The organism is Acrocarpospora phusangensis (assembly GCF_016862995.1).
Classification (GTDB): Bacteria; Actinomycetota; Actinomycetes; order Streptosporangiales; family Streptosporangiaceae; genus Acrocarpospora; species Acrocarpospora phusangensis.
This window is the reverse complement of the sequence record NZ_BOOA01000063.1, coordinates 1-46,675: the sequence shown is the minus strand read 5'-3', so window position 1 is coordinate 46,675 and position 46,675 is coordinate 1. Positions and strand designations below refer to the sequence as shown.

Sequence of the window (46,675 nt, the reverse complement as noted above, 5' to 3'; positions counted from 1 at the left end):
ACCCAACGCACGGGGCCTCTCGCCGTTATCCGGCGCCGACAACGCAGGTGACGCTTCCCACCGCACCGGCGCCCTAGAGCGACCGCCCGCGACTGCCAGGAGCTTTGAAAACCCCCACCCAGAATGAACTGGCCGCTCTTGGCACCGGTACGGCGAGCAGCGTCCACCTGCGCTAACGACTCCGACTAACGGCGGGAAGCAGCAATCCTGGGTCGCCCTGTTAATCCCTAACAGAGTGCGGCCGGTCGCTCTTGGCACCGGTACGGCGAGCAGCGTCACCTGCGTTAACGGCGCCGGATAACGGCGAGAACCCCAGTGCCTGGCCCCTACGCCCGTTTCTTGCGGGCGTCGATGCGCCGTCCGATTCTGGCCGCCGCATACCCGAACGAGTTCGTCGCGATGTGAACCAAGGCGGGAGCCAGTAGGCCGCCTCTCCGGCGTAGCTCCCAGAAGGCGAAGCCGGCCAATGAGGTGGTCGCCACCGTCCCCGCCACCAGCCGCGCCGCATCCGCCTTGGGACGTGAGTCCGGCTCTGTGACGGCGTCGATTTCGCCGGTGGTCAGACGGCTGAGGGAAGGGTTGGCCCGGGCCATGTCGAGGGCGGGGAGGACGTGCCAGAGGCCGAAGAGAGCGGAGGAAACGGCAGCAGCCGTCGTGGGCCGGAGGGAGCGGGAGAGCAGGGCGGGAAGGACACCGCGAAAGGCGACTTCTTCGAGCATCACCGTTCCAACCGGAACCTGAAGCAGCGCCTCCTCCAGCAGGCGGGCACGACTGAGCGACAAGGCCCGTTCATCACGGAACAACGACCGCGTCCGAGGCAGCCCGATCCCCACGGCGTACGCCCCGGCGACACCTGCCGCCAGACCGCCCCCGATCGCCGCTCCTTCTTTCCACCGCCCGAACCCGAGCGCCTCACCCCGCAGCCCCTCCCGCCGAGCGATGCCCAGGATCACCCCCGTGGCCAGCGCCGACGTCACCGGCGCCCAGCGCTTGGCCACGACGTTGTTCATCACGTTCGCGCCGGCCAGCACCCCGACACACGCCGCGATCGCCCGCAACCCCGCCATCGTCTCTCCTCCCACCGGCAACCGACGTTAGCCGCCGCCCAGCCGGCAGAAGAACGGAAGACGGCTCACCCACTTCACTAAGCGGTACCGCCGAGGTACCCCGACTTCACTAAGCGGTTTGGAGCCATCCACCGGCTCAGCAGGCGCCGACGCCTTGCTGGTAGCCGGTCACGAAGGCGGCCTGACGGCGTTCCGGTGTGCCATGCGCGCCCGGCTCCCACCACGCGTCCGTGGGATCCCCGGCCGCTATCAGGTTGTTCATGACCTCAACATCGTCCCCGTCCTCAGCCTGGAGCTGCCCGGCCTGGATGAGCGCACTCAGCGTCCCACCGGCATAACAGTCAGCCTGAAGCTCCCGCTCCACACTGAAGTTGAAGTTCTGAACGAGCTGCGCCTGCACCGCATGCCCGAACTCATGCGGAATCACCACATACACCGCGGCATCCCCAAGCTGCTGATACAGCCCTTCCAGCCAGTTCGCATCAAAAGCGATGAAATGCCCATCCGAACAATAGAAAGCATTGTTCGGCACAGAAGGCTCACCGCCACACGCAGGTCCATCGAACCCGGTGTAAGCCACGAACTCCGTCACCGGCCGGTAACTCGCCCCACTCGCCTGGAACCGCTGCGTCCAGAACGCCTCCGCCAGACACCGCGCCAGCCGTACATCACTGGCGAACGTCTGCCCGTCCTCGTTACACCCGGACGCCTGACCTGGCCCGTTGGTGGATTCCACCCCGCCCTCATCTGCGGGACCGGACTGCGAATCGATCACATCGCCGGCCGTGGGCTCCGCCACAGACTCGGTCGGCCCCGACGACACGGACACCACTCCACACGAGGAGCCCGCCACCATCACACACGCCGCCACAACGGCAACAACCATCTTCCGAGGAGACACCCCCTCATCGTTGCCTAAATCCACCCCCCAAATCCCCTAAAAAGACGACATCACCATCACCTGATAATCGTCTGCGGCGATTACGTGCCGATGGCAGGCCAGGTGTGGGCGGCTTGGTTGGCGTGCATGTGGGTGGTGTAGGCGATTACGTGCCGATGGCGGGCCAGGTGTGGACGGGTTCGTTGGTGTGCATGTGGGTGGTGTAGTGGAGGGTCATCTGGCGGAGGGCCTCGTAGTCGGAGCCGAGGTCGTGGAAGGCCTGGACCTGCCAGGTGGCGCCGTTGGCGTGGGTGAGGCAGCGCTGTTCGATGATGCCGAGGAGGCGGTCGCGGTGGGTGGGGTCGACGCCCCATTTGTCGAGGCCCTCGTGGGCGAGGGGGAGGAGGCGGCGGAGGACGAGCTCGGTGGCGGGGACTTCGCCGAGGCCGGGCCAGTAGAGGCGGGCGTCGAGGCCGTGGCGGGCGGCGGAGCGCAGGTTGTCCTCGGCGGCGGCGAAGGACATCTGCGTCCAGACCGGGCGCTCGGCGTACGGGAGCACGCGCATCAGGCCGTAGTAGAAGGCGGCGTTGGCGGCGATGTCGAGGACGGTGGGGCCGGCGGGGAGCACGCGGTTCTCCACGCGGATGTGCGGGAGGCCGCCCGCCACGGCGTAGACGGGACGGTTCCAGCGGTAGACCGTGCCGTTGTGGAGGGAGAGTTCGCCCATGGCGGGGGTGCCGCCGGAGTCGAGCACCTCGCGGGGGTCTTCGTCCTCGCACATGGGCAACAGGGCCGGGAAGTAGCGGACGTTCTCCTCGAACAGGTCGAAGACGGAGGTGATCCAACGTTCGCCGAACCACACCCTCGGCCGTACGCCCTGGGCTTTGAGCTCTTCGGGGCGGGTGTCGGTGGCCTGCTCGAAGAGGCTGATCCGGGTCTCGCGCCAGAGTTCCCTGCCGAACAGGAACGGCGAGTTGGCGGCGACCGCGATCTGGGCGCCGGAAATGGCCTGGGCGGCGTTCCAGTGCGCGGCGAAGGCGGGCGGGCTGACCTGGAGGTGGAGTTGCACGCTCGTGCAGGCGGCCTCGGGGGTGATGCTGTCGGCGTAGGTGTCGAGGCGTTCGACGCCCTCGATGTCGATGTGGAGGTCCTCGCCGCGGGCCGCGAAGATCTGCTCGTTGAGCAGTTTGTAGCGCGGATTGGCCGACAGCGTGCCCTCGTGCACGTCCGACTCGCGGAGCGTGGGCAGGATGCCGACCAGGACCATGTGGCCGCCGACGGTCCTGGCCCGCTCCTCGGCGTGGTTGAGCTTGTCGCGGACCGACTGCTCCAGCGCGTTCAGGCCGTTCTGGGAGAGGTCCTGCGGGTCCACGTTTATCTCGACGTTGAACTGGCCGAGTTCGGTCGCCCAGTCCGGTTCCGCGATCGCGGCCAGGACCTCGGCGTTCTTCATGGCGGGTTCGCCCCGCTCGTTGACCAGGTTGAGCTCGATCTCCAGGCCCGCCAGCGGCCGGTCGGCCTCGAACCGCGCCTCGCGCAACATCTGGGCCAGCACGTCCAGCGATCGACGAATTTTGTCGCGATAAATCCGGCGGTCTTCCCGGCTGAACGTTATGGCAGGTACGTCACGTCCCATCTGCGAAGCGTCGCACGGCGGCGCGGATCAGACCAGGCGACGGGCGGTCGCCCAGCGAGACAGTTCGTGCCGGTTCGACAGCTGTAGCTTGCGCAGCACCGACGACACGTGCGTCTCCACCGTCTTCACCGAGATGAACAGCTCCTTGGCGATCTCCTTGTACGCGTACCCGCGCGCGATCAGCCGCAGCACCTCGCGCTCCCGCGTGGTCAGGGAGTCGAGTTCGGGATCGATCGGCGGCGCCTCGGTGGAGGCGAAGGCGTCCAGCACGAACCCGGCCAGCCGCGGCGAGAAGACCGCGTCGCCCTCGGCCACCCGGCCGATCGCGTCGGTCAGCTCGGTGCCGTTGATGGTCTTGGTCACGTACCCGCGCGCGCCGCCGCGGATCACGCCGATCACGTCCTCGGCCGCGTCGGAGACCGACAGCGCCAGGAACCGGACCTGGGAGCCCGACCCGAGCACCCGCCGGAGCACCTCCTGGCCGCCGCCGCCCGGCATGTGCACGTCCAGCAGCACCACGTCCGGCTCCAGTTCGGCGATCGTGCGCACGGCCGTCTCCACGTCCTCGGCCTCGCCGACGACCTGGATGGACGGCCCCAGCTCGGCGCGCACCCCGGACCGGAACAGCCGGTGGTCGTCCACGATCAGCACACGTACGGTCTTCATGAATTCCTCTTCATCGTCAACATGATCTCGGTGCCCTCGCCGGGCGCGGTCTTCACCCGGGCGCTTCCGCCGTTCCGCTCCATCCGGCCGATGATCGACTGGCGGATGCCCATCCGATCCTCCGGCACGTCGTCGAGGGTGAAGCCCTTGCCGCGGTCCCTGACGAACAACGTCACCTCGTCGGGTTCGATCTCCAGATAGACCGAAACGACCGGGGATTCAGAATATTTCGCCGCGTTCACCATCGCCTGCCTGGCCGCGTGGAGCAAGGCCGAGAGGCTCTCGTCCAGCTCGCAGTCGCCGACGCAGACGATCTCGATGGGCACGCCGTGCGCGTCCTCCTCCTCGGCCGCGACCCGCCGGACCGCCGCCGCGAGCGTCGCGTCGGCGTCCTGTTTCGGCTGGTAGAGCCAGTTGCGCAGCTCGCGCTCCTGGGATCGGGCGAGCCGGGTGACCTCGCGCGGGTCGTTGGCGTTGCGCTGGATCAGGGTGAGGGTGTGCAGCACCGAGTCGTGCACGTGCGCGGCCACCTCGGCCCGCTCCTCCTGCCTGATGCGCTCGGTGCGCTCCTTCTGGAGCTCCTTCCACAGGCTGGCCAGCCAGGGCGCGGCGATCAGGCCGATGCCGCCGACCACGACGGCGGTGAACATCAGGCCGGTACCCGCCTGGGCGAGCTGGTCCTGGGCGACCAGGAAGCCGATCGCGCCGACCACCACCAGCAGCAGGCCGATGCCCGAGCGCACCCAGGTCTGCCGGACCTGGCCGACGGTGGTGTTCATCCAGCGCTTGCGGCGGCCGGGGTCGGCCTGCTGCCAGAGGATCAGCGAGCCGATGCCGCCGATCGCGATCGGCCAGGTGGCGACTCCGCCGGCGGCGGCCCCGGTCAGCACGCCGAGGGCGGCCAGCACGAAGCCGACCAGGCCGTACGCGGCCACCTGCCCCCAGTCGCGGCCCCGGTCCACCCGTTCGGACGGTTCGCGCGAGGTGAACATCCAGAGTGCGGCGTACGCGACGATGCCCAGCCCGTCCAGGACGGTGAGCAGCACGAACGCGAGCCGCAGCACGACGGGGTCGAGCCGCAACTGGTCGGCCGCCCCTTGCGCGACTCCCGCGACCACGCGCCCGGACATGGGCCTGGTCAGCTTGGGGAACGCCGGTATGGCGTCAGGAATCTCAGACATCGCCCCTGCATCGTCACATGTCGCCCAAGCGTACGCATCAGGGCGCGTCCCTGAGACTGAGTTCAGGGGTTCCCCCGATGGCACACACCCCCGCACAACGACCACGATGGGACCATGACCGAAGCACCCTCGTCCGGGCCGAACGCGGAAGACCCGAACGCGGCGACCCAGCACACCGAGACGGACGCGCCCGCGCAGGCGCCGGCCGATCCCGAGGCGTCCACGGAATCGACGGAATCCACGGAAACCACCGAACCCGGGGAGCCCGGGACGGCCATGGAAGCGCCGCGGTTCCTGCAGCGCAGTAATGAAGGGCGCATGCTGACGGGGGTCTGCGCGGGGCTCGGCCGGTTCTCCGGCATGGACCCGGTGCTGTTCCGGGTGGGTTTCGCCGTGCTGGTGCTCGGCTCCGGTATCGGGATTTTTCTGTACATCGCCGCGTTCCTGTTGATGCGCGAGCCCGATGGACGCCCCGGCTACCTGGAGCAGTGGACCCGCCGCATCTTCGACGCGGAGACGGTGCTGGCCCTGCTCACGGCGGTGTTCGCGTTCGGTCTGATCATCAACGTGGCCTCCGGCGGGATCGGCCGCGGCACCATCGTGGTCGGCACCCTGCTGGCCATCGCGCTGCTGGCCGCGCACGCCCGGGGCGTCGACCTGATGTCCCTCGCGCGCTCCATCCCCGAACGCATGACCGGCCGCCGCGGCATGACCCGCGCCCCGGAAAGCGCGTTCGCCCGCCCGTTCACCCCGCCGTACCCGACGCCGGAGCCCGCGATGCCGCCGTCTCCCGGTCCGTACGGCTACGCCCCCGCGTACACCGCGCCGCAGGTCGGCGGGTACCGCAGGCTGTCGGACCTGGCACGGGAAGCCCGCAGCGCCACGTTCGCCCCCCAGGCGACGCCGGCGCCCCCGTACACCGCTCCGCCCACGGCTCCTTCGCCGGCCAGGCCGTACGACACGGGAGAGCCGTTCGCGCCGCGCGGGCCGTACGCGCCGAAGACCCCGGAGCGGCCGCAGCAGCGGCCGCAGAAGATCAAGCAGAAGAAACCCAAGTCGTTCATCGGCGGACTCACCATCTGCCTGGCGTTCATCGTTGGAGGCATCATGGTGGCGGTCCAGTCCGGCACCGGTTCGATCAGCGCGCCCGTCATCGGCGGGGCCGTGCTGGTCACGATCGGCGCGGGCCTGCTCGTGGCCACCTGGTACGGCCGGGGCGCGGCCCTGGTCGCCGCGGGCACGATCGTGTCGCTCGTGCTGGTCGCCGGGTCGAGCGTGAGCGGCATCCCGAAGAAGGTCGGCAGCTACAACTGGCATCCCGTGGACATCTCGCAGGCGAGCAGGACGTACACGGTCGGCATCGGCGAGGGCCGGCTGGACCTGAGCGACCTGACGCTCAGCCCCGGCGGCAGGACCAGGTTCGACGCCTCCATCTCGGTCGGCCAGCTGACCGTGCTGCTGCCGCCGACCGCGCGGGTGGAGGTGTTCGCCTACACCCGGCTCGGCGACATCAAGGTCGACCACCGGGTGGAGAACGGCACGGACGTGACCGTGAACCGGATCCTGGACCCGGAGGTCAAGCCGGACGGCGACGCCGCCACGATCGAGCTGCACGTACGGGCGGGCATCGGGGACGTGGAGGTGCGCCGTGCCGCGTGACGACGAGCACAACCCGTGGGCCTCCCCCGCCGAGACGGAGGAGCGGCCGCCGCAGGGCCGGGGACACCGGACGGACTGGCTGGCCCTCCTCTGCGGCCTGCTCTTCATCGGCTTCGGCATCCGCTACCTGATCGCCCCCGACCCGGACCCGATGATCATGGTGCCCATCCTGCTGGTCGGCCTCGGCTTCGCCGGATTCATCGGAATCATCAGCAAGGCGTTCCGCCGGCGGTAGCGCCCTCGTTTTAGTCATGTGATCGCCCCGGTGCGGCATGGAGGGTTGACCGCGAACCTCACGGGCGTACGTTCACAAGTGTCCGTTTATCACTTGTGGTGCGGAGGACGTATGTCTCGGATTACCGTCACCGTCGACGGCACGAAATACGAGGAAGAGGTCGAACCCCGGCTGCTCCTCGTCCATTTCCTGAGAGACCGGCTGGGGCGAACGGGCACCCCGATCGGCTGCGACACCAGCAACTGCGGCGCCTGCACGGTCCTGATGGACGGCCGGAGCGTCAAGAGCTGCTCCGTCCTCGCCGTCCAAGCGGACGGCGCCGACATCCTGACCATCGAAGGGCTGGCCGGCAGCGGCGGCTGGCACCCCATGCAGCGCGCCTTCCACGAGGAGCACGCCCTGCAGTGCGGGTACTGCACGCCGGGCATGATCATGGCCTCGATCGACCTGGTCCAGGACAACCCCGACCCGTCGGAAGAGGAGATCCGGTCCGGTCTGGAGGGCAACCTCTGCCGGTGCACGGGTTACTGCAACATCGTCCGAGCCGTACGCAAAGGCGCCCAGGAGCTGGGGGCCGCGCAATGACCGACACCCTGCCCGAGGCCGAGATCGGCCGGGCCCGCCGCCGCAAGGAAGACGGACGCCTGATCACCGGGCGCACCCTGTGGACCGACAACATCCAGCTGCCCGGCATGCTGTACATCGCGTTCCTGCGCAGCCCCATGGCGCACGCGCGCATCACCCGGGTGGACACCTCCGCCGCGAAGACCCAGCCCGGCGTGGTCGCGGTCTTCAGCGGCCAGGACCTCGCCGACGAGCAGGGCAGCCTGCCGTGCGCCTGGCCGGTGACCGAGGACATCGTCATCCCCGACCATCCGCCGATGGCCGTCGGCACCGTCCGGTACGTCGGCGAGGCCGTCGCCTGCGTGGTCGCGACCGACCGGTACAAGGCCGCGGACGCGCTGGACGCGATCGAGATCGACTACGAGCCGCTGCCCGCCGTCCTCGACATGAACGAGGCCCTGGCCGAAGGCGCGACCCCCGTCCATGAGGGCGGAAACCGGTCGTTCACCTGGCAGTTCGGCACCGGCGACGTGGACGCGGCGTTCCGGGACGCGCCCGTGGTGATCGAGCGCACGTACGTGCAGCAGCGGCTCATCCCCAGCGCGATGGAGCCGCGCGCCGTGGTCGCGCAGACCGACGGCGACACCTACACCGTGCACAGCGCCACCCAGATCCCGCACGTGCTGCGCGTCATGCTGGCCGCCACGACCGGCATCCCCGAGCACAAACTCCGCGTGGTCGCCCCCGACGTGGGCGGCGGTTTCGGTTCGAAACTGCAGGTCACCGCCGAGGAGGTGCTGGCGCTGCTGATCACCAAGCGGCTCGGGCGCCCGGTCAAGTGGACCGAGTCCCGCTCCGAGGGCAACCTCACCGTGCACCACGGCCGCGACCAGATCCAGCGCATCAGCCTGGCCGCCTCCGCCGACGGCGTGCTCCGCGGCGTCAAGGTGGACCTGCTCGCCGACATGGGCGCCTACCTGATGCTGGTCACGCCCGGCATCCCGCTGCTGGGCGCGTTCATGTACACGGGTGTGTACAAGATGGACGCGTACGACTTCACCTGCACCGGCGTCTTCACCACCAAGATGCCCACCGACGCCTACCGGGGCGCCGGGCGTCCGGAGGCCACGTACGCGATCGAGCGCGCCATGGACGAGCTCGCCCACGAGATCGGCGTGGACCCGCTGGAGATCCGGCGGCGCAACTGGATCAAGCACGAGGAGTTCCCGTACGCGACGGCGGGCGGCCTGACGTACGACTCGGGCAACTACGAGGCCGCCACCGACCGGGCGCTCGCGCTGTTCGGCTACGACAAGCTCCGCGCCGAGCAGTCCGACCGCCGGGACCGCAACGACTCGGTGCAGCTGGGCATCGGCGTGTCCACGTACACCGAGATGTGCGGCCTGGCCCCGTCCCGGGTGCTGGGCAGCCTGCGGTACGGCGCGGGCGGCTGGGAGCACGCCACCGTGCGGATGCTGCCCACCGGCAAGGTCGAGGTCGTCACCGGCACCAGCCCGCACGGCCAGGGCCACGAGACGGCCTGGTCGCAGATCGTGGCCGACGCGCTCGGCGTGCCGTTCGAGGACGTGGCCGTGCTGCACGGCGACACCGCCTCCGCGCCGCGCGGCATGGACACCTACGGCTCCCGCTCCCTCGTGGTCGGCGGCATCGCGGTGCTCCAGGCCTGCGAGAAGGTCAAGGAGAACGCCCGGCAGGTCGCCGCCCACCTGCTGGAATGCTCGCCGGACGACCTGGAGTTCACCGGCGGCGCGTTCCGGGTGCGCGGCACGGGCGCGGCCAAGACCATCCAGGAGGTGGCGCTGGCCACCTTCGCCGCCCACAACCTGCCGGACGGCTTCGAGCCGCAGCTGGACGCGGGCAGCACCTTCGACCCGGAGGCGTTCTCGTTCCCGCACGGCACCCACCTGTGCGCGATCGAGGTGGACACCGAGACCGGCGAGTCGAAGATCCGCTCGTACGTGGCGGTGGACGACATCGGCAACGTGGTCAACCCGCTGATCGTGGAGGGCCAGGTGCACGGCGGCATCGCCCAGGGCATCGCCCAGGCCCTGTACGAGGAGGCCGTCTACGACACCGACGGCAACCTGCTCACCACCACCATGGCCGACTACCTGATCCCGTCGGCCGCCGACCTGCCCGACTTCACCACCGACCGTACGGTCACCCCGGCCACCTCCAACCCGCTCGGGGTGAAGGGCGTCGGCGAGGCGGGCACCATCGCGTCCACCCCGGCCGTGGTCAACGCCATCGTGGACGCGCTCAGCCCGTACGGCATCCGGGACGTCGCGATGCCGTGCACGCCGGAACGAGTCTGGCGGGCGATCCAGGGAGGAACGTCATGATCCCGGCCACCTTCGAGTACGTCCGGCCGACCACGGTGGAGGAGGCCGCCCAGATCCTCCGGAACGCGGCCGGCGACGACGTCAAGCTGCTGGCCGGCGGGCAGTCGCTGCTGCCCCTGCTGCGGCTGCGCCTGGCCTACCCGGCCGCGCTGATCGACATCGGCAGGATCGACGAGCTGCGCGGCGTCAGGGACGAGCCCGACCACGTCTACATCGCCGCCATGACCACCCACGACGAGGTGGTCAAGTCGGCGGTCGTGCAGGAGCAGTGCCCGCTGGTGGCGCTGGCCACCGCCCAGGTCGCCGACCCCGCCGTACGGCACCGCGGCACCTTCGGCGGGTCGATGGCGCACGCCGACCCGGCCGGAGACCTGCCCGCGGTGGCGCTCGCGCTGGACATGACGTTCGTGGTCCTGTCCGCCGACGGCACCCGGGAGATCCCGGCGGCGGAGTTCTTCGTCGACTACCTGGAGACGGCGCTGGAGCCCGGCGAGATCCTGCTCGGCGCGAAGGTGCCGAAACTCGGGCCGGGCTGGGGCTTCCACTACGAGAAGTTCCACCGGACCGCCCAGGCCTGGGCGATCGTCGGCGTCGCCGCCGCGGTGAAACGGGACAACGGCACGATCAGCGAGGGCCGGATAGCGCTCACCAACATGGGCACCGTCCCGGTCCGCGCCTTCGCGGCCGAACGCCGGCTCCCCGGCGTCCCGATCACCAACGGGTACGGCGAGCTGCGGGAAGCGGTCTCGGTCGCGGCCGAGGGCACAGATCCGCCCACCGACCTGCACGGCCGTCCCGACTACCGCCGCCATTTGGCGGTAGTACTAACAGAGCGAGCGGTACGCCAAGCCGCCGTTTGATCAACCCGGGGTGGCGGTCGGCGCTCACCCGGTCGTAGTGTCGAGGAAAGAGAGAACGGAGTCGCACCATGGCGATGCGGTTCGAGCACGAGTTCACCGTGCCGGTCCCGGTCGAGCAGGCCTGGTCAGTGCTGCTTGACGCCGAGCGGGTAGCCCCTTGCCTTCCCGGCGCGTCGCTCGACTCCGTCGAGGGGGACACCGTGACGGGCAAGATGCGCGTCAAGGTGGGCCCCATCACGGTCACCTACAACGGCACCGCGACCTTCGAGGACGTCGACAAGGACGCGCACACGCTCACCCTCAGAGCTTCGGGTAAGGAGGCCCGCGGTGCCGGCACGGCCAGCGCCACCGTCACCGCGCGCCTCGTCCCGGAGGGCGACACCACCAAGGTCACCGTGGACACGTCCTTCAACGTGACCGGCCGCCCGGCCCAGTTCGGCCGCGGCGTCATGAACGAGGTCGGCTCCCGCCTGATCGACCGCTTCGCCGCCAACCTGGCCACCATCCTCCAGGAACCCGCCGCGGAGCCCCCGGCAGCGGTCCCCACCCCGGACATCCCCCGCCAGCCCACCGCCCCCGACGAGCCCGCCCGCCACCTCTCGGCCGTCCCCACCCCGCGCGAAACCCCCATCCCCGAGGAGACCCTGGCCCGCGAGGCCCACCCCGCCGGCACCTCCCGCACCTCCCTCACCCCCGACGAGGAAGCCCTCGACCTCCTCGAAATCGCCGGCGCCCCCGTCCTCAAACGCCTCGCCCCCGCCCTGGCCGCCCTCGGCCTCCTCGTCCTGGTCATCTGGCTGATCAGAAGATCCCGCCAGCACTGATCACGCCCCGGCGTACAGCCGCTCCAGGTCGATCAGCTCCACATCCGACCGCCCGGCGGCGACCTCCCGCAGTTCCCGGGTGAATCCCGCCCGCGCGAAGAGCAGCAGTTTCGGCGTGCCCTCGACCTTGGCGTCCGGCAGCAGGCCGCGCATGTGCTCCAACCGGTGCAGCTGAGGGAGGTCCACCGGCGTCCTGGTGCCCTTGGCCTCGCCGATGGCGGTCACCCGCTCGCCCTCGTACGACACCGCCTCGGTTACCACGACGTCGACCTCGTGCCCGGCCCGGTGCTCGCGGCAGGGTAGGTCCGCCGGCCTGACCCGGGTGGCCGTCCCGCCGAGTGTGTCCTTCGCCGCGTGGTCGAAGCACCACGCGCGGGCGAGGTCCTCGAAGTGCGGCCCGTAGATCCGGCCGGCGACCGTGTCCTCTCCCTCCGCCCAGACCCGTTCGGCTCGGCCGGCGACCAGTTCCGGTTCGTGCCGCCGCACCAACAGCTGGTGCAGCCGCACGATCGGCTCGGCGATCCGGTACACGCTGCGCTTCTCCCGCAGGGCGTCGTCGATCTGGTCGATCAGCCCGATCCCCCGCAGCCCGGTCAGGAGATGCGCGAGCGACGTGCTCGGCCGCCCGAGCGCCGCGGCGATCTCCGAGCGGCGGTGGTTCCCGGCGCTCAGCGCGGCCAACACGGCCGAATACGAGGTCGGATTGGTGATCGACGGCTCTTCGCGCAGGAGCTGGCCGCCCTCGCGGAACATGGCAGTGGCCGGATTCAGCAGCCAGCGGCACACCCACGCGTCGAACTCGTCCAGCGTCGCCGGCCCGCCGCCGCACATCTCCAGGTACGCCGGCGTGCCGCCCACCAGCGCGTTCACCCGGAAGGCCAGCTCGGGGTCCCGGATCCCCCAGAACGCGGCCGCGTCCCGGAACCCGAACGGCCGCACGACCAGCTCCAGCGTGGCCCTCCCCCGCAACGGCGCGCCGCCGCCCAGCAGCTGCGCCATCGTGGTCAGTGCGCTCCCACAAAGGATCAGCCGCGTCCGCGTGTGCTCCTTGGCGAACCCCAGCGGACTCAACGCCTGCTGAAGGTACGACGGCAACCCAGGGCTCGTCCCCACCAGATACGGGAACTCGTCGATGACCACGGTCGTCGGCTGCCGCTCCCCCAACCTCAGCAGATCACCCAGCGCCTCCCGCCAGGACCGGAAAACCACCGGCCGCCGCAGCCCCGCGAACTCCGCGTACGCCGCCCCGATATCCGCAAGATTCTGCCGCTCACTCTGCTCGGTGGCGGCGAACATGAACCCGCCCACCTCCCGCGCGAGCAGCTCCAGCATCAACGTCTTCCCCTGCCGCCGCCGCCCGTAGACCAGCCCCAGCGTCGCCCCCTCCCGCTCAGACCCAGCAAACGCCTCCAACTCCTCCCACTCCCGCCCCCTCCCAAACAACCGCCCCGGCTTCGCCACCCAACCTCCTCACATTCGTTCAACTATTATAGTTCCGCGAATAATAGCTATGGCGATCACTCACCTAGACAGCGGCGTTCGGGGTCGATCAGTACAAGGTGGGGGTCGGTTCCGGCGGCGGCTTGGAGGTCGGAAGGGGGTTCGCCGTCCGGTTCGCCGAGGACGACGACGTCGAGTTCGTGGCTGGTCCGCTGGGCGGGGTCGTTGACCACGCCGCGGCCGACGTCGGCGGCGACCCCGCCCCAGGTGTCGGGGAAGCCGAAGTCGGCCGCCCAGGTGCGGCAGAGTTCCAGCAAATATAGAACTGTACTTATAAGAAGTACGGTTCTCCCTGCCTCGCCAGCGTGCCGCAAAGAGTGGGTGTGGGGTTGGGTGAAACGGGCGGAGTGCGGCTTTGTTTGGGGAATAGGCCACTCAGGTTCTTTGGGGTGAGTGGGGGATTCCTGATGGGACGGCCGGATGTCAGTGTTGTTGTGACTTCGTACAACGATGCTGGTCGGGTGGGGAGGGCCGTCCGGTCGTTGCTCGGGCAGACGTTGCGGAACCTTGAGGTCATCGTGGTGGACGACGCCAGCGCGGACGGGACCGAGCGGGTGGTGCGGCGGCTGCCGGGGGTGCGGTATCTGCGGCGGGAGCGCAACAGCGGGGGGTGCGGGGCGCCGCGCAACGACGGGATCGACGCGGCGCGGGCGCCGTTCATCATGTTCCTGGACAGCGATGACGAGCTGCCGCGGCACGCGTGCAAGAGCCTGCTGACGGAGATCGAGCGGACGGGGGCCGACTTCGTCGCGGGGCAGATCTCCCGGGTGTACGAGCCCGGCGGGAAGAGCGAGCGGTACTACCCGAGCCTGTTCACGCCGCGGCGGGTGGTGGACGGGATCCGGGCCGAGCCGGAGTTGTTCCAGGACGGATTCGCCACGAACAAGATGTACCGGGTGGATTTCCTGCGCCGGCACCAGTTGCGGTTCCGGGAGGACCTGCACCACGAGGACCATGTCTTCACCGCCGACCTGTACGCGGCTGCCGAACGTTTCGCGATCGTCCCCTGGGTCGTCTACCACTGGCGGCGGGCCGGCTCGCTCAACCTGCGCGAACCGGCGAACGCCCGGCGGCGGGTGGCCGCGGCCGGGGCGGCGGACGAGATCCTGCGCCGCCACGGCATGGCGGACCTGGTCGCCGCCCGCCAGCTCCGGTTCGTACGGCAGGACCTGCGGGTCTACCTGAACGGATTGCCGTACCACGACGAGGAGTGGGCGGAGGAGTTCGCGGCGATCGTACGGCCGTATCTGGAGCGGTTGGAGCCGGGGGTGGTGGGCCGGGCGCATCCGATGGTGCGGGTCTGCTGCGAGCTGATCCGGCAGGGCAGGGCCGGTGAGCTGATGCTGGCGGCGGGGTGCCTGACCGGGCCGAAGGCGCCGCCGCGCCGGGTGCTGGTGGCAGGCAGGCGCACGTATTGGGGGGATCGGGAGGATCCGGGGCTGGACATCACGGCGCTGGGCATGGCCGCGCTGCCGTTCTCGGCGAGCCGGATCCGGCATGAGGTGACCGGGATGGCGGCGGAAGGGTCGACGTTCTCGTTGTCGATCACGACGTACGACCCGTTCCGGGTGATCCGCCCGGACGACCGCGCCACACTGATGTTCGACCACCACCAGATCCCGCTGACCCCGCAACCCACCCCCGACGGCACCTACCTGACCGAAATTTCCCTCGATCTAGCGAAATTTCAGGAAGTGTGGGGGGTGCATGAGCCGAGGGTGGGGTTCACGCGGCCGGGGAACGGGATCACGACCAGCGACCGGTTGCTGATCTCGCCGCTGGCCGCCCCGGTCACGATCGGCCTGTGGGGCAGGCGCGTCATCGCCGCCCCGAAGGGGTCCGCCGCCTCCCTCCGCCTGACCTGGCTGCGCACCGACCCGCTGGCCACGATCGCGCGCACCCCCTGGCTCAAGCCGTACGCGCGGAAAGTCCGCGATCTCCCGATCCGGGCCCGCAGGCGGCTCGGCTCGCGCGAGGTCAAGCTCAGGGTCTACGAACAGCTGATCAAAGTCGTCCCGCAGCGCAAGGATCTCGTGCTCTTCGAGGCCGACGCCGGCAAGGGATACACCGGACATCCCCGCTACATCCACGAGGAACTGCTGCGACGGCGGCTCGGCCTCACCGCCGTCTGGTCCCGCGCGAAGGGCAAGTTCCCCAAGAACGTCGTGACCGTGCGCCGGATGAGCTGGCGTTACGTGTGGACGATGGCGCGCGCCGGCTGGTGGGTGGACAGCCACGGCATGCCGCTCGGCTTCCCGAAGCCCGCCGGGACGCGCTACCTGCAGACCTGGCACGGCCAGGGCATCAAGACGATCAGCCAGGACGCCCCCGGCCCGCGCGGCGACGTCGCCGAACCCCGGGAGCAGTGGCGGGCGAACGTGGCCAGATGGGACGCCCTCGTCTCGCCCAGCGCCGAGTTCGAGCGCACCTTCGTCGCCTCCCACGAGTACGCGGGGCCGGTGCTCCGCTACGGCTCGCCCCGCTGCGACGTGCTCGTCAAGGGCGACCCCGCCGCCGTACGCCGGGTCAGGGACCGCCTGGAGATCCCCCCGGACAAGAAGATCCTGCTGTACGCGCCGACCCACCGCGACCAGCAGAAGATGTCCGGCAAATCCGTCAGGATCGACCTGGCCAAACTCGCCGCGAAGCTCTCCGGGGAATGGGTGCTGGTCCTGCGCACCCACCCGGCCGACTCCTACCGGGTGCCGGAGCGGCTGCGCGGCTTCGTCCGCCCGGCCGGCGCCTACCCCGAGGTCAACGACCTGCTCCTGGCCGCCGACCTACTGATCACCGACTACTCCTCGCTCATGTGCGACTTCGCGGTGACCGGCAAGCCGATGGTGTTCTTCATCGACGACTGGGAGGAGTACCGGCAGGCCGAAAGCGGCGTCACCCACGACCTGCCCGCGATCGCGCCGGGCCCGTGCGTGACCACGACGGCGGAGCTGCTGGCCGCGCTGCGGGAGCCGTACCGGCTGGAGCGGTACGCGGCTTTTCTGAAGACCTGGTGCCCGGAGGAGCGCGGCGACGCGGCGGCCCGGATCGTGAGCGCGTTCTTCGAGAACAGGCGCCCCACGCCGGAGCGGGCGCCGCGCGAGAAGGCCCGCCGATGAGCACTGTGCTGTTCGCGAGCACGGACGCCGGCACGCTCGGCGGCGGCGTGCGGCGGGTGGTGCACACGGTCGCGCAGGGACTGGCCGAACGCGGCCACGACGTGCACGTGGTCGATCTGGAGCCGGTCATCCCCATCGGCCGCCCGCAGTACACCCAGCACGTGATAAAACCGGGCCCCACCCGGTGGGCGAGGCGCAGGACCGCCGCCCTGCTGGCCTCGCTCGAACCCGGATACGCCGTGATGACCTCCCCGGACGCGGTCACCCGGATGAAGGACCTGCTCGGCCGCCACAAGGGCATCGGCCAGTACCCCGGCTCGTACGCCCACGCCCGCGCCGGCCGGCACTTCGCCACGGTCCGCGCCCACTACGGCACGCTCGACCAGGCCGTCTTCCTCAGCCCCGACGACGCCTGGCAGTTCGCCGAGCACGCGCTGCTCCCCAACACCTGGGACATCCCGAACCCGCTGGCCAGTTGGCCGCACGAGGTCTCGCCGCTCGACCGGCCCCGGGTGCTGGCCGTGGGGCGGCTGACCGGGGTCAAGCGGTTCGACCGGCTGATCTCGGCCTTCGGCCGTACCGCACGGGGGGACTGGGAGCTGCACCTGGTCGGCGACGGGCCGGACGCGGGGCGGCTGATGGTGCACGCGGTCACCGAGGGCGTGGCCGACCGGGTGCGCTTCCGCGGCAGGATCCCGGCCGGCGAGATGGCCGCGGAGTACCGGGCCGCCTCGCTGGTGGCGCTCTCCAGCGACCATGAGGGTCTGCCGCCGGTGCTCGCCGAGGCCGCCTCGCACGGGCTGCCGGCCGTCGCGTTCGACGTCTCCGGCGGGGTGCGGTGCCTGATCAGGAACGGCGAGACCGGCCTGCTCGCCCCGCCGGGCGACGTGCCCGCGCTGGCCGCCGCGCTGGGCGCGCTGATGGCCGACACCCGGCAGCGGCGGCGGCTCGGCTCGGCCGCCCGGGAGCACGCCCGCCGGTTCCGCCTGCCGCGCGTGGTGGACCGCTGGGAGGAGCTGTTCACGCACCTCCGGCGCTGAGCGCCAGCTCGCGCGGCGGCAGCCCGGCCAGTTTGCGCTGCCCCTCGGTGAGGAGCGCCGCCACCGGACCCGGCTCGCGCAGCCGGTTGATCCGGTCCCTGTTGGTCTTGCGCCAGCGCGCCGCCCGCCGCTTGGCCGCCGCCGCCTTGTACGCGCTGACGTGCTCCTTGGCCGCCTTCGGCGCCCCGCTCAACGCGTAGCCGTGCTGCCTCAGCCGGTCGCCCAGCACCTCCTCGGCGAGCGCGATCTCCCAGCCCTCCAGCCGCTGCGACCAGCTGCCGGCCCGGGAGGTGGTCACCGCGCCGTGCGTGTTGCTGTGCCAGACCTTGTGCGCCGGGACCGCCACCTGGGCGACGTGCTGCGGCTCGCACATGGCCGGGTCGTACTGCTCGCCGATGAAGCCGCAGAGCTTCCTCAGCTCCGACTCGGGGTCGGCGGTCAGGTCCTCGTAGCGCAGCTCGTAGTAGCTGCCCTTGGGCAGCCGCCGGGCGCTGCGGCGGCCGAAGTCGATCGCCTCGGCCCAGTTGGCGATGGCGTGGAAGCTGCTCAGGTGATACCAGGGCATCTCCTTGAGCGAGGCCACGCAGTCCCGGCCGTCCCTGATCAGGTGGATGAACTGGGCGTCGGGGAACATGCGCAGCAGGATGTCCACGTGCTTGAAGTAGCTGGGCCGCTTGTCACCCCAGCGCGGCTTGTCGAACCTGGCCGCGTAGCTGCGGAACACCGTGCCGATCACCGAGCCCAGGCTGCCGGGACCCGCGACGGCCTGCTCGACGAACGCGGCCCGGTCCAGGCCCAGCTCCCGGAACTTGGTGTCCCGGCCATTGGTGATCCACTCCGCCAGTCTCCTGCGGTTGGCCTCCTCGCGCAGGTCGCCGTACTTGCGGCGGCCGAAGTACGCCGGGACCAGGAACCGGGTCTCCGGCGGCACCGCCACCCGCGGGTGCGAGTGCAGCATCAGCTGCAGCATGGTGGTGCCCGAGCGTGGGCAGCCGATGACGAAGATCGGCCTGTCCTGCATGTACGTCTCCCCCGTGCCAGGTCTGGTCATTTGTGGACACCCGCGAGCTCGCGCTGGGTGGTGGTGAGCAGCGCGGCCACCGGCCCCGGCTCGCGGAACCGGTTGATGCGCTCGGTCAGCGCGGTGCGCCGCAGCTCGCGCCGCCAGGTGGAGGCGGTCTTGTCGTAGGCGGACACATCCTTGCGGGGCGCCTTCGGCGCGCCGCTCAGCTCGTAGCCGTACGCGGTGAGCCGTTCGCCCATGACGGTCTCGCAGAGCGACACCTCCCACGGCTCCAGCCGCTGCGACCAGCTCCCCGCCCGGGTCGTGGTCACCGCCTGCCGCGTGTTGATGTGCCAGTCCTTGTGCGACGGCACCACGTCCGCCACCCGGTACGGCTCCCGCATCACCGGGTCGTACGCCTCGCCGATGAACGTGCAGAGCGCGGTCAGCGTGGCGGCCGGGTCGGTGGTCAGGTCCTCGTAGCGCAGCTCGTAGTAGCTGTCCGGCGGCAGCTTGTGCCCCCGCCCGATGTCGATCGACTCGGTCCACCGGTAGACGGCCTCGTAGATGTCGCCCTTGAACCACGGCATCTCCTTCAGCGAGGAGACGCAGTCGCGGCCGTCCCTGATCAGATGGATGATCTGGGCGTCCGGGAACATGGCCAGCACCGCGTCCAGATGCCGGATGTACGGCGGGCGCTTGTCCCCCCACCGGGCCTTGCCGTGCAGCTCGGCGAACATCTGGAAGACCAGGCCGACGACGGACCCGAGACTGCCCGGCCCCTCCACGGCGCGGCGGATGAACTCGTCCCCGTCCACCCCGAGATCGGGGAACTGGGTCCGCGAGCTCCGTGCGATCCACCTGGCCAGGGCGCGCCGGTTCTTCGGCCGGCGCAGGTCCCCCCACGTCCGCCGCTCCCGGTAGGCCTGCACCAGGATCCGGCTCTCCGGCGGCACCGCGATCCGCGGATGCGCGTGCAGCATCAGCTGCAACATGGTGGTGCCGGACCGCGGGCACCCGACGACGAAGATCGGCCGTTCAGACAAGAACCCTCTCCCTTTCCGCAACGGTGCGCCCGGCCTCCCGGGCGGCCAGCCAGACCCGGTAGATCAGCGCGAATTCGAACAGCAGCAGGAGCGCCCCCGCGACCCCGGCCGCCCAGACCATCGCCCACGCCCCGAACGGCGGCGCGACCACGAACACGGCGGCATGGAACTCGATGCCGCCGACCACATGGGTGCGCACCCGGCGCCGGACCAGGAAGATCCGGAACCGGTCGTACCAGGGGAAGGTCTTCCGCCAGCCGCGATGCAGATCCACCAGCGGCTGGTCGTGCGTGGCCACCAGGTGCCCGACCCGGGACTGCGGGGTGTGCCGCAGCACGTCCTCGACGAAGACGACCTCGCCGCCCGCGCGGGCCGCGACCAGCAGCTTGGTGGCCTCCCTGACCCGGTTGATCTGCGGCGCGTTGATGTACCTGAACAGATCCAGCAGGACCACCGCGGTGGCCGCGATCCAGTAGACCGACGCGCCCTGGCCGTAGGCGAAGCCGAACGCGCAGCACAGCACACGCACCCGGTCGCCCACGTAGTCGAGCCAGAGCCCGAACGGCGTGCCGGTGCCCTTCAGCCGCGCGACCTTCCCGTCCATGCAGTCGACCGTGAAGCTGAGGTAGAACAGGACCGCCCCGGCCACCAGGTGACCGGCGGCGAAACACCCGGCGGACGCGAACCCGAGCAGGATGGACACCCGGGTGAGCCCGTTGGGCGTGATCGAAGTGCGGTTGGCGACGAGCAGCGCGAGACGGCACGCCAGTGGATCCACCAGGAAAACGGTCCACCAGGAGTCTCGCGGCTTGCGTGCCGCCTTGATGTCATCGAGCGTGAAGCCCCCCATGCACGTAAGAATGACTACGCCAGGTAGTCGGCAACCCCTTCTTCGGTGACAGCCGGGGGATCTCGTTGCCACTTCTTGACCGTTGCCCTGACGTGGGCAAAGCCCCTGCCAACCGCTGCGCACGTCGGTTAGAGTCCAGAAATCTTCGGGGGGAGACCCATGCCTGTGGGAACTTTGTATCGACAGTTGCAAGGCCGGCTGGGCGCGCGTGACATCTCGCCGCCGCGGGCCGCGCTGATCCGGGCCGACGTGAGCCCGCTCCAGGCCGTACGGGAGACGCTGGACCTGGTCTGCCGGGCGCTGACCGAGGCCGGCGTGCCGTTCTTCTGCGTACGGCCGCTGCCCGGGCGGCCGCCGGTGGTGGCGGTGCCGAACGCGGACCAGCCGGAGGCGCTGGCGGCGCTGGCCCGGACGGACTGCTTCGCGAGGCGGCTGGGCGCCGGGCGGCACGGCTCACGGCGGCCCAGCGCCGACCGGCTCAGGCCGCTGCGCCGCGGCGACCTGGCCGACGCCCAGGCGGTCCGGCTGGCGCTGTACTTCAGCAGCCCGTCCAGGACGCTCACACTCGGGCCCGAGCACGGCGTGGACCTGGAGTTCTGGCACCGCGAGGGCGACCTGCTGGTGGCGCCCCGGCCGAACCGGGTGTGCGAGGCGGTGCCGCTGTCCGGGCCTCTGGTGCCCGGCCGGGAAGACCTGTTCAACCGGCTGGCGTCGGCGGACAGCCGGCGTACGTATCCGACCCGGCCGGAGTTCCTCGCCCGCCTGGTGGACGAGATCGACTTCCCGATCGACGCCGTCTACACGTGGGTGGACGGGGCCGATCCGGCCTGGCGGGCGCGGCGGGACCTGGCGCTCACCGGGGGGCTCAGCGACCTGGCCACCAACGAGGCGCGGTTCGTCAGCCGGGACGAGCTGCGGTACTCGCTGCGCTCGCTCGTCGCGTACGCGCCGTGGATCAGGAAGATCTGGCTGGTCACCGACCGGCAGCGGCCGGCCTGGCTGCGCGAGGACGAGCGCGTGCAGGTGGTGGACCACCGGGAGATCTTCCGCGATCCGAGCCTGCTGCCGGTGTTCAACTCGCACGCCATCGAGGCGCAGCTGCACCGCATCGAAGGGCTGACCGAGCACTTCCTGTACCTGAACGATGACTTCTTCCTGGGACGCCCGCTCTATCCGGAGACGTTCTTCGAGGGGAACGGGGTCACCCGGTTCTTCCCGTCGGCCGCGCAGGTGCCGTTCGCGCTGCACGAGGACAATCCGGTGCACGCGGCCGGCATGAACAACCGACGGCTGCTGGAGGACCTGTGCGGGCGCACGCTCACGCAGAAGATGAAGCACGTGCCGTACGCGCTGCGCCGGTCGTTGATGTACGAGCTGGAGGACCGGTTCGCGGAGGAGTTCGAGGAGACCACGCGGTCGGCGTTCCGGCGCTCCAGCGACATCGCCGTGGTGTCGTCGCTGGCGCACTACTACGGCTATCTGAGCGGGCGGGCGCTGCCGGGCGCGATCAACTACACGTACGTGGACCTGTCGATGCGCAAGGCCAGGATCAAGATGCGGCGCATGCTGAAGGCCCGGGAGCACGACGCGTACTGCCTGAACGACACCGCGGCCACGACGCCGGAGCAGGACGCGATCGTGCTGCGGTTCCTGGAGGCGTACTACCCGACGGCCAGCCCGTTCGAGGCGCCGGAGCGGGACGTGGCCCTGGAGTTCACGCCGGGGTGAGCTCGTGCAGCAGCGTGAGCAGGTGGCCGCCGAGCGGGGTGAGGGTCACCTGGCCGGGCGTACGGGCGACCGCGCCGAAGAAGGCGAGCAGCTCCAGCCCGGCGGCGACGTCGAAGCTCACCCCCTCGGCTTCGGCGGCCTCGCGGATGGTGGCCTCCAGGGCGTTCTCGTCCACGGCGGTGCCGGCGGGCGCGGGCAGCCGGGCCAGAACCTGGAGCGCCACCAGTGCGCCGCCTTCGGCGCCCTCGATGAACTCCTCGTCGTTCCCGTCCACCGTACGGACGAAGGCGTTGCGCCAGGTCTCCAGGGCGTCGCCGGCCAGCCCGAGGCCGGGGCGCGCCTTGCGGCCCCTGACCTGGATCACGTCGGCGGCGCGGGCGACCGACCAGAGCGACATCAGCCAGGGCACCCGGCTGGCCGTACGGATCCTGACTGGCGGGGGCTCCAGGCCGAGCGCGACGCAGAGATCGGGGATGTCGCCCGGCCGGGGCACGCCGGTGGCGGTCACCGCGACGCCCTCGCCGACCCAGGCCGCCACGGCGCGCAGGCCGCGGATGACGGGGGTCGCCGCGGCGGCGCGGACCAGCGGGGGCTCCTGAGTCAGGGTCCTCGCCGCGGCGCGCTTTGCGGGATGACCGGAACTCTGCTTTCGGCGGCGGCTCACCGGGGGAGAATATCGGAGCATTTCTCCATGTACGTCACCATGCACGTCATGCCGGATTGTCACACGCCTCAGAAAACTCCCAGGAGGGCACGTTAGGATGCCGCAATGCTGTTGCGTCACACCCTCCCCGCCCTTCTCGCGTGCGCGACCCTGACGCTGCTCCCGGCGGCCGGCGCGCAGGCTTCCCCCGCGGACACCGTGGACACCAAGGTCACTGTCGGCCCCGCCGTCAAGGCTCCCGTGAGCAAGAAGGCCGTGCCGTTCTGCGAGTCGCACAAGTGCATCGCGCTCACCTTCGACGACGGCCCCTCGGCCAACACCACGAAGCTGCTGGCCACGCTGAAGAAGTACAAGGCCAAGGCCACGTTCTTCGTGATGGGCTCGCAGGTGAAGAAACACCCCGTGCTGACCAAGAACATCGCCAAGGGCGGCCACGAGGTGGGCAACCACACCTGGAGCCACCCGTGGCTGACCGACCTGAGCTCCGGCGAGATCTACAAAGAGATCAACGAGACCCAGAAGGTGATCAAGAAGGCCACCGGCAAGACGCCGACGCTCTTCCGCGCCCCCGGCGGTCTGACCGACGAGGACGTGAACGCGGTCGCCGCCAAGCTGAAGCTGATCCAGATCCCGGGCACGGTCTCCACCAAGGACTACGTCAAGGACTACCGGAACGTGGAGTTCCTCACCACGGCCGCGCTTGAGGTGGCCGGGCCTGGCGAGGTCATCCTGATGCACGAGACCGTCAAGGAGACCGTCGACTCCATGCCGAAGGTGCTGGCCACGCTCCAGAAGCAGGGGTACTTCTTCGTCACCGTGTCCAAGCTGCTGGAAGGCCAGAAGCTGGTGCCGGGCGAGTCGTACCCGCAGCGGTCGGTGGACGAGGTCGACGACGGCGACGAGCTGTCCGGTCCCGGCGGCGAGGTCTAGGCGGTCCGGCGGGCCAGGCGCCTGCCGAAACGCTGCGCCGGGCCTTCGACCAGCCGGTAGGTGGCCCAGCTGAGCAGCAGCAGCGTGGCGAGGTAACCCAGCCCGACGGCGATCCTGGCGGCGAGCGGGAGCAGGCGCAGGTCCCCGAAGAACTCGGGCAGCAGGCGCAGCAGCGGGTGGTGCAGCAGGTAGACGGAGTAGCTGATCAGGCCCAGCCAGACCAGCACGCCGGGGATCCTGCGGTCGCGCAGGGCCCTGGCGCCCGCGAAGGTGGCGGCGGCCAGGACCAGCGTGGTGATCCAGACCGGCGGCTGGACCCACCACCAGCCCGCCTGGATGGACCAGACCGGCGAGATCGCGACCAGCGCGGCGGAGACGAGCACCGGCCAGAACGGGCCGGTGCCGTTCTCCCAGCGGTAGAGCGCGGTGCCGGTGAACATGACGGCCAGGATCGCGGCGCCGAACCAGGGCACGTATCCGCTGCCGAGCAGCAGGACCACGGCCATCACGCCCAGCAGATAAGCCGCCGTAGTCCGGAAATTTCCGGACAAAATGCAGGCCAGGCCGATGACGAAGAGTGCGCCGGACACGATCGCCGGCCACGGCCCTCCGAGCACCGGCGAGTCGAAGACGATCCCGGCCACGATGGCGACCGCGCCGAACACCATGGCGTAGATCCCGCTGGCCCGCTGCACCCCGCGCACGAACAGCGCCGTGACCAGCAGATAGAACACCATCTCGTACGACAACGTCCACATCGGATCCGCGAGACCCCCGATGTGCACCACGTCCAGCAACATGCTCACATGCGCGGCCACGCCGGAAATATCCCGCGGAACCTGGACCCGTACCGGCACCCAGATGGCAATGAACAGCGCAACCGCCACAACAACCAAATACAACGGATAAAGGCGAAATATCCGGCTTATCCAGAAGGCGCGGACGTCGCCGCGGGACTCCAGGGAAGCCGGGATGATGTACCCGCTGACCAGGAAGAACACCAACACGCCGTACATGCCCATGTTGAACCAGTACGGCCGCAGGCTCGGCATGATCCAGGGCAGCATGTGCTCGCCCACCACCGCGAGCGCCCCGATCCCCCGCAACGCGTCCAGCCAGGCCATCCGCCGCCCGCCGGATGGCGGTATGGCGGGAGACAGGACGTCGGTACTCGGGGAGGAAAGCCCCTGCTGAGTGGAAATCACTCGGGCTAACCTACCCGCCGGCAGGAGTCCACACCGCCCGATTTACCCCGGGTCGCAGCACAACGCGAAGAGCGGGTCACTCCCACTCGATGGTGCCCGGGGGCTTGCTGGTGATGTCCAGTGTGACCCGGTTCACCTCGCGGACCTCGTTGGTGATCCTGGTGGAGATCCGGGACAGCACGTCGTAGGGCACCTTGGCCCAGTCGGCCGTCATCGCGTCCTCCGAGGTCACCGGGCGCAGCACGACCGGATGCCCGTACGTGCGGCCGTCGCCCTGCACGCCCACCGAGCGCACGTCCGCGAGCAGCACCACCGGGCACTGCCAGATGTCCCGGTCCAGCCCGGCCCTGGACAGCTCGGCGCGGGCGATGGCGTCCGCCTCGCGCAGGATGTCGAGGCGCTCCTGGGTGACCTCGCCGATGATCCGGATGCCCAGCCCCGGGCCGGGGAACGGCTGCCGCCAGACCATCGCCGCCGGCAGGCCGAGCTCCTCGCCGGCCCGGCGCACCTCGTCCTTGAACAGCGCGCGCAGCGGCTCCACCAGGGAGAACTTCAGGTCGTCGGGCAGGCCGCCCACGTTGTGGTGGGACTTGATGTTCGCGGTCCCGGTGCCGCCGCCCGACTCCACCACGTCCGGGTAGAGCGTGCCCTGCACCAGGAAGTCGGCGGGGCCGTCGGCCAGGATGGCCCGCTGCTCGTCCTCGAAGACCCGGATGAACTCCCGGCCGATGATCTTGCGCTTCTCCTCGGGGTCGCTCACCCCGGCCAGCGCCTTGAGGAAGCGCTCGGACGCGTCCACGACCCGCAGTTTCACCCCGGTGGCGGCCACGAAGTCCCGTTCGACCTGCTCGGCCTCGCCCTTGCGCAGCAGCCCGTGGTCCACGAACACGCAGGTCAGCCGGTCTCCGATGGCCTTCTGCACGATCGCGGCGGCCACCGCGGAGTCCACGCCGCCGGACAGCGCGCAGATCGCCCGCCCGTCCCCCACCTGCGCCCGGACGGCGGCGACCGCGTCCTCCACGATGTTCAGCATCGTCCAGGAGGGCCGGCAGCCGGCCGCGTCCAGGAAGTGCTTGAGCACGGCCTGGCCGTGGTCGGAGTGGAGCACCTCGGGATGGAACTGCACCCCGTAGAAGCCACGGCTGACGTCCTCGAAGCCCGCCACCGGCGTGTCCGCCGTCGAGGCCGTGACCATGAACCCGTCGGGGGCCGCCACCACGGAGTCGCCGTGCGACATCCAGACCTGCTGGGCGGCGGGCAGGCCCGCGAACAGCATGCCCTCCCGCAGCACGGTCAGCGGGGTGCCGCCGAACTCGGCCGCTCCGGTGCGGGCCACCCGTCCGCCGAGCTCCTGGGCCATGACCTGGAATCCGTAGCAGATCCCGAAGGTCGGCACCCCGGTCTCGAACAGGCCCTGCGGGGCCGCGGGGGCTCCCTCCGCGTACACCGAGGAGGGGCCGCCGGAGAGGATGATCGCCTTCGGGCGCTTGGCCATCATCTCGTGCACCGGCATGGTCGACGGCACGATCTCGGAGTACACGTGGCACTCCCGCACCCGCCGCGCGATCAACTGCGCGTACTGGGCGCCGAAGTCCACCACCAATACCGTGTCGAACTCCGACTGCCGCACATCACCGGACAAAGCATGCCCCCCAAGCCAAGAACCAGCGGTGTCCTCAGTCTATCGACGCCCCTCTGTCACCCGTACGCCCTACGGGGGGACCCGTGGCGAGTACAACCATCAGGACACGACGCTTCCGCCGTGTCTTCGCTGGATCCACAATTCTCCTATGCCGGAAATCGTTTCACTGAGGACGGGCGATCCCCACAACCTGGGTGCGTACCGCCTTCAGGGGCGAATCGGAGAGGGTGGCCAAGGGGTCGTCTATCTCGGGGTGGGTTCGTCGGGGGAGCAGTTCGCCGTCAAGTTGCTGCGCTCGGATCTGGCCGCCGACTCGGCGGTGCGGGAGCGTTTCCTGCGGGAGGTGGACGCCGCCAAGCGGGTCTCGCCGTTCTGCACGGCGCAGCTGATCGAGACGGGTGTGGCGGGCGATCAGCCGTACATCGTGAGCGAGTACATCGAAGGGGACACGCTCCAGCAGCGGGTGACGGCGTCGGGGCCGCTGGGCGGGCCCGCGCTGCACCGGCTGGCGATCGGCACGGCCACCGCGCTGGCCGCCATCCACCAGGCCGGGGTGGTGCACCGCGACTTCAAGCCGGCCAACGTGATCATGGGTCCGGACGGGCCGCGAGTGATCGACTTCGGCATCGCCAAGGCGCTGGACGCGTCGGCCACGCAGACCTCGCGGCCGGTGGGCACGCCCGCCTACATGGCGCCGGAGCAGATCATGGGCCACCCGGTCGGGCCACCCGCCGACCTGTTCGCCTGGGCCTGCACCATCCTGTACGCGGCGACGGGCAACAGTCCCTTCGGCAGCGACACCCTGCCCGCGGTGATCAACCGCATCCTCAACGCCACGCCGAGCACCGAGGCGTTACAGGGGCTGCTGCGTGACGTGGTCGAGTCCTGCCTGGCCAAGGATCCGCGGAGCCGGCCGACGGCGGAGCAGGTCCTGCTGCGGCTGCTCCAGCATTCCCGGCCGAACGCGACCATCCTCCAGGAGGCCGCCGCCGCTGCGGCGGTGCCGGGAACCGCTCCCGCGAACGCCGCGCCCAACCCCTGGGCTCCCCCGCACGGGGCTCCGGTCAATCCGCCCTATGCGCCGCATCCCACGCCGACGAAGCAGTACTCGTCCTCCTTACCCCCGCAGACCGGCTCGTACGGCATGCCGCCGGTCAACCAGCCGCCCCCGCCTCCGCCGTACCACCCCCAGCCGATCCACCAGATGGGCACGCAGACCCCCGGCCCCCAGAAGGGTTCCCGGGTCGGGCTGGCCGCCGTCGCGGTCGCGGTGGCCGTGATCGTCATCGCGGCCGTCGTGGTGATCGCGATGCGCACCGACGACCCCACGATCGGGGCGGGCGGCACCACGTCGAGCAGCCCGTCCGCCGCGCCGTCCACGCCGGAGCCGGAGCCGAGCCCCACGCCCGAGGTCGTCCGGACCAAGCTGCCCGGCCTGTCCGCGTACGTGTACGAGGCGCCCACCGACCCCCTCGCGCTGACCTACTACGACATCCACGACAAGACCAAGGATGTCTGGACCAACTACCCGCGCGAGTCACGGGACGGGAAGTTCACCAAGAGCACCAAATACTGGCAGCAGTACCTCTCCCCCGACGGCGTGTACGCGGTCGGGCGGCCCCGCAACTACCGCACCGACGACTACCACGGCGTGGACATCATCACCCGGGCCACCGGCGCGGTGCAGACCGTGAAGTCGGTCAAGATCCCGCTCACGTACGAGTACGGCGAGTGGTCCAGGAACAGCAGCCGCCTGCTGTTCACCATCCTCAACTCCAGCGGCGAGAACTGGACCGTCAAGGGCTTCATGGTCATCGAGATGGCCACCGGCAAGACCACGATCCGCCGGATCAACGACCCCGCGATCAAGGACGGCCGCTTCTACTGGAGCCCCGACGAAACGGCATTCGTCATCTCCTACACGGAGGGGACGACCAGCGGCCTGCGGCACTACGACTTCCAGGGCGAGGTCGTGAAGACCATCCCCGACGTCGGGGTGCCGGCCAACACCGCGACCGGCCTGTACTCCCCCTCGGGCCAGCAGTTCGTCACCAAGTGCCCGGACGAGAACGCCGGGACCTGCATCTGGGACGCCGACACGGGGGCCGCGTTCGCCCAGTTCACCTCGGACTGCAACCGCGTCCTCGGCTGGTGGGACGACCAGCACGTGTACTGCTGGATCTCGCCGACGGACAACACGTCCAACGTCTCGATCATCGATCTCAAGGGCGACGTCGTACGCAAACTCATCGAAACCAGTGACGCGAAGGACCTGTCGCCGTACTACGCGCGTACCGGTAACAGTTGAAAGTCGCCCTGAACCGGGCCAGAACGGCATCCGTGTCAGGGGCATGAGGATTTCGATTCGGGCAGCCGGGGCGGTGGCCGTCGCACTGCTGGCCGCCGCGTGCACGTCCGGCGGGGGCCGATCCGCCCCGCCCGCGATCAATCTGACCGGCAAGATCAAGCTGGTCTCGTACGACGACTGCGCCGAGATGCTCACCAGCCTGCGCACGGCGACCGCGCGGAACGCGAACGCGTGGGGCTTCGGCATGCCGATGGTCTCGCTGGAGGCCGCGGACACCGCGCGGAGCGCCGTCGGCGCCACTGGCACGGGCGCCGTCAGCACGTACTCGACCACCAACGTGCACGAAGCCGGGGTGGACGAGCCCGATCTGGTGAAAACCGACGGCGAACGGGTGATCGTGGTCACCCAGGGGGTGCTGCGAGTGGTCGACACGGCCACCCGGAAGGTCACCGGCGAACTGCGGCTGGTGCCCAAGGAGCAGAGCTGGATCCCCGCCGACCTGCTGCTGTCCGGTGACCGGGCGCTGGTGCTGATGACCCAGGGCGGCGAGACGCTCGGCATGGACACGGTCGCTCGGATGCGGCCCATGTCGGGACCGAAATACGTGCTCGTGGACCTGAGCGGGCAGCCGACCGAGGTCGCCTCGATGCGGATGACGGGCAGCCATGTGGACGCCCGCATGGTGGGCTCCACGGTCCGCCTCGTGGTCCGGTCCTCGCCGGACATCCCCTTCCCCGAGCCGAAGCCCAACCAGACGGACGCCGAGCGGCTGGCGATCAGCAGGGAGGCCATCGCGAGCGCGCCGATCCAGGCGTGGCTGCCGAAGTTCGAGATCCAGACCGGGGACGCCAAGACGCCGGGCACCGTGAAGTGCGAGAACGTCAGCCATCCCGCCGAGTTCTCGGGCACGTCGATGCTGAGCGTGCACACCGTCGATCTGAACGGCACCTTCGGCGCGGTCGAGCCGATCAGCGTGGCCGCCGACGGCGACACCGTGTACGGGACGAAGGACAGCCTCTACGTCACCAGCAATCCGACCTTCTGGTTCATGCCGATGATGCCGGCCCCGGAACCGCTCCCGGACGTGGCGGTCACGCCCCGGCAGGACCCGGAGATGCCGACCCTGATCCCGGATCCGGTCGAGCCGGGCGGATCGGGCGGTCCCGTGGCTCCCGAGGTCCAGCCGAGCCACCCGGACGCGGAGAAGATCGCGCCTCCGTCGTCCGGCACGGTCGAACCCAAGTCCGCACCGTCCGCGGTGCCGTCCGCTGCGCCGACCCCGGTTCCGCCTGTGGATCCGAGCCCGCAGCCGTCCGCTGGATCGACGCCGGTTGAGACCATCGCGCCGACCCCGATGCCGTCCGCTGGGCTGACGCCGATCGAGACCATCGAGCCGGCCCCCACTCCTCCCCCGCAGCGGACGGAAGTGCACCGGTTCGACATCACCGCTCCCACCGCGCCCCGCTATGTCAGCTCAGGCTCGGTCCCCGGTCGGCTGCTCAACCAGTACTCCCTGTCCGAGCACGCCGGACATCTGCGGATAGCGACCACACTCGACCCGCAGACCGCCAACGCCAAGAGCGAAAGCGCCGTCTACGTCCTTAAATCCGACACCCTCGCCCAGGTCGGCTCCATCACCGGCCTCGGCAAGGACGAGCAGATCTACTCGGTCCGCTTCATCGGCGACCTCGGCTACGTGGTGACCTTCCGCCAGATCGACCCCCTGTACGCACTCGACCTGCGGAACCCGGCGGCCCCCAAGGTCACCGGCGAACTGAAGATCACCGGCTACTCCGCCTACCTGCACCCGGCAGGCCCCGGCCGCCTGATCGGCGTCGGCCAGGAAGCCACCACGGAAGGCCGCCAGACCGGCACCCAGGTCTCCCTCTTCGACGTGGCCGACCCGGCGGCGCCGAAGTCCCTGTCGCGCTTCTTCCAGGAAAAGGGCGGCTCCGAGGCCGAATGGGACCCCCACGCCTTCCTCTACTGGCCCGAGGACAACCTGGCCATGATGCCGCTGATGAGCTGGGGCTCCAACTGGGCCGAGGGCAGCTCCGCCCTGGTCCTCCGCGTCACCGACTCCGACATCACCAAACTCGGCATGATCACCCACCCCAAGATCGCCCAGCAGGCCGAATTCGCCCCCGCCAACCCCGGCATCCGCCGCTGCCTCATCATCGGCAACACCATCTGGACGATCTCCGACCTGGGCCTCAAAGTCAGCGACTCCACCACCCTCACCGACCAAACCTGGCTCCCTTTCACCTAGGAATCCAGGCGCCCACTCCAACGGAGGGGAGTGGGCGCCGGTGCGGCGAGAAGCATCACCTGCGCTAACGGCGCCGGATAACGGCGCGAACCCGGCAGCAGAGCTCTAAATCGGGCGCCCTTCGGGAACGGCCACCGGGACGATCTCGGGGGCGCCCATCTGGATGGCGTCGGCCTCCTGGTCGGTGTCCTGCTCCTGGGAGACCCGCTCGGCCTCGACCCGCTTGGTGTAGTACTCCACCTCACGCTTGACCTGCTCCGCGTCCCACCCGAGCGGCCCGGCCAGCAACTCGGCGGCCTCCTCGGCGACGGCGAGCCCCCGGTGGAAGGTCTCGATGGAGATGTGCGTACGCCGAGTGAGCACGTCGTTGAGGTGCCTCGCCCCCTCGTGGGTGGCCGCGTACACGATCTCGGCCCGGAGGTAGTCGTCCGCGCCGGTCAGCGGACGAGCCAGACTCGGATCGGCCTCGATCAACAGGAGAACTTCGTCGATCATCGATCCGTACCGCTGGAGCAGATGCTCGATACGGGCCACATGCAGTCCAGAAGACTCGGCCAGGCGGTTGCGGGAGTTCCAGCGCGCCTGGTACCCCTCCGCGCCGACGAGCGGGATGCGATCCGTACAGGACGCCGGAACCCGCACGTCCAGCCCGTGCGCGACCGCGTTCACGGCATCCGCCGCCATCACCCGATAGGTGGTGAACTTCCCTCCGGCCACCATCACCAGCCCCGGCACCGGATGAGCCACCACATGCTCACGGGACAGCTGCGAGGTCTGCTCGGACTCCCCCCGCAGCAGCGGACGCAGCCCTGCGTACACACCCTCGACATCGTCCCTGGTCAACGGCACAGAAAGCACCGCATTGACATGATCGAGAACATAGTCGATGTCGGTACGGGAAGCCGCCGGATGCGCCTTGTCGAGCGTCCAGGCGGTATCGGTCGTCCCGATGATCCAGTGCCTCCCCCAAGGAATCACGAAAAGCACCGATTTTTCGGTGCGAAGAATGATACCGGTGAGTGAGTGGATGCGATCCCGGGGCACCAGCAGATGGATCCCCTTGGACGCCTTGACGTGGATCTGCCCACGCCCGCCCACCAACTCCTGGATGTCATCGGTCCAGACCCCGGTCGCGTTGACCACCTGCCGAGCCCGCACATCCAGCTCCGTACCGGTCTCCAGATCGCAGACCCGGACCCCGGTGACCCGCTCCCCCTCCCGAAGGAACCCCACCACCTGCGCCCGAGACGCCACCTGCGCCCCATACGTCGCCGCGGTCCTCAGCAGCGTCATCACATACCGGGCATCATCCACCTGCGCGTCCCAGTACTGCACCGCCCCCGTGAACGCCGTCCGCCGCAACGAGGGCGCCAGCCGCAACGCCCGCTTCCGGGACAGATGCCGATGCCCCGGAACCCCCCGGGTGAACCCGAACGAGAACCCCAGGCTGTCGTAAAGCACCAGCCCGGCCCCCACGTACGGACGCTCCCACCCCGTATGCGTCAGCGGAAACAGGAACGGCACCGGCCTGACCAGGTGCGGCGCGATCCGCTGCAACAGCAGCGACCGCTCCTGCAACGCCTCCCGTACCAGATCGAAGTTGAGCTGTTCTAGATAGCGCAACCCACCGTGGATCAGCTTCGAGGACCGGGACGAGGTGCCCGACGCGAAGTCCCGCGCCTCCACCAGCCCGACCGACAGCCCACGCGTGGCGGCGTCCAGCGCCACTCCCGCGCCCACCACGCCCCCACCGACCACGACCACGTCGAGTTCCCGCGATCCCATCTGGGACAGCGCCATCAGACGCTCCGCGGGCCCAAGCCTCGCTGTCCCCATCCGCGCAGTCATCGGTCTCCCTTGTGTACGGCGGTACGGCGGTCCGGCTGCCACCTGCTGCTGTCGTTCTACCCGAAATCTACCGACGAGTAGCCTCCCGGCACGACACCAGCGGACGGCACTCTCCCGACCGTATCCTCCGTCCCGACCTGACCAGATCACGGCCCCAGGCTGGGGGAACGCTTACCCGGCGATTACCCCGCGGGTGATCGCGCCGTCGCGGCCGGAGCGGTGACCGTGGAGGATAGGGCGCATGAGCATCACTCTCTCCGACGCCCGGATCGTGACGCCCGACGGCGTGCACCACGGATGGCTGACCATTGAGGACGGGCGGATCACCCATGTCGGGCAGGGTCCGGCGCCCGGGAACGGGCACGGGCTCGGAGGGCTGATCATCGTCCCGGGATTCGTCGACATCCACGTGCACGGCGGTGGCGGCGCGGGGTATCCGGCGGGCTCGGCCGACCAGGCCCGGCGCGTCGTCGGCTTCCACCGGCGACACGGGACCACGACCGCTCTGGCCAGCCTGGTCACCGCACCACTGGAGCGGCTGAAGGCCGCCGCTGCCATGCTCGCGGGACTGTGCGCGGAGGGACTGCTGGCCGGCATCCACTACGAGGGCCCCTACATTTCGGCCGCCCGCTGCGGCGCCCACCGCCCTGAACTGCTGCGCGAGCCCTCGGTCACCGAGTTCGCCGAACTCATCAAGGCCGGCGACGGGCACGTCCGCATGTTCACCCTGGCCCCCGAACTCCCCAGCGCTCTGGACGCCGTACGCGAATGCGTCGATTCCGGGGTGATCGCCGCCATCGGCCACACGGACGCCACCTTCGAGCAGGCCATGGCGGCCATCGACCTGGGCGCCTCCGTGGCCACCCACCTGTTCAACGCGATGCGCCCGCTCAACCACCGCGACCCGGGCCCGATCACCGCCGCCATGGTCGACGAACGCGTGACCGTGGAGATCGTCAACGACGACGTGCACCTGCACCCGTCCGTGATCGATCTGGTGCTCTCCGCCGTACCCGGCACCCGTGTGACATTCATCACCGACGCGATGGACGCCGCCGGCATGCCCGACGGCGACTTCGACCTCGGTCCCATGAAAGTCGAGGTCCGCTCCGGCGTGGCCCGCCTCGCGGGCGGCGGCTCCATCGCCGGCAGCACCCTTACCATGGACGCCGCCTTCCGCCGCGGCGTCCAGACCAACGGTCTCACCCTGCCCGAGGCGGCCCGGGTGACCTCCCTCACCCCCGCCCACGTCCTCGGCCTGGCCGACGAGATCGGCTCCATCACCACCGGCAAATACGCCGACCTCGTCCTCCTCGACGACACCCTCACCGTCCAGTCCGTCATGAAACGCGGCACTTGGCTCACACCCCCGCCCGGAACCCCCTGACCAACAGATCAGGGCACCCCACAGGAGTGCCCTGATCAGCCAGGTGGCATGAATCACCACCAGGATGGACGGCCATCTTTGGCGCCAGCGCGGCGAGAAGCGTCACCTGCGTTAACGGCGCCGGATAACGACGAGAACCTGGCGCTGGGTCCAGATTGGCGCTCTTATCCCGGGTGAGGGTGGTTACTGCGGTGGGGCGACGACGACTTCGACGCGCTGGAATTCCTTGATGTCGGAGTAGCCGGAGGTGGCCATGGTGCGCTTGAGGGCGCCCATCAGGTTCATGGAGCCGTCGGCCACGGACGAAGGGCCGTGCAGGATCTCGGCGAGGGTGCCGATGGTGCCGAACTCGACGCGGCGGCCGCGGGGCAGGTCGGGGTGGTGGGCCTCGGAGCCCCAGTGGAAGCCGCGGCCGGGGGCCTCGACGGCGCGGGCCAGCGGGGAGCCGACCATGACCGCGTCCGCGCCGCAGGCGATGGCCTTGGCGATGTCGCCGGAGCCGCCCATGCCGCCGTCGGCGATGACGTGCACGTAACGGCCGCCGGACTCGTCCATGTAGTCGCGGCGCGCCGCGGCGACGTCGGAGATGGCGGTGGCCATCGGGACGACCACGCCGAGCACGTTGCGGGTGGTGTGCGAGGCGCCGCCGCCGAAACCGACGAGCACGCCCGCCGCGCCGGTACGCATCAGGTGCAGCGCCGCCGTGTAGGTCGCGCACCCGCCCACGATCACCGGAACGTCGAGCTCGTAGATGAACTGCTTGAGGTTGAGCGGCTCGGCCCGCCCGGAGACGTGCTCGGCCGACACCGTGGTGCCCCGGATGACGAAGATGTCGACACCCGCGTCTATCACGGCCTTGTGATGCTGCACGGTGCGCTGCGGGGAGAGCCGCACGGCGGTGGTCACCCCCGCCTCGCGGATCTCGGTGATCCTGCGCCCGATCAAGTCGTCCTGGATGGGCGCGGTGTAGATCTCCTGCAGCCGCCGCGTCCCGGCCTCGGCGCTCAGCGTGGCGACCTCGTCCAGCAGAGGCTGCGGGTCCTCATACCGAGTCCAGAGCCCTTCCAGGTCCAGCACGGCCAGCCCGCCCAGCCGCCCGATCTCGATCGCCGTGTACGGCGACACGACGCTGTCCATCGGGCTCACCACGACCGGCGACTCGAACCGGTAGGCGTCGATCTGCCAGGAGATCGAAACCTCCTCGGGATCCCGCGTCCGCCGGGACGGCACGATGCCGATCTCGTCCAGCGCGTATGCCCGGCGGCCGGTCTTACCCCGGCCGATCTCCACCTGAGTCATGTGCTCGTCCTCGCCCAGTACGTGTGCGTTAGGTATTGCCCTACGTACTGTAACGAAACTAGAGACCTCAGCCGCTTGTAGCCCCGGCCGGTGAGGTCGTCGACCGGGGTGGCTGAGTTCGATATGCGTCGCAGGTTGTGCCTGTCTGAGGTCAGGCGGCTTGGCCCTCCCGCGCGGGCGTGCCCGCTGGTGGCGTCGGGGTTGACCGGAATGAAACTGACCTCGAAGCCCAGACGGCGGAGCGCGGCGCATCCGGGTTCGATTCGCCCCCAGATCGCCGAAGCGTCTCGTCTACGTCAGCGACGCCAAAAGCCGACCGAACGCGGTGAGATCCGGGCAGATGATCGGATAGCCGTAGGACGAAGGACGCTTCCCCTTGTTGAACTTCTTGGGGAAGAGACGCAAGCCTTCGGCATGCCGGATCCCGCCAGGGCCTCCAAGGCCAGCGTCCTGAGGCAGACGATCCAGATCAGTCTCGGGGTGCAGGAAGACGGCGATGATATCCCGCTTGGTGCGTTGCCTGTCGAGGTAGACGGCGGTATCGCCGTGGACGAACTCGCAGTAGTACTGCACCGGTTCTCGGTTGAGCGAGAAGTTGTGCTCCTTCGCGAGGGCGACCAGACGCACTTCAAGTTCGGTGAGCGGGTGGTGTTCCTTGGCCATCCTGAGCTCCTCACGGTTAAGAACGCCGATACCGGCGATCCTAGGGAGCCGTGTCGTGACTCTTGCTGATATCACCCCTTCCGCTCAGCGTTTGCCCAGCCTCGGCGGCCGAACGGCTCGATCTTGCCCAGAAGCAGCCCAACGCGAGATCCCGACTGCTCCCCAGTAGGGACGACGCGTCAATTTCCGAAGAGCTTGGGATCTCCCAGCTCGTACGGCTCCGCGATCCACACTCCGTCGACCCTGCCCTTCCCCACGAGCTGCTTATCGGACGTGAACAGGACCTCCGCCTCGGCGACCACGGCGGAAGCGACATGGATGGCATCCGGATTCTTCAACCCGTACGTATACGCGATTCGACGAGCCTCCAAGGCCACAAAGCGACTGAACTCGACCTGGACCAGGCTGGGACTGTCCAGTAAGGCGAGAGCAGCCCGATCCCGGTCGGGAGGATACGGCTCCGTGTTGGAGAACCCACGGACTTCGGTATAGGAGAGCGGCGAGATGTAGCCCCTGAGTCGTCCGGCGCGCACCAATTCGAGGGCTTCGACCACATGCTCGTGCCCTGGCCCGGCGGTGAGAACGTAGATCAGCGCGTTGGAGTCGAAGTAGATCGACGAGGGGGTGTTAGGAGGCGTCATACATCCGTCTCACATGATCGGCGGGGCCGAGGCCCTCCGTCAGGCCCGGATCGGCGCCGACAATCGAGTCCATATGGACGTCTTGTTCTGGAAGCTCCTCGATCCGCTTGAGCCTGATCGACAGAGGCTGATCACGCAGGTTGCGGGTGAGCATGCCCGAGATCTCCACCCGCTTGCCCAGCGCGGCCCTCACAGCATCGGTGTGCTCTCTGGCGAATTTGACCTCGACCCGACCACCGCGTTCCGTCCACAGGCCCGCAGTCGGAGACGAATGAATGCTCACGCTGTCCAGCCGACCGATCAGAGATCCGATCGACGTGTGTTTCACTCGCGTGGCCGAGCGTAGATTGTCGGCGCTTCGCCGAGTAACGGTGACACTGCGAAGAGGCCGACCGTCGTCGATCAGCTCCAGAAACATGCCGTCCGACTCGATCATCCCGAGAGCCTTGGCGAGTTCGATGCCGGTCTCAATCGCGGAGCTGGGCCAGTGCACAGGAAGAACCTCTTCGTGTTCAGCCTGTGAGAAACCGCTGATCGTCCAATCGAGAAGGTTGGCCATGAGCTCGCTGTCGGCGTTGTCGGCCAGCCGGTTCGGTGTGATGACGGTCGCGACGCTGCCCAGCCGGAGCTCCTCGATCCCCCAGGTGCTCCCGGCGGTGCCGATGGCGCCCGCTTCCATCTGGGAGAGGAGTGTCAGTAGCCTGGTGAGAGCCGTGAAGGCACGCAGCGCATCGGACGTTCCCGAAGTCCCAGCCACCACGGCTCTCAGCTGGATATGCGGACTCTTGTCGATCACCTGCGCACCCCCCTCCTGATTGCGCCATCATGACCCATCCTCCCGGATGCCGTACAGCACAACCCTTCCATTTGGGGAGCGTGGCACAACGATTGCTTTTCGAGGGAAGGCCCCGGCTCTAACGACGGTGGTAGTTGGGAGCCTCGACCGTCATCTGGATGTCGTGGGGGTGGCTTTCCTTGAGACCGGCGGCGGTGATCTGCATCAGCTGGCCGTGGTCCCGCAGATCGGCGATGGTACGCGAGCCCGTGTACCACATTCCCTGGCGGACCCCGCCGACCAGCTGGTGGGCGACGGCGGCGACCGGGCCGCGGTAGGGCACCTGGCCCTCGATGCCCTCGGGGATGAACTTGTCCTCGCCGGAGATGCCGTCCTGCGCGTAGCGGTCCTTGCTGAAGGAGGCGCCGCCGCGCTCCCGGTTGCGGACCGCGCCCAGCGACCCCATGCCCCGGTAGGACTTGAACTGCTTGCCGTTGATGAAGATCAGTTCACCGGGCGACTCCTCGCACCCGGCCAGCAGCGAGCCGAGCATGACCGCGTCCGCGCCCGCCGCGATGGCCTTGGCGATGTCTCCCGAGTACTGCAGGCCGCCGTCGCCGATCACCGGCACTCCGGCGGGCCCGGCCGCCAGCGAGGCTTCGTAGATGGCGGTGACCTGGGGAGCCCCCACACCCGCGACCACCCGCGTGGTGCAGATCGAACCGGGGCCCACGCCGACCTTGACCGCGTCCACGCCCGCGTCGATCAAGGCCTGGGCGCCGGCGCGGGTGGCGATGTTGCCGCCCACCACCTCCACCCGGCTGTTGGCCTTGATCTTGGCGACCATGTCGCAGACGCCCTTGGAGTGGCCGTGCGCGGTGTCGACGACGATCACGTCCACGCCGGCCTCGATCAGCGCGTGCGCCCGCTCCTGCGCGTCGCCCGCCACGCCCACGGCGGCGCCGACCATGAGGCGGCCGTCGGCGTCCTTGGTGGCCAGCGGATACTGCTCGCTCTTGGTGAAGTCCTTGACGGTGATCAGGCCCTGGAGCCGGCCCTGCTCGTCGACCAGCGGCAGCTTCTCGACCTTGCGGGAGCGCAGCAGCCGGAACGCCTCCGCGCGGGAGACCCCGACCGGCGCGGTGACCAGCGGCATCTTGGTCATGACGTCGCGCACGGGCAATGAGTGGTCGCTCTCGTAGCGCATGTCCCGGTTGGTCACGATGCCGACGAGCACGCCCGCCTCGTCGGTGACCGGCACGCCGGAGATGCGGTAGCGCGCGCACAGGTTCTCGACGTCGGCCAGGGTCGCGTCCGGCGTGCAGGTGACCGGGTTGCTCACCATGCCCGCCTCGGACCGCTTCACCAGGTCGACCTGCTGCGCCTGGTCCTGGATCGACAGATTCCGGTGCAGTATCCCGATCCCGCCCTGGCGGGCCATGGCCACCGCCATGCGCGCCTCGGTCACCGTGTCCATCGCCGCCGAGATCAGCGGAATGCGCAGCGTGATGGATCTCGTCAGCCGGGTCGAGGTATCCGCGTCCCCCGGCTGCAGGTCCGAATACGCAGGCACCAGCAGAACGTCATCGAACGTGAGCCCGGGTTCGGTGAACTTCCCCATAATCTGCGCCCCTCCCGCCAGGAGACCCGCCCTAAGTCCCCGCTGGTCAGTGTAGTAGCCCGCCTCCACCGCCAGACCCCACCCTGTGGATAACCCGGGGCGGACGCGACGGACGACCCCCGCCAAGCCGGAGCGCGACCGAGCCCGAGGCGCGTCGGGGGCTCGGTCAGATCACGATGGGGCCGCTCACACGTCGCCGAGCCCCCCTCCGCGCCCGAGTGACGCGACGCCCCACCGCGCCGACGCTGCGTCAAGGATGCGTCACCCTGAGTCCCGCCACAATGTCCCTTCCTGCAACTACACGAAGCTGCACCACTCCGGATCGCAATCTGTGAACCCCGGGACAACCCAGAATCGCCGGGTTATTCTCGCCACTTACCGCCACGACCTGGGGGAACGGATGCCGATGCGCGCGACAAGCACCCGTGCCGACCAGCCGAGCGCCGATCCGCTCGCGCAGCTCGGCCTCAGCCCGGCCCAGACCGCCCTCTACGCCGCCGTGCTGCGCCTGCACCGCGCCGGCCTCAGCGAGATCGCCGAGGCCGCCGACACCGCGCCGGAGCAGACCCAGGACGAGCTGGCCGGCCTGGTCCGCCTCGGCGCGGTGGACGAGCAGGCGGGGCAGTACGTGGCCCGGCACCCGGCGGCCGCGATCGGCCGTCTGATCGCCGCCCGGCTGGACCGGCTGGCCGAGGAGAGCCGCCAGATCGACGAGGTGCTCGCCGCCGTCGGCGGCCTCACCGACCAGTACGACGCGGGCCGCGACCACCAGACCGGCACCTTCCCGATCGAGTTCGTCAGCGGCGCGGACGAGCTCTACGAGAGCATCGTCGGCCTGGCGCTCCAGTCCCCGCCCGCCGATCTCGTCTCGGCGATCCCCGACCAGCGAACGATGAATGATTTCGTACAAAAATATGCGGACTCGTGGATCAAGGCGCTGGACGACGGGCTGCTCTCGGCCCGGACGGTGGTGCCCGCGGCGTCGCTGGCCGTACCGGGCGTGAAGGAGGCGCTGGAGCGCCTCACGGGGGCCGGCGCGGGGGTGCGGGTGCTGGACCGGGTGCCGAGCTGGTTCTTCGCGCTGGGACGGGCGGCGGCGGGGCTGCCGGCCGACTGGGGCGGCTCGATGCCGGGCAGCGCGTACAACTGTTACCTGGTCAGGGCCCCGAGCGTGGTGGACGCGCTGCGCGCCCTGTTCGACGCGTTGTGGGCGCGGGCGACGCCGTTGCGCTATCCCCCGGGGGCGGTGCAGGTGCTCCGGCTGGCTTCGCAGGGCCTGTGCGACGAGACGATCGCGCGGCTGCTGAACCTTTCGGTGCGCACGGTCCGGGCCAGGTTCGCGGAGGCGATGACCGAGCTCGGCGTTCAGTCCAGATTTCAGGCGGGCGTCGAGGCCACGCGGCGCGGCTGGCTGTAAACGGGCTCATCGAGCCCATCAAGTCGGGTCCTGGTCATATGGTGGGATCGTGCTGGAAGACGTCCCCCGCGACCCGTTCGCGGACGACCCGAACGACCCCGCCGTTGAGCTGGGCGAGCTCGACGACCCCGAGCCGCTCACGAGCTCGGAGCGTGACGAGGCGCTGACCGACCTGGCCGACGTGGAAGTGTTCCGCTCCCTGCTGGAACCGCAGGGAGTGCTGGGGCTTGTCCTTGACTGCCCGGAATGTGGGGAGCAGCACTACTTCGACTGGGACCTGCTGCGCGGCAACCTCCGCCAGATGATCGACAACGGACGCCCGCAGGTCCACGAGCCCGCGTTCCAGCCCGACCCGGCCGACTACGTCAGCTGGGAGTACGCCCGCGGCTACGTCGACGGTGTCATCGACACCGAGGAGAGCCGCTGAGCGTCGTAGAAGCTGTCCACATCGGCGACCAAGGCCCTGAGCACCAGGATCGCCGGATCAGACGAGCGAACCGCCTCCCGGCGGGCCAGCGCGTCGAGCACCACGTCAACGTCGTGTGTCACGCAATCGACTCTAGCTCTGCCATCTGACGAAGCCGGGCCAACGCGCGATGCTGGGCCACCCGGACCGCCCCCGGCGACATGCCGAGCACGTTCCCGGTCTCCTCGGCCGACAGCCCCGAAACCACCCGCAGGATGAGCAGTTCGCGCTGGTTGTCCGGTAACCGGGACAGCAGCGCCCGCGCGTGCTCGGCCTCGATGTAACGCACCACGGTCTCCTCCGGCCCGGGCCCCTCATCGGGCCCATCCGGAAGATCCTGAGTCGGTACGGCGCTGCGCACCGAACTCCGCAGCGCGTCCGCCACCTTGTGCGAGGCGATCCCGAACACGAACGAGGCGAACGGGCGGCCCATGTCCCGGTAGCGCGGCAGTGCCGAGAGCACCGCGATGCACACCTCCTGGGCCACATCGTCCGCGATGTGGTAATGACCGGAGACCCTCCCCAGCCGGGCCCTGCAGTAGCGCACCACCATCGGGCGCAATTGGCCCAACAGCGATTCGATTGCTTTGCGATCTCCTGACACGGCAAGGCTGGTCAGTTCCCTGAGGTCGGACTCATCCGATCTCGTCGCAAGCCTTACCCCAGTTGCGGCGTCGGCGACGCATCCCTCGGTCACGTTAGGCATGATGCCCGCCACGATCGTGCATGTCCCCATGGTGGACGGATACGGATTGGTCACATTGACGCGTCGATAACCCGGCGTAATCATGCGATCACCGAGGCGTTTGAACATTTCAGAAGAAAGCCAAAAACGCGGCAATTGTGTCAGACGTTCTGACAGGTCAGAGACCGTGCGACGTCTTATCCGGTTGTTAGGTTTACCAGTTCCTATATAGAAGAACGGCCCCCGCCTCAAGTGGCGAGAGCCGTACTTCCCTGATTTCTACTGTCCGCTAGTGGCCATGCCCGTGGCCGTGGCCGTGGCCGCCACCGGCGGCGGGGGCCTCCTCCTCCGGCTTGTCCACCACGAGAGCCTCGGTGGTGAGCAGCATGCCGGCGATGGACGCGGCGTTCTGGACGGCCGAGCGGGTCACCTTGACGGGGTCGATGACGCCCTGGGCGATCAGGTCGCCGTACTCGCCGGTGGCCGCGTTGAGGCCGTTGCCCGGCTTCAGCTCGGAGATCTTCGAGGTGACCACGTAGCCTTCGAGGCCGGCGTTCTCGGCGATCCAGCGGGCCGGCTCCACGAGGGCCTTGCGGACCACGGAGACGCCGGTGGCCTCGTCGCCGGTCAGGCCGAGGTTGTCCAGCTCCTTGGTGACGTGCACGAGCGCGGAGCCGCCACCGGAGACGATCCCCTCCTCGATCGCGGCGCGGGTGGCCGAGATCGCGTCCTCCAGGCGGTGCTTCTTCTCCTTCAGCTCCACCTCGGTGGCCGCGCCGACCTTCAGCACGCAGACGCCGCCGGACAGCTTGGCCAGCCGCTCCTGCAGCTTCTCGCGGTCCCAGTCGGAGTCGGACTGCTCGATGGCGAGCTTGATCTCCCGGATCCGGTCCGCGATGGCGGACGCCTCACCGGCGCCGTCCACGACGGTCGTGGAGTCCTTGGTGACGACCACGCGGCGGGCGGTGCCCAGCACCTCCAGGCCCACGTGCTCCAGCTTGAGGCCGATCTCCTCGGAGACCACCTCGGCGCCGGTGAGCGTGGCGATGTCCTGCAGCATGGCCTTGCGGCGGTCGCCGAACCCGGGCGCCTTGACGGCGACCGAGGTGAAGGTGCCGCGGATCTTGTTGGTGACCAGGACGGCCAGGGCCTCGCCCTCGACGTCCTCAGCGATCACCAGCAGCTGCTTCTTGGTCTGGGCGACCTTCTCCAGCAGCGGCAGGAAGTCGGCGATGGAGGCGATCTTGCCCTGGGTGAGCAGGATGTACGGGTCCTCCAGGACCGCCTCCATGCGCTCCTGGTCGGTCACCATGTACGCCGACAGGTAGCCCTTGTCGAACTGGAGACCCTCGGTGAACTCCAGCTCCAGGCCGAGCGCGTTGGACTCCTCGACGGTGATCACACCGTCCTTGCCCACCTTGTCGAACGCCTCGGCGATCAGCTCGCCGATCTTGGCGTCCTGCGCGGAGATGGTCGCGACGTGCGCGATCTCCTTCTTGTCCTCGACCGGGCGGGCCGAGTCGAGCAGCTTCTCGCTGACCGCCTTGGCGGCCAGGTCGATGCCGCGCTTGAGCGACAGCGGCTGGGCGCCGGCCGCGACGTTGCGCAGGCCCTCGCGCACCATGGCCTGGGCCAGCACGGTCGCGGTGGTGGTGCCGTCGCCGGCCACGTCGTTGGTCTTGGTGGCGACTTCCTTGGCCAGCTGCGCGCCGAGGTTCTCGTACGGCTTGTCGAGCTCGACCTCGCGGGCGATGGTCACACCGTCGTTGGTGATCGTCGGCGCCCCGAACTTCTTGTCGATGACCACGTTGCGGCCACGCGGGCCGAGGGTCACCTTCACAGCGTCCGCGAGGGCGTTCACGCCACGCTCAAGAGCGCGGCGGGCGTCCTCGTCGAACGACAGGGTCTTCGGCATAGTAGTCCTCTCAGCATCCGGGCCTCAGCGGAGAACCCCGGACAGAAAACTCAGACAGAAAGCCCGGCCACGTGCGCCGGACAAGAAAGCCCCGGGCGCTGGAGGCACCCGGGGCTTCTGCACGTCTTACTTCTCGATGATGGCGAGCACGTCACGGGCGGAGAGCACCAGGTACTCCTCGCCGCCGTACTTGACCTCGGTCCCGCCGTACTTGCTGTAGAGGACGACGTCGCCCTCGGTGACGTCGAGCGGAACCCGCTTGCTGCCGGACTCGTCCCAGTTGCCGGGGCCGACCGCGAGGACCTTGCCCTCCTGCGGCTTCTCCTTGGCGGTGTCCGGGATGACCAGACCGGAAGCGGTGGTCTGCTCGGCCTCAAGCGGCTGAACCACGATACGGTCGCCGAGCGGCTTAACGGGAACCTTAGTGGCGGTCGTCATGATCGGACCTCCCCTTCAGATTGCGATGAGTGAGCTGAAGAGGCGACCAGTGGCCTGCCGTCGCGGGTGTCAGACCTGCCTCGTCGCGTTTGATTGGCACTCTCCCTAGGTGAGTGCCAACACGAAACAGTATGCACAACCCCGGACGCAGTCAACACGAACGCCCTACGCAGGTCAGCCAACCCGTCCGCCCCTCGCGAACACCGTTGCGGGGGTGGCGAAGACGTCGATAACGGGAACATCATCGACTTGATGATGAATCATCAGAGACTCCAGCCGACAGGAACGTAGTCGAATGACCACGAACGGCGACGATGAGGGCCCTACGATGGGGGATGTGACCAGCGCAGCGGAACAGTGGAGCCATCCGGCTGAGGATGTTCTAGCTAACTGGCCCTATCCCCCCGAGGGCGGGTGGACGGCCGACGACCTCGATCGGCTTCCCCTCGACGGGCCCAACGGTGAACCGGATTTCTTCAAGCGCGTCGAACTCATCGATGGAGCTCTCGTCTTCATGTCCCCCCAGAAGAGATTCCACGCTCGCGTGCAGCATGGGCTGCATGTCCGCCTGAACGAACAAGCTCCTCCAGAGCTTCGGACGGTGAGCCAAATGGACATGAGGCTGGATCGCGAATGGCGGCCCTGTCCGGATCTGGCGGTCATCGACACCGAGGCGGACGACGACAATCTCACCTTCTATCCGCCTGAGGTGATCCACCTGGTCGTCGAGATCGTCTCGCCTGAGTCCGAGCATCGGGATCGTGTGGTCAAGCCGCCGAAGTACGCCAAGTGCGGGATCCCGAACTTCTGGCGAATCGAGAACAATGAGAACAAGCCGGTGATCTACGTCTTCGAACTCGATCCCGCCACCAGCGCCTATGGACTGACAGGTATCCATCACGGCCGCCTGAAGGTCGAACTGCCCTTCCCCATCGACATCGATCTCGCCGACTTGCCGTTCTGATCAGGTCGATACCGTCAGGGCATGGATCTGGAGAGCTTCGAGCGGTTGCGTACTGATGAGGGGCGGCGGGCGCTTGGGGCGGCCGTTGAGTTGGTACGCGCTGGGGTCGGTGCCGTGGGGGCGGCCAGTTCGATGCGGAAGGCGTACGACGCGGGGTTGGTGGGGGCGGCGCTGACGCAGGCGGGGTTGCGGCAGCGGGCGGTGGGGAAGTTCGGGGCGGATGCGGAGGTGATGTTCTTCACGCCGCAGGGGCTTGAGCAGGCGACGCGGGCGGAAGTGGCGGAGCATCGGGCGCGGGAATTGGTGAAGCGTTGGGGGAAAGGGGCGGCCGGGGGGCTGTCGGTGGTGGATGTGTGTGCGGGGGTCGGGGGTGATCTGGTCGCGTTGGCGCGGGCGGGGTGCCGGGTGGACGCGGTTGATATCGATCCGCTGACGGTCGCGGTGGCGCGGGCCAATGTGGAGGCGCTCGGGCTGAGTGCGTCGGTACGGGTGGCGGATGCGGAGTCGGTGGATCCGGGGGCGTATGACGTGTTGTTCGCCGATCCGGCGCGGCGGTCGTCCAGTCGGCGGACTTTTGATCCGAACGCGTACTCGCCGGCGTGGCCCGTTTTGGTGGAAATGATTTCGCGGGCTCGGCGGGCGTGTTTGAAATTGGCGCCTGGAATTCCCTATGAGTTCATTCCTGAGGGGAGTGACGTGGAGTGGGTGTCTTTTCGGGGGGAGGTGAAGGAGGCGGTGCTCTGGGTGAGTTCTGGGGAATCGGCCCCCGTGGTTACTGGGGAGCGTTTCGCACGGCGGGCGACTTTGCTGCCGGAGGGGGATGATCTGATGGCCACGGGCGTTCAGGCAGCGGTCGGGCCGGTTGGGCGGTATCTGTACGAACCCGACGGGGCGGCCGTACGGGCGCATCTGGTCGGGGAAGTGGCCGAGACGGTCGAAGGGTGGCTGATCGATCCGCAGATCGCCTACATCACCAGCGACAAGCGCGGGCACAGTCCGTGGGTGGCCGGGTACGAGGTCCAGGAGGTCATGCCGTTCTCGTTGAAGCGCTTGCGCGCCGCGCTCCGGGAACGTGGTGTGGGCGTGGTGACGATCAAGAAGCGTGGGTCCGCGGTGGACGTCGAGAAGCTGCGCAAGGATCTCCGGATGGCGGGCGGCAACTCGATCGTGGTCATTCTCACCAGGATCGGCGACCGGCCCGTGGCCATACTCGCCACCGAAATGCCCCATTGATCACCGCGACCGCTTGACGAGCGCACACCCTCGTCGCTGCCAGAATGCGCACATCACAGGCCCTGCGATCGCTCGATGGGCACAAGCCCA

At 69.2% G+C, this 46,675-nt stretch carries 40 protein-coding genes; 17 read left to right on the top strand and 23 right to left on the bottom strand.

The features are described 5' to 3' along the window. Nucleotides 1-326 precede the first annotated feature (326 nt). From Aph01nite_RS30295 to Aph01nite_RS30275, 5 genes are all read right to left on the bottom strand, one after another. A complete protein-coding gene (locus Aph01nite_RS30295; protein WP_204044441.1) occupies nucleotides 327-1,067 on the bottom strand; it encodes a CPBP family intramembrane glutamic endopeptidase in 741 nt (246 codons plus the stop codon). 136 nt (nucleotides 1,068-1,203) lie between these two features. Continuing rightward, nucleotides 1,204-1,953, bottom strand: a complete 750-nt coding sequence (locus tag Aph01nite_RS30290; protein WP_239162097.1) for a neutral zinc metallopeptidase — start codon at nucleotides 1,951-1,953, stop codon at nucleotides 1,204-1,206. 160 nt (nucleotides 1,954-2,113) lie between these two features. After that, entirely contained in the window at nucleotides 2,114-3,583 is a 1,470-nt protein-coding gene (locus Aph01nite_RS42285; RefSeq protein ID WP_204044440.1) for a glutamate-cysteine ligase family protein, read from the bottom strand. A gap of 27 nt (nucleotides 3,584-3,610) precedes the next feature. Then, complete coding sequence (locus Aph01nite_RS30280; RefSeq protein WP_204044439.1) at nucleotides 3,611-4,249, bottom strand: response regulator; 639 nt, start codon at nucleotides 4,247-4,249, stop codon at nucleotides 3,611-3,613. Next, nucleotides 4,246-5,430 (bottom strand): ATP-binding protein, encoded by a 1,185-nt coding sequence (locus Aph01nite_RS30275; protein WP_204044438.1) that lies wholly within the window; start codon nucleotides 5,428-5,430, stop codon nucleotides 4,246-4,248. Before Aph01nite_RS30275 ends, Aph01nite_RS30280 begins: the two co-directional genes overlap by 4 nt. A 114-nt stretch (nucleotides 5,431-5,544) precedes the next feature. On the opposite strand from Aph01nite_RS30275, the gene Aph01nite_RS30270 reads away from it, so the two are divergent. The 6 genes from Aph01nite_RS30270 to Aph01nite_RS30245 all read left to right on the top strand — a co-directional run bounded on the left by Aph01nite_RS30270 (nucleotide 5,545) and on the right by Aph01nite_RS30245 (nucleotide 11,935). Then, a complete protein-coding gene (locus Aph01nite_RS30270; RefSeq protein ID WP_204044437.1) occupies nucleotides 5,545-7,089 on the top strand; it encodes a PspC domain-containing protein in 1,545 nt (514 codons plus the stop codon). Next, nucleotides 7,079-7,324 carry a tetraspanin family protein gene (locus Aph01nite_RS30265; protein WP_204044447.1) on the top strand — a complete coding sequence of 82 codons (246 nt, stop codon included), beginning with the start codon at nucleotides 7,079-7,081 and terminating at the stop codon, nucleotides 7,322-7,324. The genes Aph01nite_RS30270 and Aph01nite_RS30265 overlap by 11 nt, the downstream gene beginning before the upstream one ends. 111 nt (nucleotides 7,325-7,435) lie before the next feature. After that, nucleotides 7,436-7,909, top strand: coding sequence for a (2Fe-2S)-binding protein (locus Aph01nite_RS30260; protein WP_204044436.1), 474 nt, complete (start codon nucleotides 7,436-7,438; stop codon nucleotides 7,907-7,909). Next, complete coding sequence (locus Aph01nite_RS30255) at nucleotides 7,906-10,251, top strand: xanthine dehydrogenase family protein molybdopterin-binding subunit (protein ID WP_204044435.1); 2,346 nt, start codon at nucleotides 7,906-7,908, stop codon at nucleotides 10,249-10,251. Before Aph01nite_RS30260 ends, Aph01nite_RS30255 begins: the two co-directional genes overlap by 4 nt. Beyond that, the gene (locus tag Aph01nite_RS30250; protein ID WP_204044434.1) at nucleotides 10,248-11,111 is read left to right on the top strand and encodes an FAD binding domain-containing protein; all 864 of its coding nucleotides are present in this window, start codon (nucleotides 10,248-10,250) and stop codon (nucleotides 11,109-11,111) included. Before Aph01nite_RS30255 ends, Aph01nite_RS30250 begins: the two co-directional genes overlap by 4 nt. Before the next feature lie 68 nt (nucleotides 11,112-11,179). Further along, nucleotides 11,180-11,935, top strand: a complete 756-nt coding sequence (locus Aph01nite_RS30245; protein ID WP_204044433.1) for an SRPBCC family protein — start codon at nucleotides 11,180-11,182, stop codon at nucleotides 11,933-11,935. Here the strand turns inward: Aph01nite_RS30245 and Aph01nite_RS30240 are convergent, their stop codons facing one another. Both Aph01nite_RS30240 and Aph01nite_RS30235 read right to left on the bottom strand, forming a co-directional pair. Continuing rightward, nucleotides 11,936-13,396: an AAA family ATPase gene (locus Aph01nite_RS30240; RefSeq protein WP_204044432.1), complete on the bottom strand. Its 1,461-nt coding sequence runs from the start codon at nucleotides 13,394-13,396 to the stop codon at nucleotides 11,936-11,938. It abuts the gene before it with no gap. Nucleotides 13,397-13,452: 56 nt separating this feature from the next. Next, on the bottom strand, nucleotides 13,453-13,692 hold the full coding sequence (locus Aph01nite_RS30235) for a hypothetical protein (RefSeq protein WP_204044431.1): 240 nt from the start codon (nucleotides 13,690-13,692) through the stop codon (nucleotides 13,453-13,455). Between the two features lie 150 nt (nucleotides 13,693-13,842). Here Aph01nite_RS30235 and Aph01nite_RS30230 point away from each other — a divergent pair, with 150 nt between their 5' ends. Beyond that, on the top strand, nucleotides 13,843-16,548 hold the full coding sequence (locus Aph01nite_RS30230; RefSeq protein WP_275419314.1) for a bifunctional glycosyltransferase/CDP-glycerol:glycerophosphate glycerophosphotransferase: 2,706 nt from the start codon (nucleotides 13,843-13,845) through the stop codon (nucleotides 16,546-16,548). After that, complete coding sequence (locus Aph01nite_RS30225) at nucleotides 16,545-17,588, top strand: glycosyltransferase (protein ID WP_204044430.1); 1,044 nt, start codon at nucleotides 16,545-16,547, stop codon at nucleotides 17,586-17,588. The genes Aph01nite_RS30230 and Aph01nite_RS30225 overlap by 4 nt, the downstream gene beginning before the upstream one ends. Here the strand turns inward: Aph01nite_RS30225 and Aph01nite_RS30220 are convergent. The 3 genes from Aph01nite_RS30220 to Aph01nite_RS30210 are packed head-to-tail and all read right to left on the bottom strand — an operon-like array spanning nucleotide 17,569 to nucleotide 20,487. After that, entirely contained in the window at nucleotides 17,569-18,639 is a 1,071-nt protein-coding gene (locus Aph01nite_RS30220; protein ID WP_239162095.1) for a sulfotransferase family protein, read from the bottom strand. The two genes, Aph01nite_RS30225 and Aph01nite_RS30220, sit on opposite strands and share 20 nt — an antisense overlap. Continuing rightward, complete coding sequence (locus tag Aph01nite_RS30215) at nucleotides 18,636-19,637, bottom strand: sulfotransferase family protein (RefSeq protein WP_204044429.1); 1,002 nt, start codon at nucleotides 19,635-19,637, stop codon at nucleotides 18,636-18,638. Before Aph01nite_RS30215 ends, Aph01nite_RS30220 begins: the two co-directional genes overlap by 4 nt. Continuing rightward, entirely contained in the window at nucleotides 19,630-20,487 is an 858-nt protein-coding gene (locus Aph01nite_RS30210) for a CDP-alcohol phosphatidyltransferase family protein (RefSeq protein WP_239162094.1), read from the bottom strand. Before Aph01nite_RS30210 ends, Aph01nite_RS30215 begins: the two co-directional genes overlap by 8 nt. Nucleotides 20,488-20,646: 159 nt before the next feature. Between Aph01nite_RS30210 and Aph01nite_RS30205 the strand changes: the two genes are divergently transcribed. Continuing rightward, a complete protein-coding gene (locus Aph01nite_RS30205; RefSeq protein WP_204044428.1) occupies nucleotides 20,647-22,215 on the top strand; it encodes a stealth family protein in 1,569 nt (522 codons plus the stop codon). On the opposite strand, the gene Aph01nite_RS30200 is transcribed toward Aph01nite_RS30205, so the two are convergent. Beyond that, entirely contained in the window at nucleotides 22,202-22,879 is a 678-nt protein-coding gene (locus tag Aph01nite_RS30200; RefSeq protein ID WP_204044427.1) for a hypothetical protein, read from the bottom strand. The genes Aph01nite_RS30205 and Aph01nite_RS30200 overlap by 14 nt on opposite strands. Nucleotides 22,880-22,984: 105 nt before the next feature. Here Aph01nite_RS30200 and Aph01nite_RS30195 point away from each other — a divergent pair, with 105 nt between their 5' ends. Continuing rightward, on the top strand, nucleotides 22,985-23,809 hold the full coding sequence (locus tag Aph01nite_RS30195) for a polysaccharide deacetylase family protein (protein ID WP_204044426.1): 825 nt from the start codon (nucleotides 22,985-22,987) through the stop codon (nucleotides 23,807-23,809). Here Aph01nite_RS30195 and Aph01nite_RS30190 read toward each other — a convergent pair. Together Aph01nite_RS30190 and guaA are read right to left on the bottom strand one after the other, a co-directional pair. Further along, complete coding sequence (locus tag Aph01nite_RS30190; protein WP_204044425.1) at nucleotides 23,806-24,933, bottom strand: acyltransferase family protein; 1,128 nt, start codon at nucleotides 24,931-24,933, stop codon at nucleotides 23,806-23,808. The genes Aph01nite_RS30195 and Aph01nite_RS30190 overlap by 4 nt on opposite strands. A gap of 157 nt (nucleotides 24,934-25,090) precedes the next feature. Beyond that, nucleotides 25,091-26,656: a glutamine-hydrolyzing GMP synthase gene (gene guaA, locus Aph01nite_RS30185; protein ID WP_204044424.1), complete on the bottom strand. Its 1,566-nt coding sequence runs from the start codon at nucleotides 26,654-26,656 to the stop codon at nucleotides 25,091-25,093. Nucleotides 26,657-26,804: 148 nt separating this feature from the next. On the opposite strand from guaA, the gene Aph01nite_RS30180 reads away from it, so the two are divergent. Both Aph01nite_RS30180 and Aph01nite_RS30175 read left to right on the top strand, forming a co-directional pair. Continuing rightward, a complete protein-coding gene (locus Aph01nite_RS30180) occupies nucleotides 26,805-28,964 on the top strand; it encodes a serine/threonine protein kinase (RefSeq protein ID WP_204044423.1) in 2,160 nt (719 codons plus the stop codon). A gap of 43 nt (nucleotides 28,965-29,007) precedes the next feature. After that, nucleotides 29,008-31,233 carry a beta-propeller domain-containing protein gene (locus Aph01nite_RS30175; RefSeq protein ID WP_204044422.1) on the top strand — a complete coding sequence of 742 codons (2,226 nt, stop codon included), beginning with the start codon at nucleotides 29,008-29,010 and terminating at the stop codon, nucleotides 31,231-31,233. A gap of 105 nt (nucleotides 31,234-31,338) precedes the next feature. On the opposite strand, the gene Aph01nite_RS30170 is transcribed toward Aph01nite_RS30175, so the two are convergent. Then, nucleotides 31,339-33,069, bottom strand: coding sequence for a glycerol-3-phosphate dehydrogenase/oxidase (locus Aph01nite_RS30170; RefSeq protein ID WP_204044443.1), 1,731 nt, complete (start codon nucleotides 33,067-33,069; stop codon nucleotides 31,339-31,341). 253 nt (nucleotides 33,070-33,322) lie between these two features. On the opposite strand from Aph01nite_RS30170, the gene nagA reads away from it, so the two are divergent. Next, on the top strand, nucleotides 33,323-34,468 hold the full coding sequence (gene nagA, locus Aph01nite_RS30165) for an N-acetylglucosamine-6-phosphate deacetylase (protein WP_204044421.1): 1,146 nt from the start codon (nucleotides 33,323-33,325) through the stop codon (nucleotides 34,466-34,468). Between the two features lie 183 nt (nucleotides 34,469-34,651). Here nagA and Aph01nite_RS30160 read toward each other — a convergent pair whose 3' ends face one another. The 5 genes from Aph01nite_RS30160 to guaB all read right to left on the bottom strand — a co-directional run bounded on the left by Aph01nite_RS30160 (nucleotide 34,652) and on the right by guaB (nucleotide 39,467). Continuing rightward, nucleotides 34,652-35,767, bottom strand: a complete 1,116-nt coding sequence (locus Aph01nite_RS30160) for a GuaB3 family IMP dehydrogenase-related protein (protein ID WP_204044420.1) — start codon at nucleotides 35,765-35,767, stop codon at nucleotides 34,652-34,654. A gap of 291 nt (nucleotides 35,768-36,058) precedes the next feature. Continuing rightward, a complete protein-coding gene (locus Aph01nite_RS30155) occupies nucleotides 36,059-36,430 on the bottom strand; it encodes a hypothetical protein (RefSeq protein ID WP_204044419.1) in 372 nt (123 codons plus the stop codon). A 179-nt stretch (nucleotides 36,431-36,609) separates the two neighbouring features. Then, nucleotides 36,610-37,071, bottom strand: a complete 462-nt coding sequence (locus Aph01nite_RS30150) for a type II toxin-antitoxin system VapC family toxin (protein WP_204044418.1) — start codon at nucleotides 37,069-37,071, stop codon at nucleotides 36,610-36,612. Next, nucleotides 37,058-37,867: a hypothetical protein gene (locus Aph01nite_RS30145; RefSeq protein WP_204044417.1), complete on the bottom strand. Its 810-nt coding sequence runs from the start codon at nucleotides 37,865-37,867 to the stop codon at nucleotides 37,058-37,060. The genes Aph01nite_RS30150 and Aph01nite_RS30145 overlap by 14 nt, the downstream gene beginning before the upstream one ends. A 118-nt stretch (nucleotides 37,868-37,985) precedes the next feature. Further along, nucleotides 37,986-39,467 (bottom strand): IMP dehydrogenase, encoded by a 1,482-nt coding sequence (guaB, locus tag Aph01nite_RS30140; RefSeq protein WP_204044416.1) that lies wholly within the window; start codon nucleotides 39,465-39,467, stop codon nucleotides 37,986-37,988. Between the two features lie 406 nt (nucleotides 39,468-39,873). Here guaB and Aph01nite_RS30135 point away from each other — a divergent pair, with 406 nt between their 5' ends. Together Aph01nite_RS30135 and Aph01nite_RS30130 are read left to right on the top strand one after the other, a co-directional pair. Further along, the gene (locus tag Aph01nite_RS30135) at nucleotides 39,874-40,884 is read left to right on the top strand and encodes a helix-turn-helix transcriptional regulator (RefSeq protein WP_204044415.1); all 1,011 of its coding nucleotides are present in this window, start codon (nucleotides 39,874-39,876) and stop codon (nucleotides 40,882-40,884) included. Between the two features lie 49 nt (nucleotides 40,885-40,933). Beyond that, a complete protein-coding gene (locus Aph01nite_RS30130; protein ID WP_155336792.1) occupies nucleotides 40,934-41,311 on the top strand; it encodes a DUF5319 domain-containing protein in 378 nt (125 codons plus the stop codon). On the opposite strand, the gene Aph01nite_RS30125 is transcribed toward Aph01nite_RS30130, so the two are convergent. The 4 genes from Aph01nite_RS30125 to groES all read right to left on the bottom strand — a co-directional run bounded on the left by Aph01nite_RS30125 (nucleotide 41,272) and on the right by groES (nucleotide 44,388). Then, entirely contained in the window at nucleotides 41,272-41,433 is a 162-nt protein-coding gene (locus Aph01nite_RS30125) for a hypothetical protein (RefSeq protein WP_155336793.1), read from the bottom strand. The two genes, Aph01nite_RS30130 and Aph01nite_RS30125, sit on opposite strands and share 40 nt — an antisense overlap. Continuing rightward, nucleotides 41,430-42,056, bottom strand: coding sequence for a sigma-70 family RNA polymerase sigma factor (locus Aph01nite_RS30120; protein WP_155351735.1), 627 nt, complete (start codon nucleotides 42,054-42,056; stop codon nucleotides 41,430-41,432). The genes Aph01nite_RS30125 and Aph01nite_RS30120 overlap by 4 nt, the downstream gene beginning before the upstream one ends. Before the next feature lie 268 nt (nucleotides 42,057-42,324). Then, complete coding sequence (groL, locus tag Aph01nite_RS30115; protein WP_204044414.1) at nucleotides 42,325-43,950, bottom strand: chaperonin GroEL; 1,626 nt, start codon at nucleotides 43,948-43,950, stop codon at nucleotides 42,325-42,327. Between the two features lie 126 nt (nucleotides 43,951-44,076). Beyond that, a complete protein-coding gene (gene groES / locus Aph01nite_RS30110) occupies nucleotides 44,077-44,388 on the bottom strand; it encodes a co-chaperone GroES (protein WP_155351715.1) in 312 nt (103 codons plus the stop codon). Nucleotides 44,389-44,716: 328 nt separating this feature from the next. Between groES and Aph01nite_RS30105 the strand changes: the two genes are divergently transcribed. Both Aph01nite_RS30105 and Aph01nite_RS30100 read left to right on the top strand, forming a co-directional pair. Then, entirely contained in the window at nucleotides 44,717-45,352 is a 636-nt protein-coding gene (locus tag Aph01nite_RS30105; RefSeq protein ID WP_239162098.1) for a Uma2 family endonuclease, read from the top strand. A 21-nt stretch (nucleotides 45,353-45,373) separates the two neighbouring features. Further along, nucleotides 45,374-46,585 (top strand): class I SAM-dependent methyltransferase, encoded by a 1,212-nt coding sequence (locus Aph01nite_RS30100; RefSeq protein ID WP_204044412.1) that lies wholly within the window; start codon nucleotides 45,374-45,376, stop codon nucleotides 46,583-46,585. The last annotated feature ends 90 nt before the right edge of the window (nucleotides 46,586-46,675 follow it).

Bases quoted from the DNA above. Each gene is read 5' to 3' on its own strand.
- Aph01nite_RS30295 (WP_204044441.1), bottom strand. From the start codon at position 1,067: ATGGCGGGGTTGCGGGCGATCGCGGCGTGTGTCGGGGTGCTGGCCGGC.
- Aph01nite_RS30290 (WP_239162097.1), bottom strand. From the start codon at position 1,953: ATGGTTGTTGCCGTTGTGGCGGCGTGTGTGATGGTGGCGGGCTCCTCG.
- Aph01nite_RS42285 (WP_204044440.1), bottom strand. From the start codon at position 3,583: ATGGGACGTGACGTACCTGCCATAACGTTCAGCCGGGAAGACCGCCGG.
- Aph01nite_RS30280 (WP_204044439.1), bottom strand. From the start codon at position 4,249: ATGAAGACCGTACGTGTGCTGATCGTGGACGACCACCGGCTGTTCCGG.
- Aph01nite_RS30275 (WP_204044438.1), bottom strand. From the start codon at position 5,430: ATGTCTGAGATTCCTGACGCCATACCGGCGTTCCCCAAGCTGACCAGG.
- Aph01nite_RS30270 (WP_204044437.1), top strand. From the start codon at position 5,545: ATGACCGAAGCACCCTCGTCCGGGCCGAACGCGGAAGACCCGAACGCG.
- Aph01nite_RS30260 (WP_204044436.1), top strand. From the start codon at position 7,436: ATGTCTCGGATTACCGTCACCGTCGACGGCACGAAATACGAGGAAGAG.
- Aph01nite_RS30255 (WP_204044435.1), top strand. From the start codon at position 7,906: ATGACCGACACCCTGCCCGAGGCCGAGATCGGCCGGGCCCGCCGCCGC.
- Aph01nite_RS30250 (WP_204044434.1), top strand. From the start codon at position 10,248: ATGATCCCGGCCACCTTCGAGTACGTCCGGCCGACCACGGTGGAGGAG.
- Aph01nite_RS30245 (WP_204044433.1), top strand. From the start codon at position 11,180: ATGGCGATGCGGTTCGAGCACGAGTTCACCGTGCCGGTCCCGGTCGAG.
- Aph01nite_RS30230 (WP_275419314.1), top strand. From the start codon at position 13,843: ATGGGACGGCCGGATGTCAGTGTTGTTGTGACTTCGTACAACGATGCT.
- Aph01nite_RS30225 (WP_204044430.1), top strand. From the start codon at position 16,545: ATGAGCACTGTGCTGTTCGCGAGCACGGACGCCGGCACGCTCGGCGGC.
- Aph01nite_RS30220 (WP_239162095.1), bottom strand. From the start codon at position 18,639: ATGACCAGACCTGGCACGGGGGAGACGTACATGCAGGACAGGCCGATC.
- Aph01nite_RS30210 (WP_239162094.1), bottom strand. From the start codon at position 20,487: ATGGGGGGCTTCACGCTCGATGACATCAAGGCGGCACGCAAGCCGCGA.
- Aph01nite_RS30205 (WP_204044428.1), top strand. From the start codon at position 20,647: ATGCCTGTGGGAACTTTGTATCGACAGTTGCAAGGCCGGCTGGGCGCG.
- Aph01nite_RS30195 (WP_204044426.1), top strand. From the start codon at position 22,985: ATGCTGTTGCGTCACACCCTCCCCGCCCTTCTCGCGTGCGCGACCCTG.
- Aph01nite_RS30190 (WP_204044425.1), bottom strand. From the start codon at position 24,933: ATGGCCTGGCTGGACGCGTTGCGGGGGATCGGGGCGCTCGCGGTGGTG.
- Aph01nite_RS30180 (WP_204044423.1), top strand. From the start codon at position 26,805: ATGCCGGAAATCGTTTCACTGAGGACGGGCGATCCCCACAACCTGGGT.
- Aph01nite_RS30175 (WP_204044422.1), top strand. From the start codon at position 29,008: ATGAGGATTTCGATTCGGGCAGCCGGGGCGGTGGCCGTCGCACTGCTG.
- Aph01nite_RS30170 (WP_204044443.1), bottom strand. From the start codon at position 33,069: ATGGGGACAGCGAGGCTTGGGCCCGCGGAGCGTCTGATGGCGCTGTCC.
- nagA (WP_204044421.1), top strand. From the start codon at position 33,323: ATGAGCATCACTCTCTCCGACGCCCGGATCGTGACGCCCGACGGCGTG.
- Aph01nite_RS30160 (WP_204044420.1), bottom strand. From the start codon at position 35,767: ATGACTCAGGTGGAGATCGGCCGGGGTAAGACCGGCCGCCGGGCATAC.
- Aph01nite_RS30155 (WP_204044419.1), bottom strand. From the start codon at position 36,430: ATGGCCAAGGAACACCACCCGCTCACCGAACTTGAAGTGCGTCTGGTC.
- Aph01nite_RS30150 (WP_204044418.1), bottom strand. From the start codon at position 37,071: ATGACGCCTCCTAACACCCCCTCGTCGATCTACTTCGACTCCAACGCG.
- guaB (WP_204044416.1), bottom strand. From the start codon at position 39,467: ATGGGGAAGTTCACCGAACCCGGGCTCACGTTCGATGACGTTCTGCTG.
- Aph01nite_RS30135 (WP_204044415.1), top strand. From the start codon at position 39,874: ATGCGCGCGACAAGCACCCGTGCCGACCAGCCGAGCGCCGATCCGCTC.
- Aph01nite_RS30120 (WP_155351735.1), bottom strand. From the start codon at position 42,056: ATGCCTAACGTGACCGAGGGATGCGTCGCCGACGCCGCAACTGGGGTA.
- groL (WP_204044414.1), bottom strand. From the start codon at position 43,950: ATGCCGAAGACCCTGTCGTTCGACGAGGACGCCCGCCGCGCTCTTGAG.
- groES (WP_155351715.1), bottom strand. From the start codon at position 44,388: ATGACGACCGCCACTAAGGTTCCCGTTAAGCCGCTCGGCGACCGTATC.
- Aph01nite_RS30105 (WP_239162098.1), top strand. From the start codon at position 44,717: ATGGGGGATGTGACCAGCGCAGCGGAACAGTGGAGCCATCCGGCTGAG.
- Aph01nite_RS30100 (WP_204044412.1), top strand. From the start codon at position 45,374: ATGGATCTGGAGAGCTTCGAGCGGTTGCGTACTGATGAGGGGCGGCGG.